General features: G+C 72.1%; 51 protein-coding genes and 2 pseudogenes (2 of these 53 cut by a window edge). 29 read left to right on the forward strand and 24 right to left on the reverse strand.

The window, feature by feature from the left end; genetic code table 11:
* Nucleotides 1-354 carry the 3' portion of an MBL fold metallo-hydrolase gene (locus ACFYV5_RS11460; protein WP_389167181.1) on the forward strand. Its footprint begins 327 nt before the window's first position, so 354 of the gene's 681 nt are visible here — the last part of the coding sequence; the start codon falls outside the window, past its left edge; the stop codon is at nt 352-354.
* Nucleotides 355-501: 147 nt separating this feature from the next.
* Here the strand turns inward: ACFYV5_RS11460 and ACFYV5_RS11465 are convergent, their stop codons facing one another.
* Nucleotides 502-1,545, reverse strand: coding sequence for an NUDIX domain-containing protein (locus tag ACFYV5_RS11465; protein WP_355110536.1), 1,044 nt, complete (start codon nt 1,543-1,545; stop codon nt 502-504).
* A 196-nt stretch (nt 1,546-1,741) separates the two neighbouring features.
* On the opposite strand from ACFYV5_RS11465, the gene ACFYV5_RS11470 reads away from it, so the two are divergent.
* Nucleotides 1,742-1,951 (forward strand): hypothetical protein, encoded by a 210-nt coding sequence (locus ACFYV5_RS11470; RefSeq protein WP_355110452.1) that lies wholly within the window; start codon nt 1,742-1,744, stop codon nt 1,949-1,951.
* A gap of 118 nt (nt 1,952-2,069) precedes the next feature.
* Here ACFYV5_RS11470 and ACFYV5_RS11475 read toward each other — a convergent pair whose 3' ends face one another.
* On the reverse strand, nt 2,070-3,026 hold the full coding sequence (locus ACFYV5_RS11475) for an ROK family protein (protein ID WP_389167184.1): 957 nt from the start codon (nt 3,024-3,026) through the stop codon (nt 2,070-2,072).
* A 129-nt stretch (nt 3,027-3,155) separates the two neighbouring features.
* Between ACFYV5_RS11475 and ACFYV5_RS11480 the strand changes: the two genes are divergently transcribed.
* Nucleotides 3,156-4,190 (forward strand): LacI family DNA-binding transcriptional regulator, encoded by a 1,035-nt coding sequence (locus ACFYV5_RS11480; protein WP_355110450.1) that lies wholly within the window; start codon nt 3,156-3,158, stop codon nt 4,188-4,190.
* A 55-nt stretch (nt 4,191-4,245) separates the two neighbouring features.
* On the opposite strand, the gene ACFYV5_RS11485 is transcribed toward ACFYV5_RS11480, so the two are convergent.
* From ACFYV5_RS11485 to ACFYV5_RS11510, 6 genes are all read right to left on the reverse strand, one after another.
* Entirely contained in the window at nt 4,246-6,159 is a 1,914-nt protein-coding gene (locus tag ACFYV5_RS11485; RefSeq protein WP_389167188.1) for a protein kinase, read from the reverse strand.
* Nucleotides 6,160-6,256: 97 nt separating this feature from the next.
* Nucleotides 6,257-7,546, reverse strand: coding sequence for a DUF6986 family protein (locus tag ACFYV5_RS11490; protein WP_389167190.1), 1,290 nt, complete (start codon nt 7,544-7,546; stop codon nt 6,257-6,259).
* 152 nt (nt 7,547-7,698) lie between these two features.
* Nucleotides 7,699-8,661 carry an electron transfer flavoprotein subunit alpha/FixB family protein gene (locus ACFYV5_RS11495; RefSeq protein ID WP_355110447.1) on the reverse strand — a complete coding sequence of 321 codons (963 nt, stop codon included), beginning with the start codon at nt 8,659-8,661 and terminating at the stop codon, nt 7,699-7,701.
* A gap of 57 nt (nt 8,662-8,718) precedes the next feature.
* A complete protein-coding gene (locus tag ACFYV5_RS11500; protein WP_389167193.1) occupies nt 8,719-9,504 on the reverse strand; it encodes an electron transfer flavoprotein subunit beta/FixA family protein in 786 nt (261 codons plus the stop codon).
* 200 nt (nt 9,505-9,704) lie between these two features.
* A complete protein-coding gene (locus ACFYV5_RS11505) occupies nt 9,705-10,220 on the reverse strand; it encodes a flavin reductase family protein (RefSeq protein ID WP_389167196.1) in 516 nt (171 codons plus the stop codon).
* Between the two features lie 197 nt (nt 10,221-10,417).
* Complete coding sequence (locus ACFYV5_RS11510) at nt 10,418-10,798, reverse strand: TlpA family protein disulfide reductase (RefSeq protein ID WP_389167199.1); 381 nt, start codon at nt 10,796-10,798, stop codon at nt 10,418-10,420.
* Nucleotides 10,799-11,019: 221 nt separating this feature from the next.
* Here ACFYV5_RS11510 and ACFYV5_RS11515 point away from each other — a divergent pair, with 221 nt between their 5' ends.
* The gene (locus ACFYV5_RS11515) at nt 11,020-11,742 is read left to right on the forward strand and encodes a lysophospholipid acyltransferase family protein (protein WP_355110443.1); all 723 of its coding nucleotides are present in this window, start codon (nt 11,020-11,022) and stop codon (nt 11,740-11,742) included.
* A gap of 51 nt (nt 11,743-11,793) precedes the next feature.
* Here ACFYV5_RS11515 and ACFYV5_RS11520 read toward each other — a convergent pair whose 3' ends face one another.
* The 5 genes from ACFYV5_RS11520 to ACFYV5_RS11540 form a co-directional block, all read right to left on the reverse strand.
* The gene (locus ACFYV5_RS11520) at nt 11,794-12,495 is read right to left on the reverse strand and encodes a B3/4 domain-containing protein (RefSeq protein WP_389167202.1); all 702 of its coding nucleotides are present in this window, start codon (nt 12,493-12,495) and stop codon (nt 11,794-11,796) included.
* A gap of 13 nt (nt 12,496-12,508) precedes the next feature.
* Nucleotides 12,509-13,087: a transglutaminase family protein gene (locus ACFYV5_RS11525; RefSeq protein ID WP_389167204.1), complete on the reverse strand. Its 579-nt coding sequence runs from the start codon at nt 13,085-13,087 to the stop codon at nt 12,509-12,511.
* Between the two features lie 71 nt (nt 13,088-13,158).
* The gene (locus ACFYV5_RS11530) at nt 13,159-14,238 is read right to left on the reverse strand and encodes a threonine aldolase family protein (RefSeq protein WP_389167842.1); all 1,080 of its coding nucleotides are present in this window, start codon (nt 14,236-14,238) and stop codon (nt 13,159-13,161) included.
* A complete protein-coding gene (locus tag ACFYV5_RS11535) occupies nt 14,235-14,993 on the reverse strand; it encodes an SDR family NAD(P)-dependent oxidoreductase (protein ID WP_355110440.1) in 759 nt (252 codons plus the stop codon). The genes ACFYV5_RS11530 and ACFYV5_RS11535 overlap by 4 nt, the downstream gene beginning before the upstream one ends.
* Before the next feature lie 29 nt (nt 14,994-15,022).
* A complete protein-coding gene (locus ACFYV5_RS11540) occupies nt 15,023-16,429 on the reverse strand; it encodes a DUF6421 family protein (RefSeq protein ID WP_389167207.1) in 1,407 nt (468 codons plus the stop codon).
* Nucleotides 16,430-16,786: 357 nt separating this feature from the next.
* On the opposite strand from ACFYV5_RS11540, the gene ACFYV5_RS11545 reads away from it, so the two are divergent.
* Nucleotides 16,787-17,470: a glycerophosphodiester phosphodiesterase family protein gene (locus ACFYV5_RS11545; RefSeq protein ID WP_355110438.1), complete on the forward strand. Its 684-nt coding sequence runs from the start codon at nt 16,787-16,789 to the stop codon at nt 17,468-17,470.
* Between the two features lie 55 nt (nt 17,471-17,525).
* Here the strand turns inward: ACFYV5_RS11545 and ACFYV5_RS11550 are convergent, their stop codons facing one another.
* A complete protein-coding gene (locus ACFYV5_RS11550) occupies nt 17,526-18,077 on the reverse strand; it encodes a GNAT family N-acetyltransferase (RefSeq protein WP_355110437.1) in 552 nt (183 codons plus the stop codon).
* Nucleotides 18,078-18,220: 143 nt separating this feature from the next.
* Here ACFYV5_RS11550 and ACFYV5_RS11555 point away from each other — a divergent pair, with 143 nt between their 5' ends.
* From ACFYV5_RS11555 to ACFYV5_RS11570, 4 genes are all read left to right on the forward strand, one after another.
* On the forward strand, nt 18,221-18,778 hold the full coding sequence (locus ACFYV5_RS11555; RefSeq protein WP_389167210.1) for a DUF5134 domain-containing protein: 558 nt from the start codon (nt 18,221-18,223) through the stop codon (nt 18,776-18,778).
* 98 nt (nt 18,779-18,876) lie between these two features.
* A complete protein-coding gene (locus tag ACFYV5_RS11560) occupies nt 18,877-19,812 on the forward strand; it encodes a M56 family metallopeptidase (RefSeq protein WP_355110435.1) in 936 nt (311 codons plus the stop codon).
* A gap of 47 nt (nt 19,813-19,859) precedes the next feature.
* Nucleotides 19,860-20,537, forward strand: a complete 678-nt coding sequence (locus ACFYV5_RS11565) for a phosphatase PAP2 family protein (RefSeq protein ID WP_389167213.1) — start codon at nt 19,860-19,862, stop codon at nt 20,535-20,537.
* A 129-nt stretch (nt 20,538-20,666) separates the two neighbouring features.
* Nucleotides 20,667-21,401, forward strand: coding sequence for a helix-turn-helix domain-containing protein (locus ACFYV5_RS11570; RefSeq protein WP_355110433.1), 735 nt, complete (start codon nt 20,667-20,669; stop codon nt 21,399-21,401).
* Here the strand turns inward: ACFYV5_RS11570 and ACFYV5_RS11575 are convergent.
* Complete coding sequence (locus tag ACFYV5_RS11575; RefSeq protein WP_389167216.1) at nt 21,377-22,909, reverse strand: LVIVD repeat-containing protein; 1,533 nt, start codon at nt 22,907-22,909, stop codon at nt 21,377-21,379. The two genes, ACFYV5_RS11570 and ACFYV5_RS11575, sit on opposite strands and share 25 nt — an antisense overlap.
* A gap of 192 nt (nt 22,910-23,101) precedes the next feature.
* On the opposite strand from ACFYV5_RS11575, the gene ACFYV5_RS11580 reads away from it, so the two are divergent.
* Nucleotides 23,102-23,752 (forward strand): DUF305 domain-containing protein, encoded by a 651-nt coding sequence (locus ACFYV5_RS11580; RefSeq protein ID WP_389167219.1) that lies wholly within the window; start codon nt 23,102-23,104, stop codon nt 23,750-23,752.
* A 179-nt stretch (nt 23,753-23,931) separates the two neighbouring features.
* Nucleotides 23,932-25,290 (forward strand): FAD-dependent oxidoreductase, encoded by a 1,359-nt coding sequence (locus ACFYV5_RS11585; protein ID WP_389167221.1) that lies wholly within the window; start codon nt 23,932-23,934, stop codon nt 25,288-25,290.
* Between the two features lie 146 nt (nt 25,291-25,436).
* Here the strand turns inward: ACFYV5_RS11585 and ACFYV5_RS11590 are convergent, their stop codons facing one another.
* Nucleotides 25,437-25,784 (reverse strand): helix-turn-helix transcriptional regulator, encoded by a 348-nt coding sequence (locus tag ACFYV5_RS11590; RefSeq protein WP_355110430.1) that lies wholly within the window; start codon nt 25,782-25,784, stop codon nt 25,437-25,439.
* A gap of 126 nt (nt 25,785-25,910) precedes the next feature.
* Here ACFYV5_RS11590 and ACFYV5_RS11595 point away from each other — a divergent pair, with 126 nt between their 5' ends.
* Nucleotides 25,911-26,993, forward strand: a complete 1,083-nt coding sequence (locus ACFYV5_RS11595) for an NADH:flavin oxidoreductase/NADH oxidase (RefSeq protein ID WP_389167224.1) — start codon at nt 25,911-25,913, stop codon at nt 26,991-26,993.
* A 144-nt stretch (nt 26,994-27,137) separates the two neighbouring features.
* Nucleotides 27,138-28,223: a WD40/YVTN/BNR-like repeat-containing protein gene (locus ACFYV5_RS11600; protein ID WP_389167227.1), complete on the forward strand. Its 1,086-nt coding sequence runs from the start codon at nt 27,138-27,140 to the stop codon at nt 28,221-28,223.
* A gap of 52 nt (nt 28,224-28,275) precedes the next feature.
* On the opposite strand, the gene ACFYV5_RS11605 is transcribed toward ACFYV5_RS11600, so the two are convergent.
* Nucleotides 28,276-28,953, reverse strand: a complete 678-nt coding sequence (locus tag ACFYV5_RS11605; RefSeq protein WP_389167229.1) for a uracil-DNA glycosylase — start codon at nt 28,951-28,953, stop codon at nt 28,276-28,278.
* An 89-nt stretch (nt 28,954-29,042) separates the two neighbouring features.
* Between ACFYV5_RS11605 and ACFYV5_RS11610 the strand changes: the two genes are divergently transcribed.
* Nucleotides 29,043-30,029, forward strand: a complete 987-nt coding sequence (locus ACFYV5_RS11610; RefSeq protein ID WP_389167231.1) for an N-acetylglucosamine kinase — start codon at nt 29,043-29,045, stop codon at nt 30,027-30,029.
* A gap of 87 nt (nt 30,030-30,116) precedes the next feature.
* Nucleotides 30,117-31,034, forward strand: coding sequence for a sirohydrochlorin chelatase (locus ACFYV5_RS11615; RefSeq protein WP_389167234.1), 918 nt, complete (start codon nt 30,117-30,119; stop codon nt 31,032-31,034).
* 79 nt (nt 31,035-31,113) lie between these two features.
* Here ACFYV5_RS11615 and ACFYV5_RS11620 read toward each other — a convergent pair whose 3' ends face one another.
* Complete coding sequence (locus ACFYV5_RS11620) at nt 31,114-32,160, reverse strand: lactonase family protein (protein WP_389167236.1); 1,047 nt, start codon at nt 32,158-32,160, stop codon at nt 31,114-31,116.
* Nucleotides 32,161-32,515: 355 nt separating this feature from the next.
* The gene (locus ACFYV5_RS11625; RefSeq protein WP_389167239.1) at nt 32,516-34,999 is read right to left on the reverse strand and encodes a DUF6185 family protein; all 2,484 of its coding nucleotides are present in this window, start codon (nt 34,997-34,999) and stop codon (nt 32,516-32,518) included.
* A 121-nt stretch (nt 35,000-35,120) separates the two neighbouring features.
* Between ACFYV5_RS11625 and ACFYV5_RS11630 the strand changes: the two are divergent.
* Nucleotides 35,121-35,683 (forward strand): annotated as a pseudogene (locus tag ACFYV5_RS11630) (IS5 family transposase); the annotation flags it as partial.
* A 116-nt stretch (nt 35,684-35,799) separates the two neighbouring features.
* Nucleotides 35,800-36,081, forward strand: a pseudogene (locus tag ACFYV5_RS11635) (transposase); the annotation flags it as partial.
* Nucleotides 36,082-36,096: 15 nt separating this feature from the next.
* Here ACFYV5_RS11635 and ACFYV5_RS11640 read toward each other — a convergent pair.
* On the reverse strand, nt 36,097-37,641 hold the full coding sequence (locus ACFYV5_RS11640) for an FUSC family protein (RefSeq protein ID WP_389167242.1): 1,545 nt from the start codon (nt 37,639-37,641) through the stop codon (nt 36,097-36,099).
* Nucleotides 37,642-37,910: 269 nt separating this feature from the next.
* Here ACFYV5_RS11640 and ACFYV5_RS11645 point away from each other — a divergent pair, with 269 nt between their 5' ends.
* The 6 genes from ACFYV5_RS11645 (at nt 37,911) to ACFYV5_RS11670 (ending at nt 43,097) form a co-directional block, all read left to right on the forward strand.
* The gene (locus ACFYV5_RS11645) at nt 37,911-38,393 is read left to right on the forward strand and encodes an Lrp/AsnC family transcriptional regulator (protein ID WP_355110423.1); all 483 of its coding nucleotides are present in this window, start codon (nt 37,911-37,913) and stop codon (nt 38,391-38,393) included.
* A 111-nt stretch (nt 38,394-38,504) separates the two neighbouring features.
* The gene (locus ACFYV5_RS11650) at nt 38,505-38,900 is read left to right on the forward strand and encodes a molybdopterin-binding protein (RefSeq protein ID WP_389167245.1); all 396 of its coding nucleotides are present in this window, start codon (nt 38,505-38,507) and stop codon (nt 38,898-38,900) included.
* Between the two features lie 41 nt (nt 38,901-38,941).
* On the forward strand, nt 38,942-39,751 hold the full coding sequence (gene modA, locus ACFYV5_RS11655; RefSeq protein ID WP_355110421.1) for a molybdate ABC transporter substrate-binding protein: 810 nt from the start codon (nt 38,942-38,944) through the stop codon (nt 39,749-39,751).
* A gap of 134 nt (nt 39,752-39,885) precedes the next feature.
* A complete protein-coding gene (locus tag ACFYV5_RS11660) occupies nt 39,886-41,811 on the forward strand; it encodes an ABC transporter permease (RefSeq protein WP_389167249.1) in 1,926 nt (641 codons plus the stop codon).
* Nucleotides 41,812-41,916: 105 nt separating this feature from the next.
* Entirely contained in the window at nt 41,917-42,537 is a 621-nt protein-coding gene (locus ACFYV5_RS11665; RefSeq protein ID WP_389167252.1) for a DinB family protein, read from the forward strand.
* Nucleotides 42,538-42,644: 107 nt separating this feature from the next.
* Complete coding sequence (locus tag ACFYV5_RS11670) at nt 42,645-43,097, forward strand: SRPBCC family protein (RefSeq protein ID WP_389167255.1); 453 nt, start codon at nt 42,645-42,647, stop codon at nt 43,095-43,097.
* Between the two features lie 42 nt (nt 43,098-43,139).
* Here ACFYV5_RS11670 and ACFYV5_RS11675 read toward each other — a convergent pair whose 3' ends face one another.
* Nucleotides 43,140-43,484 (reverse strand): hypothetical protein, encoded by a 345-nt coding sequence (locus ACFYV5_RS11675; RefSeq protein ID WP_389167257.1) that lies wholly within the window; start codon nt 43,482-43,484, stop codon nt 43,140-43,142.
* A 430-nt stretch (nt 43,485-43,914) separates the two neighbouring features.
* Here ACFYV5_RS11675 and ACFYV5_RS11680 point away from each other — a divergent pair, with 430 nt between their 5' ends.
* On the forward strand, nt 43,915-44,871 hold the full coding sequence (locus ACFYV5_RS11680; protein WP_389167260.1) for an SMP-30/gluconolactonase/LRE family protein: 957 nt from the start codon (nt 43,915-43,917) through the stop codon (nt 44,869-44,871).
* Here ACFYV5_RS11680 and ACFYV5_RS11685 read toward each other — a convergent pair.
* Together ACFYV5_RS11685 and ACFYV5_RS11690 are read right to left on the reverse strand one after the other, a co-directional pair.
* Entirely contained in the window at nt 44,844-47,261 is a 2,418-nt protein-coding gene (locus ACFYV5_RS11685) for a discoidin domain-containing protein (RefSeq protein WP_389167263.1), read from the reverse strand. The genes ACFYV5_RS11680 and ACFYV5_RS11685 overlap by 28 nt on opposite strands.
* 182 nt (nt 47,262-47,443) lie before the next feature.
* A complete protein-coding gene (locus ACFYV5_RS11690; protein WP_355110414.1) occupies nt 47,444-48,475 on the reverse strand; it encodes a LacI family DNA-binding transcriptional regulator in 1,032 nt (343 codons plus the stop codon).
* 125 nt (nt 48,476-48,600) lie between these two features.
* Here ACFYV5_RS11690 and ACFYV5_RS11695 point away from each other — a divergent pair, with 125 nt between their 5' ends.
* From ACFYV5_RS11695 to ACFYV5_RS11715, 5 genes are all read left to right on the forward strand, one after another.
* The gene (locus ACFYV5_RS11695) at nt 48,601-49,893 is read left to right on the forward strand and encodes an ABC transporter substrate-binding protein (RefSeq protein WP_389167268.1); all 1,293 of its coding nucleotides are present in this window, start codon (nt 48,601-48,603) and stop codon (nt 49,891-49,893) included.
* 70 nt (nt 49,894-49,963) lie between these two features.
* Nucleotides 49,964-50,836, forward strand: a complete 873-nt coding sequence (locus ACFYV5_RS11700) for a sugar ABC transporter permease (protein ID WP_355110412.1) — start codon at nt 49,964-49,966, stop codon at nt 50,834-50,836.
* Nucleotides 50,837-50,838: 2 nt separating this feature from the next.
* On the forward strand, nt 50,839-51,684 hold the full coding sequence (locus ACFYV5_RS11705) for a carbohydrate ABC transporter permease (RefSeq protein ID WP_389167272.1): 846 nt from the start codon (nt 50,839-50,841) through the stop codon (nt 51,682-51,684).
* A gap of 26 nt (nt 51,685-51,710) precedes the next feature.
* Complete coding sequence (locus ACFYV5_RS11710; RefSeq protein WP_389167275.1) at nt 51,711-52,970, forward strand: glycosyl hydrolase; 1,260 nt, start codon at nt 51,711-51,713, stop codon at nt 52,968-52,970.
* Between the two features lie 32 nt (nt 52,971-53,002).
* Nucleotides 53,003-56,059: an alpha-mannosidase gene (locus ACFYV5_RS11715; RefSeq protein ID WP_389167277.1), complete on the forward strand. Its 3,057-nt coding sequence runs from the start codon at nt 53,003-53,005 to the stop codon at nt 56,057-56,059.
* Here the strand turns inward: ACFYV5_RS11715 and ACFYV5_RS11720 are convergent.
* Nucleotides 56,022-56,555: the end of an MFS transporter gene (locus ACFYV5_RS11720; RefSeq protein WP_389167279.1), read on the reverse strand. 843 nt of this gene lie beyond the right edge of the window; the window shows 534 of its 1,377 coding nt (coding positions 844-1,377); its start codon lies off the right edge, out of view — the gene reads right to left on this strand; it ends in the stop codon at nt 56,022-56,024. The two genes, ACFYV5_RS11715 and ACFYV5_RS11720, sit on opposite strands and share 38 nt — an antisense overlap.

The following is a 56,555-nucleotide window of genomic DNA, read 5'->3' on the forward strand; positions in this document are numbered from 1 at the left end:
ATCCCGCTGTACGAGCACGGCATGACCGTCCCCGTGGCACCGGCGACCCGGGTCGACCGGGAGCTGGAGGACGGGGACGTGCTGGACTTCGGGGGCGGGGCGGTGGTGGTGCACACGCCGGGTCACACGCCCGGCTCCCTCGCGGTCCATCTTCCGGAGCACGGCGTCCTGTTCACCGGCGACACGGTGGCGACGGTGCAGGGCGTGACGTTCAGCGTGTTCCATGTGGACCGCGAGCTCGCCATGGAGTCGATGCGGCGCATGGCGGAGCTGAAGCCGTCGGTCCTGTGCTGCGGGCACGGGGACCCGGTGACGACGGACACCGCCCGCCGACTGGCGGAAGCCGCGGAATAGCCGGACGGCCCGGGCGGGCGGTGGTCTCAGCCGGACGGCCCGGGCGGGCGGTGGTCTCAGCCGGACGGCCCGGGCGGGCGGTGGTCTCAGCCGAACGGCCCCGGCGGGCGGTGGTCTCAGCCGACCGCCCCGCGCGGACGGTTGGTCTCAGCCGACCGGGACACCGGCCTCCAGATTGAGCACGGTCCCGCGTTCTCTGGCGCGCAGGGCCCAGCGGAGGCGGCGATGACGGACCGGTGGCAGCAGTTCGGCCGCCTCCTCCTCGGTGACGAAGCGCCAGCCGCGGAGCTCGGCGCCGGGCAGGAGGAGCCGGTCCGCGTCGGCGGCGGGCAGCCGGCCGCCGTCGAAGAGGAGGCGCAGGCCGCCGTAGCCCGGGGGCTGGGGGCGTTCCCAGTCGACGAGCAACAGACGGGGTACGGAGTCGAGTTCGATCCCTATCTCCTCGGCCACCTCGCGCATCCCGGCCCGCGCGGGCGGTTCGCCGGGTTCGACGACGCCACCGGGGAACTCCCAGCCCGGCTTGTAGGTGGGGTCGACGAGCAGGACCCGGTCCTGTTCGTCGAAGAGCAGCACTCCGGCGGCGAGCGTCTCGCCGGTGGGTTCGGGGGTCTGGACGATGCCGCAGGGGGCGGCGGTGCCCGAGGCGATCGCCTCGGCGACGGCCGCGGCGGCCTCGGCCGGGGTGAGCGCGGAGGTGTCGACGACATGGGTGTCGGCGGACAGCCAGCCGTGCAACGCGGCGCGGTAGGGCTCGATGTGGTCGAGGGACCACTGGCGGACCCGCTCCAGGGCCTCGGGGTCCGAGTCGTCGGGCGTACGGCCCCGGATCCGCGCGCGCAGGATCGTTTCGTCCGGGGCGAGCAGCACGTGCCGCACCTGAATACGCCGGGCGGCGAGCCCGCCGAAGATCTCGTCCCGGTACTCCTGCCGCAGCAAGGTCATGGGAACCACGAGCACGCCGCCGACCTCGGCGAGCAGCGCGGCGGCGGCGTCCACGACGAGTCGGCGCCAGATCGGCAGGTCCTGGTAGTCGTCGACCTCGTCGAGGCGCTTGCGCGGCAGCAGCCGGTCCATCGCGCCGCCGATGATCTCGGGGTCGTACAGCGTGCTGTTCGGGATCAGATCGACCAGCTCGCGCGCGGTGGTGGTCTTCCCCGCGCCGAACGCACCGTTGACCCAGACGATCACGATTCCCCCTCTTCGGTAGCCCCCAGTGGCTTGCCCGCAACACCCTGCCACGGAAACCCCGGGCGGACCCTGGGTCGTCGAGGCCCCGAAGGCGGGTAGGCGGATGTGAGACGCCTCACTCGGCGAACGCGCGTGCGGGGCGATGCGTAACACTTCGGGACCGACTGTCGTTGGACCCGCGAGGCAAGGGGGTGCGGAGATGAGCCGTACGGTATTGCAGAGGTTTCCGGCGGGAGGCCCGCGAGGCAGCTGGCCCGCCGAGGAGTTCGCCAGCGCCCGCAGGGACGAGGGGCTTCCGGCGGAGGTGGTGATGGACCTGGAGTCCGACGCGTTCCTGGTGATCGTCGAGCAGCGGAGGCCGGAACCGGTGGGTGCCGGAGCGGGCGCCGCCGACCGCGGGAGCGGTTGACCGGGCGGGAACGGGCTGACCGGCTGACCGGCTGACCGGCTGACCGGCTGACCGGCTGACCGGCTGACCGGGCGAGAACGACCGACCGGGCGGAAGCGGGCGGAGCCGTGACGAGACGTCAGGGCGCCGAGGCGGGTCCGCCGTCGGGGCTGCGCGGGACCGCCGCCGCCGCGGCGCCGAGGAGGCCCGCGTCCGTGCCGGTGAGCGCCGGGACCACGACGAGGTCGCGGACGAACGACAGCGTGGCGTAGGCGCGCAGGCTGCGCCGGAGCGGGTCGAAGAGCACGTCCCCCGCGCCCGCCACTCCCCCGCCCACGACGGCGATGTCGATCTCGACCAGGGTCGCGGTGGCGGCGATGCCCGCCGCCAGGGCCTGCGCGGCACGTTCGTAGGAGGCCGTGGCGATCGGGTCCCCGGCGCGCGCCGCGGCGGCGACCGCCGCGGCCGAGGTGTCGCCGTCGGGACCCGGACGCCAGCCGTTCTCCAGGGCGCGACGGGCGATGTGGGGTCCGCTCGCGATCCGCTCGACGCAGCCGCGCCCGCCGCAGGCGCACGGGTCGCCGTCGAGATCCACGCTGATGTGACCGATGTGGCCGGCGTTGCCGGTGGGGCCCGGGTGCACCCGCCCGCCGAGCACCAGACCTCCGCCCACTCCGGTCGAGACGACCAGGCACAGCGCGTTGTCGTGGCCGCGGGCCGCACCCTGCCAGTGCTCGGCGGCCGTCATGGCGACGCCGTCGCCGACCAGCGTCACCGGCCGCCCGCCGGTCGCCTTGTGCACCCGCTCGACGAGCGGAAAGCCGCGCCAGCCCGGCACGTTGACCGGACTGACGGTGCCGGCGGAGGCGTCCACCGGCCCGGCGCTCCCGATGCCCACCGCGCGCGCCGACTCCCACAGGGGCGAGACCGCCAGATCCGCGAGCACCGCCTCGACGGCACCCATCACCGTCTCGCCGTCCTCCTGGGCCGGGGTGGGTCGCTGCGCCCGGACGAGGATCCCGCCCTCGCCGTCCACCAGCGCGCCGGCGATCTTGGTGCCGCCGAAGTCGAGGGCGACCACGAGCTCTGTCTGCATGTGCGCGGTGTCTCCAGAAGGGGCGGAAGCGGTCGATCGGTGCGACCTACAGTCTCCCAAGCTCTGACAACGTTGTCCAGGCCCTATGCTCGGACGAGACAGAGACGAGACAGAGGAGATCCGCGCACCGTGGCCGACACCGCCCGCCACCCCGAGCACCGTTACGGCAATCGGCCCACGATGAAGGACGTCGCCGCCCGGGCCGGCGTCGGGCTCAAGACGGTCTCACGGGTCGTCAACGGCGAGCCGGGCGTCACCCCCGACACCGAGCGCCGGGTCCAGGAGGCCATCGACTCGCTCGGCTTCCGGCGCAACGACAGCGCCCGCGTGCTGCGCAAGGGCCGCACCGCCTCGGTGGGCCTGGTCCTGGAGGACCTCGCCGACCCGTTCTACGGTCCCCTCAGCCGCGCGGTCGAGGAGGTCGCCCGGGCCCACGGCGCGCTCCTCATCAACGGCTCCAGCGCGGAGGACCCGGACCGGGAGCAGGAGCTGGCCCTCGCGCTGTGCGCCCGCCGGGTCGACGGACTGATCGTGATCCCGGCCGGAACCGACCACCGCTATCTGGAACCGGAGATCAAGGCCGGTGTCGCCACGGTCTTCGTGGACCGCCCGGCGGGCCGGATCGACGCCGACGCCGTCCTCTCGGACAGCTTCGGCGGCGCCCGTGCCGGGGTGGCCCACCTGATCGCCCACGGGCACCGCCGGATCGGCTTCGTCGGCGACCGGCCGCGCATCCACACGGCGACCGAGCGGCTGCGCGGCTACCGCGCGGCGATGGAGGACGCGGGTCTGGCCGTCGAGGATTCCTGGGTGTCGCTGGGCCCGACCGACCCTGAGCGGGTACGGGAGGCGGTCACGGCCATGGTGTCGGGACCGGAGCCGGTCACCGCGCTGTTCGCGGGCAACAACCGGGTCACCGTCACCGCCGTCCGGGCGCTCGCCGACCGCGAACGCCCCGTCGCCCTGGTCGGTTTCGACGACATCGAACTCGCCGATCTGCTCGGCATCACCGTCATCGCCCAGGACGCGGCGGCGCTGGGCCGCACGGCGGCGGAACGGCTCTTCCGCCGCCTGGACGGCATCGACGAGGCGCCGGCCCAGGTGGTCCTGGAGACCCGGCTGATCCCGCGCGGCTCGGGCGAGATCCCCCCGCCGTCCGCGTAGCCGGGGCGCGGACACCATCGAACGCGCGACCGGTGGTACGCCCCGGCGAGGGCACTCAGCAGACCGGGAGGCCCGGCAGCGGACGGTCGTTGTCGCCGCCCTTGATGTACACGAGGCTGAAGTAGACGTTCGTGTTGCCGCTGTCGTCGTCCGTCCTCGCCCACCAGACGTTCGTCCACTGGCCGTACGTCTCCCGCCGGCCCAGATCGACCTGGCAGTAGAAGTAGTTGGTGCCGGCGTTGAGGATCCCCATCTGGCCGCCGTCGTGACGGTATGTCTTCTCGGTGCGCCACACCTCGCAGTTGTACTTGCCGCCGCCGATGGAGTGGCAGACAGGCGCGGGCTCCGCCGGGGAGCCGCCGCCGGTGGTGGTGGTCGACCCGCCACTCGTACCGCCGCCACCGCTGGTGCCGCCGCCGCTCGTACCGCCGCTGGTGCCCCCACCGGTGGTGCCGCCGCTGCCGGTTCCGGGGACGGGTGCCTTCGACGCGGTGGTCGGTGTGGGGCCGGTGGGCTTGTTCGTGGCCGCCTTCGAGGGTGTGGCCGACCCCGTCGCCGACGCGCTCGCCGTCGCGTCCGGTTGGCCCGGGGCACCCTGGTCGAGGACGCGGCCGGGACTCGTGCCGGGGGCCGTCGGGGTCCGGCCGTCCGCGCGCTGTTCCCGCTCCGTGCCGGAGTCGCGTTCGACCAGCGCGTAGGTCACGCCGCCGCCGGCCAGCAGGACGGCGGCGACCGCCGCGGCGACCAGTGCCGCGGAACGCGACGTACGGGGCGCCTGCGGGGCCGTCCGAGCGTCGGTGACCCCCGCCGGTGCCCCCGACGCCGGATGCCCCGGTGCCGGATGGCCGGCGGGCGGGAAGCCCGTCGCCGCGGCCGGCGCGTAGGAGGACAGCACGGAGTCCGGACCGGGCGCGACGGCCGGGCCGAAGGCCCCGGGCCCCTGCGGCCGCGCGGGCCCGAAACCGTCCGCCGTACCCGCTCCCGCGATCGCACCCGGAGCCGTCGGGCCGAACCCGTCGGGCCCGAAGCCCTGGGCCGGGGGTGCGACCGCCGGGCCGAAGCCGTCCGGCGGGTGCGGCACGGCGCCGCGCTCGGTCGGGACGCCGGGGTGAGCCGGGGAAGGGGCGTCCTGACCGCCGTGGGCCACGGCGGTCAGGAGCCGCGCCGCGGCGCGGGCGTCGGGGCGCCGGGCCGGGTCCTTGTCCATCAGCCGCTGGAGTACGGGACCGAGCGGGCCCGCTCTGCGCGACTCCGGCAGAGGCTCCACGACGATGGCGTTCAGGGTCGACCAGGTCGACGTACGGCGGAAGGGCGAGGAGCCCTCGACGGCCGCGTACAGCGTGGCACCGAGCGCCCAGACGTCCGAGGCGGGTCCGGGCTGCTGTCCCTGGGCCCGCTCGGGCGCCAGGTAGTCCAGCGAACCGACGATCTCGCCACTGCGGGTGAGGTGCGTGGTGGAGCCGTCGCCCGGGTCCTCCATCGTGGCGATCCCGAAGTCGGTGAGGACGACCCGCCCTCCCTTGTCGAGGAGGACGTTGCCGGGCTTCACGTCACGGTGGAGCACACCGACGTCGTGCGCGGCGGCGAGCGCCTCCAGGACCGCGGCGCCGATGGCCGCGGCCTCACGCGGGTCAAGGACACCGCGCTCGCTCAGCACGTCGTCGAGCGAGGGCCCGTCGATGAGCTCCATGACGATGACGGGGCGGCCCTGATGCTCGGTCACGTCGTGGACGGCGATGACCCCCGGGTGCCGTACCCGGGCGGCCGCCCGTGCCTCACGCTGCATCCGTACGTGCAGATCGGCCAGTTCCGGCCCGGACGAGTCGTTGTACGTCCGCAGTTCCTTGACGGCCACCTCGCGGCCGAGGACCTCGTCGACGGCCCGCCAGACGACGCCCATGCCGCCGCGGCCCAGTTGGCGCACGACTCTGTAGCGGCCGGCCAGCCGTTCGTTCTCCCCCGAAGACACCGATGCCCCGTTCTCTGTCGGCTGCGTTGAACGCGTACAGAGTACGGGGCACCGTCGCGCGCTCGGCGCGGGTGGTTCCGCTTGGTGGTTCCGCTTGTTACTGGGCCGTGGCGGTGAGGTCGCCTCGGCGCGGGGCGGCGAAGCGGTCGAGGTCGGCGCGGGACAGGCCGGTGAGGGCGTCGACCTCGGCGGTGTCGAGGGCGCCGCAGTCGATGCCGCGGAGCAGGTAGGAGCTGAGCGCCTTGGCGGTGGCGGGCTCGTCCATGACGTCGCCGCCCGCGTGGTTGGCGTAGGCGGAGAGGCGCTTGGCGGCGGTCTCGAAGCCTTCCCGGTAGAAGGCGAAGACGGCGGCGTAGCGGGTGGGGATGTGGGCCGGGTGCATGTCCCAGCCCTGGTAGTAGGCGCGGGCGAGGGCGCGGCGGGTGAGGCCGTAGTGGAGGCGCCAGGCCTCGTGGACGTGCTCGGTGGAACCGACCGGCAGGACGTTGGTGGAGCCGTCGGAGACCCGTACACCGGTTCCGGCGGCGGCGACCTGCATGATCGCCTTGGCGTGGTCGGCGGCCGGGTGGTCGCTGGCCTGGTAGGCGGCGGAGACGCCCAGGCAGGCGCTGTAGTCGAAGGTGCCGTAGTGCAGTCCGGTGGCACGGCCCTCGGCCGCGTCGATCATGCGGGCGACAGCGGCCGTGCCGTCGGCCGCGAGGATCGACTGGCTGGTCTCGATCTGGATCTCGAAGCCGAGGCGGCCGGCGTCCAGGCCGTGGGCCTTCTCGAAGGCCTCCAGCAGGCGGACGAAGGCCGAGACCTGCTCGGGGTAGGTGACCTTCGGGAGGGTGAGGACGAGGCCGTCGGGCAGGCCGCCGTTCTCGATGAGGCCGGTGAGGAAGACGTCGGTGGTGCGGATGCCGCGGTCGCGTACGGCGGCCTCCATGCACTTCATCCGGATGCCCATGTACGGGGCGGCCGTGCCGTTCTTGTACGCCTCCGAGATCAGCCGGGCGGCCCGGGCGGCGTGGGCGTCTTCGTCCTTGCCCGCGTAGCCGTCCTCGAAGTCGACCCGGAGGTCCTCGATCGGCTCGCGCTCCAGTTTGGCGCGGACGCGGCCGTAGACGTCCTCGGCGAGGTCGTCGGAGAGGCCGAGGACGGCGGCGAAGGAGGCGGCGTCGGGGGCGTGCTCGTCGAGGGCGGCGAGGGCCTGGTCGCCCCAGGAGCGGATGGTCCCGGCGTCGAAGACGTTGCCGGGGACGTAGACGGTGTGGACGGGCTGGCGGGTGCCCGGGTCTCCGGGGTAGCGCCGGTCGAGCTCGGCGTCCACCGCTGCGAGGGAGGCGCTGATGCCCTCGCTGACCGCTCCGGCGAGGCTCGTCGACACCTTCTCCTGCTGACCCATCCCACATCCTCCTGTTTTCCGCTTCACGGAATCAACAATCCGTATGGCGAAGTTAGTAGTCCGTCGGGACCTGCGTCAATGGTTGTCCGAAACGACCCGGGGCCGCACGGTGAAGGATCACCGTGCGGCCCCGGCCGCGACAGAACCGCAGGTCAGCCCTTGCGGGTCTTGACCTCCTCGGTCAGCTGCGGGACGACGTCGAAGAGGTCGCCGACCACGCCGTAGTCGACGAGGTCGAAGATCGGGGCCTCGGCGTCCTTGTTGATGGCCACGATGGTCTTCGAGGTCTGCATACCCGCGCGGTGCTGAATCGCACCGGAGATGCCGGAGGCGATGTACAGCTGCGGCGAGACCGACTTGCCGGTCTGGCCGACCTGGCTGGCGTGCGGGTACCAGCCGGCGTCGACCGCGGCACGCGAGGCGCCGACCGCCGCGCCGAGGGAGTCGGCGAGCGCCTCGATGATCGCGAAGTTCTCGGCGCCGTTGACGCCACGGCCGCCGGAGACGACGATCGCGGCCTCGGTCAGCTCCGGGCGGCCGGTGGACTCGCGCGGGGTGCGCGCGGTCACCTTCGTGCCGGTGGCCAGCTCGCCGAAGGAGACCGCGAGGGGCTCGACGGCGCCGGCGGCCGGGGCCGCCTCGACGGGGGCCGAGTTCGGCTTGACCGTGATGACCGGGGTGCCCTTGGAGACACGGGACTTGGTGGTGAAGGAGGCGGCGAACGCGGACTGCGTCGCGACCGGCCCCTCGTCACCGGCCTCCAGGTCGACGGCGTCGGTGATGATGCCGGAGCCGATGCGGACCGCGAGGCGGGCCGCGATCTCCTTGCCCTCGGCGGAGGACGGGACGAGCACGGCGGCCGGGGACACGGCGTCGTACGCGGCCTGCAGCGCGTCCACCTTCGGTACGACGAGGTAGTCGGCGAACTCGGGGGCGTCGGCGGTCAGGACGCGGGTGGCACCGTGCTCGGCGAGCGCCGGGGCGGTGGCCTCGGCGCCGTTGCCCAGCGCGACGGCGACGGGCTCGCCGAGGCGGCGGGCCAGGGTGAGCAGCTCCAGGGTGGGCTTGCGGACGGCTCCGTCGACGTGGTCGACGTAGACGAGAATCTCAGCCATGGGACTTCAGTCTCCTGCGAACGAAAGAGTGGCGGACTTCAGCGGCTCGCGCGAGCCCTAGATGAACTTCTGGCTCGCGAGGTACTCGGCGAGCTGCTTGCCGCCCTCGCCCTCGTCCTTGACGATGGTGCCCGCGGTGCGCGCCGGGCGCTCCGCGGCGGAGTCGACCGCGGTCCAGGCACCCTCGAGGCCCACCTCGTCGGCCTCGATCTCGAGGTCGTCGAGGTCCAGGGACTCCACCGGCTTCTTCTTGGCGGCCATGATGCCCTTGAAGGACGGGTAGCGGGCCTCACCCGACTGGTCCGTCACCGACACGACGGCCGGAAGCGATGCCTCCAGCTGCTCGGACGCGCTGTCGCCGTCACGACGGCCGGTCACCTTGCCGTCCTCGATCTTGACCTCGGAGAGCAGCGTGACCTGCGGGACGCCCAGACGCTCGGCGAGGATCGCGGGCAGGACACCCATGGTGCCGTCGGTGGAGGCCATACCGGCGATGACGACGTCGTAGCCGGTCTTCTCGATCGCCTTGGCCAGGACCAGCGAGGTGCCCATGACGTCGGAGCCGTGCAGGTCGTCGTCCTCGACGTGGACGGCCTTGTCGGCACCCATGGACAGCGCCTTGCGGAGCGCGTCCTTGGCGTCCTCGGGGCCGACCGTGAGCACGGTGACCTCGACGTCGTCCGCCTCTTCGGCGATCTGCAGCGCCTGCTCGACCGCGTACTCGTCGAGCTCCGACAGCAGGCCGTCGACGTCGTCGCGGTCGACGGTCAGGTCATCGGCGAAGTGCCGGTCGCCGGTGGCGTCGGGCACGTACTTCACACAGACAACGATCCTCAAGCTCACGCCGGCTCTCCTACTGCATCGTCATAACTGGGCTGCCTTGTTGCTCGCAGCATAGGCGCCTGAAGGGCGGGTTTCCGGTTGGGGCGCCCTCTGCCCCGACCGAAATATTACTCGTCAGTACACCCAGTTCGTTACCAGTGAGCAAGCGCTCAGGCATGTGACCTTGCCAACGCGCGGCGCCCCGCGCCGACCGGGAACTTTCAGTCGCGCAGAGCGTTGAAGCGCCCTTGGTGATAGAGGAGGGGCCGGCCCACTCCGTCGGGGTCTCCGGCGACGACCTCGGCGATGACGAGGCGGTGATCCCCGGCCGGGACGCGGGCCACCACCCGGCACACCAGCCAGGCGAGCACGCCGTCCAGGATCGGGACGCCCTCGGGTCCCACGCTCCAGCGCGTGGAGCCGCCGAACCGGTCGGCGCCGCTGCGGGCGAAGGTGTCGGCCAGTTCCCGCTGGTGTTCGCCGAGGACGTGCACCCCTATGTGTTCCGTCTCGGCGACCACGGGCCAGCTGGAGGAGGAGGTGCCCACGCCGAAGGAGATCAGGGGAGGTTCCGCGGCGACGGAGCTGAGGGAGGTGGCGGTGAAGCCGACGGGGCGGTCCCCGTGGGCGGTGATGACCGCGACACCGGCCGCGTGCTGCCGGAAGACGGAACGGAGGAGGTCGGGAGAGGCCTGCCGAGGGGCGCCGATGGTGCGGAGCTCGGGCGAAACCGTCATGGAACTGTCCTTCTGCGGGGGCGTCGTGAGGTGGGTCCGTGGGTTCTCAGACACCCGGACAGCGCGCGCTCGCGTTGCGGGCGAGGTCCACGTGGACCCGCCCGTGGAGAAGGATTTCGGAAGGCACCTGGCCAGCGTGGCGATCGTTGGCGGGTGCAGTCAAGTGCGTACCGGGATATGGGAGGAGGGTCACCGCGTCAGAGGGCTCGCCCCAGCGCGGCGATGACGTCCGCCCGGCGGGGCTGTCCGGCCGCGCGGACGACGATCCGCCCGGTGCGGTCCAGGACCAGGACGGTGGGGGTGCGGACGATGCCGAGCCGTCGTACGAGATCGAGGCGGTCCTCGGCGTCGATCTCCACGTGGCCCACCCCCTCGATCATTCCGGCGACCTCGGCGAGCGTGCGGCGCGTGGCACGGCAGGGCTGGCAGAAGGCCGTGGAGAACTGCACGAGGGTGGCCCGTTCCCCCAGGTCGACCCCGCTCCCGGCTCCGAGCGCGCCCAGGTCCCCACCCGTACCCGGGTCCGCGTCCGCGTCCGGGCCGGCGTCCGGGTCCGCGCCCAGCGGCTGTTCCGCCATGTCGTTCTCCCTGCTCTCCACTCCCCTGTGCAGCGTCCCACGGCACCGTTCGATTCCCGCCACGGGCGCCGGGGCGTGACGAGAATCTCCCCGTACGAAGCCGTCAGGACTGGTCACCGGCGCCCACATGGGGCACGATCTGCCCAAAGCCGAAAACCTACGGCCGCGTAACTTCCGCCGGGAGAACCCTCCCCGGGCACAGAAGAAGGGCTTCCCCTCAGATGGCAGAACTCGTGTATCGGCCGGTCATCGGCGCCGCACTGACCATGTTCAAGGCGCTCGACCTGAAGATCGACACGCAGGGTTCGGAGCACATCCCGCGCACGGGCGGGGCGGTGCTCGTCAGCAACCACATCAGCTATCTGGACTTCATCTTCACGGGCCTGGCCGCGCTCCCGCAGAAGCGCCTGGTGCGCTTCATGGCGAAGGAGTCGGTGTTCCGGCACAAGATGTCGGGTCCGTTGATGCGCGGCATGAAGCACATTCCGGTGGACCGCGCGCAGGGCGAGCACGCCTACCAGCACGCGCTGGAGTCGCTGAAGGCCGGGGAGATCATCGGCGTCTTCCCCGAGGCGACCATCTCGCAGTCGTTCACGCTCAAGAGCTTCAAGTCGGGTGCGGCGCGCCTTGCCCAGGAGGCCGGCGTTCCGTTGATCCCGATGGCGCTCTGGGGCACGCAGCGGGTCTGGACGAAGGGCCGTCCGCGGAACTTCAGGCGCAGCCACATCCCCGTGACGATCCGGGTGGGCGAACCGATGGAGGCGCCGACGGACCAGTTCGCGGGCGCCATCACCCGGCGCCTGCGCGAGCGCGTCCAGGAGCTCCTGGAGGCCGCCCAGCGCGCCTATCCCGTACGCCCCAAGGACGCGAGCGACACCTGGTGGGTGCCCGCGCACCTCGGGGGTACGGCTCCGACTCCGGCCCAGGTCAAAGAGGCCGGCTGACCGGTCGGCCGAGCGCTCGGACCGACGGCCGGGGCGTCGAGGAACGAAACGTCACTCGGGGTCGCGGACGGTGATCCGCGCCCGGGGGTTGAGCTTCTCCAGGGACTCGGCGAGCTCGGTGCCGGCCGCGAGGAGCTCCTTCCGCGTCATGGGCGTGAGCGACTCCAGCAGGAAGACGGCGTTGACGGTGTCGTCGTCGATCCGCGTGCGCGGCCCCTGGCGCCAGTTCCAGCGGCGGCAGGTCACGCCCGCCTCGTCGCACCAGACGACCTCGCCCGGTTCGGGGTGCTCCACGGTCTCCTCGCCGCCCGCCATGGTCACGAACGGCTCGTCGCCGGTGGCCCGCACGAGCCTCATCCCGCCCTGGATCTTGTCGAGATCCTCGCCGCCCACCGGGATGAGGTGCGCGATGCTGATCGCGTTGTAGGCGTCGACGAGCTTGTTGATGCGGGGCAGCCCGCCGGACCCGCCGTCGGCGAGTGCCCGCTTGGCCAGCGCTTCCGCGGAGTTCCGGGTACGGGACGGCTTGGCGCCGAAGGCGGAGTAGGCCGCGCGCCAGGCGGCGATGTGCGGGTCCCTGTCCGGCGCCAGCCCGTCGAGCCGCTCCGCGAGGCGTCGGCCCGCGTCGTCGAGCAGAGCCGAACTGACGTCGTCACTCGGGCCGTTGACGAGCCCGTGGGCCTCGACGGCGAGGTGGGTGAAGCCGGGCACGAGGGCACGCACCTCGTCGGACACGGTCAGGGTGAGGGGCATCGCGATCCTTGCGTCAGAGTTCGGTCGGGAGGGTCCTGGAGAGCTCCGGCACGTCCCGCGCCGACCGCAGGGCCTTCAGCGCCGCTGGGTGGGGTGCAGAATACAGTACCGGTGAGTCCATTTCATTGAACTCCGGATCCGGCAGGAAAGCCAACCGCTCCTGCCCCAGGGAGAACTCGGCCTCCTTGCCCGGCTCGCCGCCCCGCGGGTCCTGACGGTGCCAGGTCGGCTCCCCCGGCATCCTGACCGCGACCAGCCCGTGGAGGGCCTCGAACTTCTGATAGCAGAGGGCCGTCGGGATGCCCTCGGCGCGCAGCAGCGCCGCGAGGGCGTGCGACTTGGCGTAACAGATGCCGGTGCCCTGCGCGAGGACGTCGGAGGCCCGCCAGGTGACCTGCGTGTCGCCGGAGTCGAAGGAGTGCGGGATGGTGTCCCGGACGAACTCGAAGGCAGCCTTCGCGTATGAGTATGCGTCCGGGTGGTCGGCGCGCAGACGCGCGGCCATCTCCCGCACGAGCGGGTGCTCATGATCGATGACCTCGTCGGCCGCGAGATAGGCGGAGAGTTCTGGTTCGCGCTGGATCAGTTCCATGCGCCAGAGCGTAGGAATGCGACCGACCGGAGTCAATCCATTTCCGATCGGCCGCATACTTATGCAGAAAACTAGTGCGCCATCTCTTCCTTGAGCGCCTGGAGGAACGCGTCGACGTCGTCCTCCGTCGTGTCGAAGGAGCACATCCAGCGCACGTCGCCGGCCGCCTCGTCCCAGAAGTAGAAGCGGAAGCGCTTCTGGAGACGGGTGCTGACCTCGTGGGGCAGACGCGCGAAGACCGCGTTGGCCTGCACCGGGTAGAGGATCTCCACCCCGTCCACCTCCCGCACGCCGGCGGCGAGGCGCTGAGCCATCGCGTTGGCGTGCGAGGCGTTGCGCAGCCACAGGTCCTTGGCGAGCAGCGCCTCCAGCTGGACCGACACGAAGCGCATCTTGGACGCGAGCTGCATGGACAGCTTGCGCAGATGCTTCATGTGGCTGACCGCGTCCGGGTTGAGAACGACCACGGCCTCGCCGAACAGCATGCCGTTCTTGGTCCCGCCGTAGGAGATGACGTCCACGCCCACCGCGTTGGTGAACGCCCGCATCGGCACGTTGAGAGAGGCGGCGGCGTTGGCTATCCGGGCACCGTCGAGATGCACCTTCATGCCCTTGGCGTGCGCGTGTTCGACGATCGCCCGGATCTCGTCCACGGTGTAGACCGTGCCCAGCTCGGTGTTCTGGGTGATCGAGACGACCTGCGGCATGGCCCGGTGCTCGTCCTCCCAGCCCCATGCCTGGCGGTCGATGAGCTCGGGCGTGAGCTTGCCGTCCGGGGTGGGCACGGTGAGCAGCTTGAGGCCGCCCATCCGCTCCGGCGCACCGCCCTCGTCCACGTTGATGTGCGCGGACTCGGCGCAGATCACGGCGCCCCAGCGGTCGGTCAGCGCCTGGAGGGCGGTGACGTTCGCACCGGTGCCGTTGAAGACCGGGAAGGCCTCGGCGCCCGGGCCGAAATGGCTGTGCATGATCCGCTGGAGGTGCTCGGTGTAGTCGTCCTCGCCGTAGGCGATCTGATGACCGCCGTTGGCGAGCGCGATGGCCGCGAGCACCTCCGGGTGGGCGCCCGCGTAGTTGTCGCTGGCGAAGCCCCGGACCGACGGGTCGTGGTGACGACGCGCGTCGGTCCTGGTGGGCAGAGCCGGGGTCACGGCTTGGGGGTCAGCCACAGACGCTGTCCATTCACTTCCTGGGCGGGCCGCGCCCAGACGCCGGCGATCTCGTCGGCCAGATCCTTGACGTCGGTGAAGCCCGCGAACTTCGCAGTCGGGCGCTCGGCGCGCATGGCGTCGTGCACCAGTGCCTTGATCACCAGGATGGCAGCCGCGGCCTGGGGACCGGCGTCGCCCCCGATCTTGCGGAAGTCGTCCCCCAGGGCGAGCGTCCACGCCTCGGCCGCCGCCTTGGCCGCGGCGTAGGCGGCGTTTCCGGCGGTGGGCTTCGAGGCGCCCGCGGCGCTGATGAGCACGTAGCGCCCGCGGTCGCTGCGCAGCAACGGATCGTGGAAGGCGAGCGAGGTGGACTGGACGGTGCGGATCAGGAGCTTCTCGAGGAAGGTCCAGTCGGCGAGGTCCGTCTCGGCGAAGGAGGCGCTGCCGCGCCAGCCGCCGACGAGGTGGACGAGCCCGTCGATCCGGCCGAACTCCTTCTCCGTCTTGTCGGCCCACTCGCGAGCGGCGCCGAGGTCGAGCAGGTCGACCGTGTCCCCGACGACCGTGGCGCCGCCGTGGGCGTACCGGGCGGCGTCGACCGCCTCGGCCAGGCGCGCCGGGTCGGCGTCCGAGGCGACGACGATGGCGCCGGCCTCGGCGAGACGCATCAGGGTCGCCCGCCCCGCCGGTCCGGCCGCTCCCGCGACCGCGATGACGGCGCCCTCCAGCGACCCGCCGTTTCCGTTGCCGTTCATGGTCGTCCCCTCCTCCTCCGTGACTGGGTTCACGCGGCAGCCTGCTCGGCCCACGAAGCGTTCGCGGCGGTGATGCCCTTGGTGGAGGCGATCACGTCCTTCAGCTTCTTGGACAGGGCCTCATAGAACATGCTGAGCGGAAACTCGTCCGGAAGCACGTCGTCGACGAGCTTGCGCGGCGGCAGCGAGAGGTCCAGGGCGTCGGGGCCCTTGGCCCAGCGCGAGCCGGGGTGCGGAGCGAGGTAGGTGGAGACGAGTTCGTACGCCTTGAACCAGTGGACCAGCTTGGGGCGGTCGATGCCCTCGCGGTACAGCTTCTCGATCTCGCCGCAGAGCTGGTTGGTGACCTCGGGGGCCCGCTGCCAGTCGATCTTGAGCGTGTTGTCCGTCCAGCGCACCACGTCGTGCTTGTGGAGGTACGCGAAGAGGAGCTGGCCGCCCAGACCGTCGTAGTTGCGGTTGCGGTCGCCGGTGACGGGGAAGCGGAACATCCGGTCGAAGAGGACGGCGTACTGCACGTCACGGCCGTGGGCGTTGCCCTCGGCCTCGAGCTTCACGGCCTCCTTGAAGGCGGTGAGGTCACAGCGCAGCTCCTCCAGGCCGTACATCCAGAACGGCTGGCGCTGCTTGATCATGAAGGGGTCGAAGGGCAGGTCGCCGTGGCTGTGGGTGCGGTCGTGGACCATGTCCCAGAGCACGAAGGCGGCCTCGCAGCGCTTCTGGTCCTGGACCATGGCGGCGATGTCCTCGGGCAGCTCGATGCCGAGGATGTCGACGGCGGCCTCGGTGACCTTGCGGAAGCGGGCGGCCTCGCGGTCGCAGAAGATGCCGCCCCAGCTGAAGCGCTCGGGGGCCTCGCGCACGGCGATGGTCTCGGGGAAGAGGACGGCCGAGTTGGTGTCGTAACCGGCGGTGAAGTCCTCGAAGGTGATGCCGCAGAACAGCGGGTTGTCGTAGCGGGTGCGCTCCAGCTCGGAGAGCCACTCCGGCCAGACCATGCGCAGCACGACCGCTTCGAGGTTGCGGTCCGGGTTGCCGTTCTGCGTGTACATCGGGAAGAGCGCCAGGTGCTGGAGTCCGTCCCGGCGGTCGGCGGCCGGCTGGAAGGCCAGCAGGGAGTCCAGGAAGTCCGGAACCCCGAAGCCGCCCTCGACCCACTTGCGCAGGTCGGCGACGAGCGCGCGGTGGTACGCGGCGTCGTGCGGGAGCAGCGGGGAGAGCTGCTCGACGGCGGCCACGATGCGGTCGACCGCGAGCTCGGCGAGGGCGCGGTTCGGCGCGTCCTCGGCCTCGAAGTCGATGGACCCGTCCTTGCTCTGCCAGGGACGAATCTCCTCCACGGCATTCTTGAGCTCGGGCCAGGCAGGGTGTTCGATCACCGGAGCAGCGGTGGATATCCCCCCACCGGTCACGTCCTGCACAAGAATTTCCGTCATGCCTCTTCCTCCACAGGAGAACCTCGCGTCAACACACCGTATAGGTCTGCGGTTCCTTCAGACAAGAGGGGGAAGAGAAATTATCCTGCGCAACCCCCATGGTCACCGTGAATTTTCCTGTCGGGGAGGGTTGAGGCCATCGCATCCGCCGCGCCGGGGGTGACCCCGTGAAGCGCTCCGGGCGCCCCGTGGAGCCCCGTGCGCCCGGAGCGGCTCCCTCCGACGCCCCGCGCGCGTGCGCTTCCTTCTCGCGACGAAGTCATTAGGCTGCGCGACGAGCCGCACCGGGAGCCCGGAGGGACCCGGACCCGGGCCCGGACATCGACGGACCCGGACATCGACGGAAGCGAGAAGATCTTGAGTTTCCTCACCATCGGTCATCGCGGAGTCATGGGCGTCGAGCCCGAGAACACCCTGCGCTCCTTCGTCCGGGCCGAGCAGGCCGGGATGGACGTCATCGAGCTGGATCTCCATCTGAGCAAGGACGGCGCCCTCGTCGTCATGCACGACGCCGACGTCGGCCGGACCACCGACGGCAGCGGCCCCATCGCCGAGAAGACCCTCGCCGAGCTACGCGAGCTGGACGCGGGCGCCGGGGAGCGCGTCCCCGTCTTCGAGGAGGTCCTGGACGCGGTGCGGTCGCCGCTCCAGGCCGAGATCAAGGACGTGGCCGCCGCCCGGACGCTCGCCGAGGTGCTGAACCGGCGAGACCTCGTGGCGCGCGTGGAGGTCCTCTCCTTCCACGACGAGGCCCTCGTGGAGATCGCCCGGCTGGTCCCCGGCGTGCGGACCGCGCTCGTCGCCGACCTGTGGGGTGCCGACCTCGTGGACCGGGCGAAGGCGGTCGGCGCCGGCGCCCTCGTCCTGAACATCCGGCACCTCACCCTGGACACCGTCGAGCGCGCGCACCGGGAGGGTCTGCGGGTCATCGGCTGGGTCGTGAACACCCAGGACCACCTGCGGCTGGCGCGCGCCCTGGAGCTGGACGGCGCGACGACCGACTACCCGGAGATCCGTCGCACCGGCCGCTTCACGGCCTGAGTCCCGGCCCGGGGGTCCGGCCCGAGTCCCGGCCCCCGGCCTCAGAGCAGCGGCCTCAGGCCAGCGGCTTCACCAGGAGCTCGAACTGCAGGTCGTCCCGCTGCGGGACACCGAAGCGCTCGTCGCCGTACGGGAACGGGGTCATCTCTCCCGTACGGCGGTAGCCGCGCCGCTCGTACCAGGCGATGAGCTCCTCTCGCACGGAGATCACCGTCATGTGCATCTCGCGGACGCCCCAGAGCTCCTGGACCCGGCGCTCCGCCTCGGCGATGATCACTCGGCCCAGACCGGCGCCCTGGAGCTCGGGGCGGACCGCGAACATGCCGAAGTAGGCGGCGTCCCCGCGGTGTTCGAGCTGGCAGCAGGCGACGATCTCGCCGTCGCGCTCCACCACCATCAGCCGGCTGCCCGGGGTCGTGATGACGGCGCGCACCCCCTCGGCGTCGGTCCGCTGCCCCTGCAGGAGGTCCGCCTCGGTGGTCCAGCCGCCCCGGCTCGCGTCGCCGCGATAGGCCGACTGGACGAGCGGGACGAGGACCGGGACGTCGTCCTCGACCGCGTCGCGGTAGGCGATCCGGCCGGTGTCCTGGGATGTGGCGGTGTCCATGCTGTTCCGGTCTCCCCTCGGGGCGCTGACGATCCCCCGAGCGTAACGCCCCTGGGCGTGCTCCCCCCGCGTACGCCTGTGCGCTCGCGTAGGTCGGACCGCGCGCGGGCATCGACCCCGGGGAGACCCACGGGAGGTGTGTCGTGCACGGACCGGCGTTGTCGGGCTGGCTGTTGCTGACGCTGTGCGGGGCGAGCGGGGTGTACTGCCTGCTGAGGATGCGCAGGTGTGCGGGTGAGGAGCGCAGGGCGGCGGGGAGCGAGGCCGTGATGGGCTTCGGGATGGCCGCGATGTCGCTGCCGGCGGCCGTCCTCACGCCGCCCTCCTGGTCGTGGGCGGTGTACGTCGCCGTGTTCGGGGTGGCGGCCGTGCGCGCGTTGTCGGCGGTACGGCGCGGGGGTCACCATCTGCACCATCTGCTGGGCTCCTTGGCGATGGTCTACATGGCGGTGGCGATGGCGGTCCCGGCCCAGGGGGCGCACGGAGGGCACGCGGCCGGGAGCACCGGGGGCGTGCCCCTCCTGACGGGTGCGCTCCTCGTCTACTACGCCGTGTACGTGCTCCGCACGGGGGCGCGGCTCGTCCCGGTGGCGGTGCCCGCGGGCGGTCCGCCGGCGGCCTGGGCGAACCGGCCGGAGTTGGCGCTGGTGTGCCGGCTGTCGATGGCGCTCGCGATGCTGGCGATGCTCGTGACGCTGTGAACCCGTGACCCTGACCCGGCCGCCGTCGAAACCGTGGCGTACGTCACTTGGCGCGCGAGGCCATACCCCCGAGTAGCAGGCCCTCATAGGCTGGACACATGTTGGTCTCCCTCGCGCTGCTCGCGCTCGGCGTCCTGACCGCCGCCGTGGCCCCACGGCTGCTGGCACGGTCGGACTGGGCGGAACGCGAGCCCGTGGTGGCCCTGTGGATGTGGCAGTGCGTGGTGGCGGCGGTGCTGCTGAGCTTCGCACTGTCGATGACGTTCAGCGCCGCGGCCGCCTGGCAGGTGGTTCGGGGTCAGGTCTTCGCGCCCGCGCCGCGCGGGGTGATCGAGGCGTACGAACTGGGCACCCACCACCCCTGGTCGGCGGTGCTCGCGGTGGTCCTGGCCTGCGGCGGACTGTGGACCGGCGCGATGCTCGGCCGGGAGATCAGCCGCGCGCGGGCCCGCCGTCGGCAGCGCCGTGGCGAACTGCTCGTCCGTGCGCCCCTGTTGCCGGGCGAGGAGCCGAGCGGTGAGCGTCTCGTCGTGCTGGAGGGCGAGCGTCCGGACGCCTGGTGGCTGCCGGGGGCCGCGCCGCGGCTGGTCATCACGACGGCGGCGCTGCGCCGGCTGAAGGGCCGCCAGCTCGACGCGGTGCTCGCGCACGAGCAGGGACACGCCCGGGCCCGCCACGACTGGCTGCTGCACTGCTCCGGGGCGCTGGCGGAAGGCTTCCCGGGGATTCCGGTCTTCGCCGCCTTCCGCGGCGAGATGCACCGGCTGGTGGAGCTCGCGGCCGACGATGTCGCGTCGCGGCGGTTCGGGCGGCTGACGATCGCGCTGGCGCTGGTGGAACTGAACGAGGAGCGCGGGGTGTTCGGGCCCGGAACGACAGCGGACGCGGATCTTCCGCAGCGGGTCAACCGTCTCCTCACCGCCGCTCCGCGACTCACCGCCGGGCGGCGGCTGCGGCTGACGGCGACGGCGGCGTTCGTCCCGGTGGTGCCGGTCCTGGTGGCCTTCGTGCCCGCCCTGAGGGTGCTCGGATAGTCGGGGGACTGCGGCGTACCGGCGCGTGGTTCGGGGAAGATCGGTTCATGCGTTCCTCCGCCGTGGTCTCCGGTGCCCTGGCCGTACTGCTGCTCGTCCTCGTGGCCGTGGGCTGGCCGCCACTGCTCTCGCTGGACCGGTCGGTCTCCGAGGAACTGCACCGCAGCGCCGTGGCCGAGCCGGGTTTCACCCAGCTGAACCGGATCCTGAGCGACTGGGTGTGGGATCCGTGGACCATGCGCGCGCTGATCGCCGTCACGGTCGTGGTGCTGTGGTGCCGGCGCGAGCGGCCGCTCGCCCTGTGGCTGACGGTGACCAGCCTGCTGACGGCGGCCGTGCAGCAGGGCACGAAGTGGGCGGTGGACCGGGAGCGGCCCGGCTGGCCGGATCCGGTGGACTCCGCGCACTACGCGGCGTTCCCCTCGGGACATGCGATGACGGCGGCCGTGAGCTGCGGACTGCTGCTCTGGGTGCTCGCCCTGCACTGGCGGGAGGGTTGGCGCGGCTGGAGCGTGGCCGCGGTGGCCGCCCTGGTGTCGGTGCTCGGTGTGGGGTGGACCCGGGTCTATCTCGGGGTGCACTGGCCGTCGGACGTGGTGGCCGGCTGGCTGCTCGGCTGCTTCTTCGTGGTGGTGTCGATCCTCACGTTCCGCACGTACGGACGGGGCACCGGACGGGCCGGTCCGAGGGGCTCCGGGCGGAGCAGAATGGAGGAGACGCGATGAAGCCGCCTGCCCTGGACGATCCCCCGCGTCGCCCAGAGCAGACGGCAAACCCGCTGACCAGCCACGAAGGCGCGACAGCAGACTGCGCTGAGTATATTGGCTGCGAGCCAGTCAACGCAGGAGTCCAGCATGTCCCCGCGTAGCCCATCGGTCAATGAAGAGCTCCGGCGACGCTCCCGGGAGCGGCTGCTGCAGGCGACCGTCGAGCTGGTTTCGGAGCGGGGGTACGAGGCGACGACGCTGGGCGACATCGCCGAGCGCGCGGGCTCGGCACGTGGTCTGATCTCGTACTACTTCCCCGGCAAGCGGCAGCTCCTGCAGTCGGCCGTGCACCGGCTGATGCACCTCACGCTGGAGGAGGCGCTGGAACGCGAGCCGCGGACCGAGGACGGCCGGGAGCGGATGGCACGGGCCATCGACGCGATTCTCGGACTGGCGGTGGACCGCCCCGTGCTCATGCGGACGCACATGGCGGGCATCCTGCAGGCCGAGGGGTTCGTGCAGTGTCCGGAGCAGCAGCGGCTGGCGTTCCTGCTGCGGGACACGGTGACGCGCTACGGCTCCGCGAACGTCGACGCGGACTATCCGCTGCTGCGGGCGCTGCTGATGGGCGCCGTCGTGGCGGTGCTGCTGCCGGGGGCGCCGATGCCGATGGCCCGGCTGCGGGCGGAGCTGTTCCACCGCTACGGGCTGGACTGGGAGCAGGGCGTGCCGCCGGACGGGGGTCCGCCCGACGGCCTGCCCTTCACGGCGTCCGCGTTACGGAGCCGGGTGCCGTATCAGCCCTCGAAGGCTCAGCCTGCCAAGGCCCAGCCTGCGAGGGCTGGGTCCTCAGTGACTCAGTCCTCGAAGTCCTCGAAGTAGTCCGGCTGGGTCTGGACGTTGAGCGCGTCCATCCGGACACGCTTCGCCGGGTCCGTACGACGGTCGTCGAGCTTCAGCACGTCGAAGCCCTTCGCCATGTCGTTCGAGTAGATGTAGCCGTTGTAGTAGTACGCGGACCACGAGCCACCCGTGCTGATGGTGGTGGCGGAGAGCGGACCGCGCTCGAAGTAGGCGATCTCCTTGGGCTTGGCGGAGTCGGTGAAGTCCCAGACCGAGACACCGCCCTGGTACCAGGCCTGGACCATGAGGTCCTTGCCCTTGACCGGGATCAGCGAGCCGTTGTGGGCGACGCAGTTCTCGGTGTTCGCCTGGTGGCGGGGGATCTTGAAGTAGCTGCGGAAGACGAGCTTGCGGTTGTCGCCCTTGCCGACGATGTCGTAGATGCCGTCGGCGCCGCGGTTCGGGCCGACGGCCTCGTTGCAGGTCGCGCCGGAGCCGCCGCCGAGCTCGTCGGTGAAGACGACCTTGTTCGCCCTCTGGTTGAAGGTCGCCGAGTGCCAGAACGCGAAGTTGACGTTGTCCTGGACCTGGTCGATGACCTTCGGGTGCTCCGGGTCCTCGATGTCGAAGAGGATGCCGTCACCCATGCAGGCGCCGGCCGCGAGGTCCTTGCTCGGCAGCACGGTGATGTCGTGGCAGCCGGTGGTCTTGGAGACACCCGGGTTGGTGGGACTGCCGGGGTTGCCGCCTCCGTTCGGGCCCTCGCCCGGGAACAGGACGGGGAAGCTCACGATCGCGGCCTTCTCGGGCGCCTTGCGGGGCACCTTGATGACCGAGATGCCGTCGTGCGGAGGCTGGCAGTCCGGGAACGCGGCGTTGGGCGAGTACGAGGAGACGTAGACGTACACGTCCTTCTTCTTGGGCACCAGCGTGTGGGTGTGCGAGCCACAGGCGGTCTCGACGGCGGCGACGTACTTCGGGTTGGTGATGTCGCTGATGTCGAAGATCTTCATGCCCTCCCAGGAGGACTTCTCCGTGGCCGGCTGGCTGACGCTGGCACAGGAGTTGTCGCTGCGGGAGGAGTCGGTGGAGAGGAAGACGAGGTTGCCGGAGACGGAGATGTCGTTCTGCGATCCGGGGCACAGGACCTGGGCGACCGTCTTCGGGGCGCGCGGGTTGCTGATGTCGAAGATGCGGAAGCCGTCGTAGTTGCCGGCGAAGGCGTACGTGCCCTGGAAGGCCAGGTCGGAGTTGGTGCCCTTGAGAGCGTCCTTGGGGATGTTCACGAGGTGCTGGATGTTGTCGCTGTGGACGATCTCGTCCACGCCGGGTATCTCGCCGCTCTGGATGGCGGACCGGGCTTCGGCCGCCTGTTCCGAGCTGACGGTGCCCTGCGACGCCGGGGCGTCACCCGGGTCGGGTGTGGCGGCTGCCGGGCCCGCCGCGAGCAGGCTGACCAGCAGTCCGGCGGCGGCGGTCGCCACACCCAGACCTCTGATCCGAGCACGCGGGGTACGCGTGATGCGCGTGGTACGCAACGAAGTCACTCCGTCCTCCCTTGGATCCGTTCGTAGTTGAACGGGTGATGGACGTCGGCAGTATCGTCCTTAGCGTGCACATCTCAACAGATGGCAACACAGATGTCATGAATGTTTTTGCTCGACGCCCCTGAGAAGCATGCTAGGAACGGTGCTCGACGCACGTCCCTCGGTCCCTCGGAACCACCCCTGGAGGTCGCCTTGTTGAACCGCCGTATCCGTGGAGCTGTCGCCGTCGCGCTGTGCGCCGTGGCGATAGGGGCGCTGTCCGCCTGCGAGTCGGCCCCGGACGGCGGCACGCCGCAGGGCAAGGCGTCCACGGGCCCCGCGGTGGTGGCGCCCGGCAAGCCGGGCGAACCGGCGCGGCGGATATCGCCCGCCGAGGCGTCCCGGCTGCTGCCCGACGACAAGCCCAACGCGGCGGACTTCAGCTATGCGCAGATGATGATCGTCCATCACCGGCAGGCGCTCACGATGACCGCGCTGGCTCCGCAGCGCGCCGCATCGGCCCAGGTCAAGAAGTTGGCCGACCGGATCACGGCGGCGCAGAAGCCGGAGATCGACGCGATGGAGGGGTGGCTGAAGAACAACGGCGGCCCGCGTGAGCAGGGCGGTCACGACCACCACACGATGCCGGGCATGGCGACCGAGGCCCAGTTGGCGGAGCTGCGGAAGGCGAAGGGCGCGGCGTTCGACGAGCTGTTCCTGAAGCTGATGATCACGCACCACGAGGGGGCGGTGACGATGGCGGCCGAGGTGCTGGGGCAGGGGAACAACGTCCTGGTGGAGGAGATGGCGAACGACGTCATCGCGCAGCAGACGTCGGAGATCAACCGCATGCGCTCGATGTAGGTGCGGCTGGATGCCGGCGCGGCTCGACGGCGTGGGTCGGGATCGAGGGGGCGGGATCGGGGAGCGGCTCCGGGGCCGTCCGGGCGACCCGGCCCGTCGCGCGTCTCCCCCGCAGGGGCTTCCGGTGCCATGCTGGAAGCGTCTCGGCGGGAATCCCCGCGGCGGGAAGGAGTCCGGCCGTGCTGCGTGTCGCTGTCGTCGGTTCCGGGCCCAGCGGGGTCTACACGGCCCAGTCGCTGGTCCAGCAGTCGGTGGTGCCCGGGGTGCGGGTCGACGTCCTGGACCGGCTGCCCTGCCCGTACGGTCTGGTCCGTTACGGTGTCGCGCCCGACCACGAGAAGATCAAGTCGCTGCAGCAGAACCTGCGGGTGGTCCTGGAGGACGAGCGCGTCGGGTTCGTCGGCAATGTCGAGGTGGGTGCGCGGGGGCTGACCCCGGCCCGGCTCCTGGAGCTGTACCACGCGGTCGTGTACTGCGTGGGCGCGGCGCGGGACCGTCGGCTCGGGGTGCCGGGCGAGGACCTGGCGGGCAGCCACTCGGCGACGGAATTCGTCTCCTGGTACAGCGCCCATCCCGATGCCGTGGGCCACGGGTTCCCCCTCGACGGGCGCTCAGCGGTGGTGATCGGCGTGGGAAACGTGGCGGTGGACGTCACCCGGATCCTGGCCCGGGGCGCGGACGAACTGCGGGCCACCGACGTGCCGCAGGGGGCCCTGACGGCCCTGGCGGCCAGCCGGGTCCGCGAGGTGCACATGGTGGGGCGGCGGGGCCCCGGCCAGGCCAAGTTCACGACGAAGGAGCTGCGGGAGCTGGGCGGTCTGGAGGGTGCGCGGGTGGAGGTGGAGCCGGCGGACCTGGCTCTGGATCCCTCGTTCGCGGACCCCGCGGCACTGCCTGCCGTGAACCGGCGCAATCTGGAGGTCGTCCGCGGATGGGCGACGGGCGCCGGGGACGCGGTGGCGCAGGAGGCGGCGCGGCGCATCCGGCTGAGGTTCTTCCTGCGGCCGGTGGAGCTGCTCGGCGAGGACGGCCGGGTGGCCGCCGTCCGCTTCGAACGGACGGAGCCGGACGGAGCCGGCGGTGTGCGGGGCACGGGACGGTACGAGGAGATCGAGGCCCAGCTGGTCCTGCGGGCGGTCGGCTACAAGGGGATCGCGCTGTCCGGGCTGCCGTTCGACGAGGCCCGCGGGGTCGTCCCGAACGAGGCGGGGCGGGTGCTGCGGGACGGTGTGCCGTCGGCGGGCGAGTACGTCGCCGGCTGGATCAAGCGAGGCCCCACGGGGGTCATCGGCACCAACCGGCCGTGCGCCAAGGAGACGGTGACCTCCCTGCTGGCCGACGCGGCGGAGCTCTCCGCGCGACCGGTGACGGCCGACCCCGTCGGAGCGCTGCGGGACCTGGGCCACGAACCGGTCGCCTGGCCCGGCTGGCTCTCCATCGAGCGCGCGGAGTCGGCCCTGGGCGTCTCCCTGGGCCGCGGCCGGGTGAAGATCCCGGACTGGGCGGGACTCCGGGCGGCCGCGCGGGAGGGCCCGTGAGGACCCGGGGGCGCAGGAGCTGGCGCGTGAGCCCGTGGGCGGCGTGGCTGGCGCGTGAGCCCGTGGCGGCGTGAGCTGGCGGCGTGAGCCGGCGGCGGCCTGAGCCCCTGGCGATCCCGCACGTCACGTAGCGGGTCCCGCCCGCTTCAGGCTCCCAGGCGCTGCTCCTGCGCCCCGGCCGCCCGCAGGACGCTGTCGAGGAGGCCGGGGAAGAGGGCGTCCAGGTCGTCGCGGCGCAGGGCGTTCAGTTTGGCGGTGCCCCGGTAGATCTGCTGGATGACGCCGCTCTCGCGCAGCACGCGGAAGTGGTGCGTCGTCGTCGACTTGGTCACCGGGAGGTCGAAGAACGAGCAGCTCAGCTCGGTGCCCTCGCGCGCCATGTCGCTGACGATCCGCAGCCTCACCGCGTCGGACAGCGCGTGCAGCACACCCTCCAGGCGGATCTCCTCCCGCGCGGGGTGGTCCAGGACCCGAGGGTTGGTCGCGGTCGTCATGGCGGCGGCTCCAGTTCATCCGGGGTACGCACCCATCGTACGAGAACTCTCGTAGTTTGACAGATGGCGTACTACGATGAGTATCGTACGACCATCAACCGAAGGCCCCTTGAAACGGAGTCCGCCATGAGCGTCGCCCTCTTCGAGCCGTACACCCTGCGGTCGCTGACCATCCCGAACCGGGTGTGGATGGCGCCGATGGACCAGTACTCGGCAGAGGTGTCCGGCCCGAACGCGGGCGTCGCCCACGACTGGCACTTCGCCCACTACGGCGCCCGCGCCACCGGCGGTACGGGCCTGATCCTCGTCGAGGCCACCGCGGTCTCCCCCGAGGGCCGGATCAGCCCCGCCGACCTCGGCATCTGGAACGACACCCAGGCCGAGGCGCTCCGCCGCATCGCCCGGTTCCTGAAGGAGCACGGCACCGTGCCCGGCATCCAGCTCGCGCACGGCGGCCGCAAGGCGTCCACCAAGCGTCCCTGGGAGGGCCGGGGCCCTGTCGCACCGGACGACCACGGCTGGCAGCCGCTCGGACCGAGCCCGGTCCCGTTCGCCGAGGGCTACCCGGTCCCGGTCGAGCTGACGGTCGAACAGATCAAGGAGATCGTCGGCCAGTTCGCGGACGCGGCCCGCCGCGCGCTCGACGCCGGCTTCGAGGTCGTCGAGGTGCACGGCGCCCACGGCTACCTCATCAGCTCGTTCCTCTCCCCGCACAGCAACCACCGCACCGACGCGTACGGCGGCTCCTTCGAGAACCGCACCCGGCTGGCCCTCGAAGTCGTCGACGCCGTACGGGCGGTGTGGCCCGAGGAGCTGCCGGTCTTCTTCAAGATCTCGGCCACCGACTGGCTCGGGGAACAGGGCTGGACGCCGGACGAGACCGTGCGCCTCGCGGCCCTGCTCCAGGAGCACGGGGTCGATCTCCTCGACGTCTCCAGCGGCGGCAACGGCGGCCCCGCCGAGATTCCGGTCGGCCCCGGCTACCAGGTGCCGTTCGCGGCCCGGGTGAGGGCCGAGACCGGCCTGCCCGTCGCCGCCCTGGGACTCATCACGGAGCCCGAGCAGGCCGAGAAGATCCTCGCCAACGGGGAGGCCGACGCCGTCCTGCTCGGGCGCGAGCTGCTCCGCGACGCCTCCTGGGCCCGCCGGGCGGCGCGCGAACTGGGCGCGCAGACCCATGCGCCGAGCCAGTACGCCTGGGCGATCTGAGCACTCCCTCCCCTGCGGACTTCTCCCCGGGTCGACGCGGCACACGGCGCCGACCTGGGGAGAAGCCCGTTCCGGGGGCCGCTGTCAGTGGCGGGGTGCAGACTGGCCCGTATCCGCGACAACGGCGTCCTGGAGGTGTCGGCCATGCCCGACGTAGTTCTGACCGTAGGCACCCGCAAGGGTCTGTTCATCGGCCGAAGGCGCGACGGCCGATGGGAGTTCGACGATCCCCACTTCAACGCGCAGGCGATCTATTCGGTCGCCATCGACACCCGAAGGTCCACGCCCCGGCTCCTCGTCGGCGGCGACAGCTCGCACTGGGGTCCGTCCGTCTTCCGCTCCGACGATCTCGGCGCCGGCTGGACCGAGCCGCCGAAGCCGGCGGTGAAGTTCCCCAAGGACACGGGCGCGTCGCTGGAGCGGGTCTGGCAGCTGCACCCCGCACCCGCGCACTCCCCGGACGTCGTCTACGCGGGGACGGAACCGGCCGCGCTCTTCAGATCCGAGGACGGCGGCGCGTCGTTCGAGCTGGTGCGTCCGCTGTGGGAGCACCCCACGCGGTCCCGGTGGATGCCGGGCGGGGGCGGCGAGGCCGTGCACACGATCGTGACGGATCCGCGCGATCCGGAGGCGGTGACGGTCGCGGTGTCGACGGCCGGGGTGTTCCGCTCGCGCGACGGAGGGGCGAGCTGGAACCCGTCCAACCAGGGGGTGTCCGCGGTGTTCCTGCCGGATCCGAACCCGGAGTTCGGTCAGTGCGTGCACAAGATCGCGCAGGACGCGGGTGACCTGGACCGGCTCTATCTGCAGAACCACTGGGGTGTGTACCGCAGTGACGACGCGGGGACGAAGTGGACCGACATCGGTGCCGGACTCCCCTCCGACTTCGGCTTCACGGTGGTCGCGCACCCCCATCGACCCGATGTGGCCTATGTGTTCCCCATCAACGCGGACGAGGACCGGGTGCCCGCCGGACGCCGCTGCCGTGTCTATCGCACGAGTGACGCGGGAGGCAGCTGGGAGGCGCTGACGACCGGCCTGCCGGAGGGCGACCACTACGGCACGGTGCTGCGGGACGCGATGTGCACGGACGACGGCAGCCCGGCGGGCGTGTATTTCGGCAACCGCAACGGCGAGGTGTACGCCAGCGCGGACGACGGCGACAGCTGGCAGCTCCTGGCCGAGCACCTGCCGGACGTGCTCTGCGTGCGCGCGGCGGTGGTCGGGTGAGCGGACGGGCGGGCCCCACCCGAGGCTGACCACGGGCGGGCCGACGAGGCCCTCAGGGCAGCTGCCAGTCCACCGGTTGCGCGCCGAGGCGGACGAGGAGGTCGTTCGCGCGGCTGAAGGGGCGGGAGCCGAAGAAGCCGCGGTCGGCCGACATCGGGGAGGGGTGGGCGGACTCGATCGCCGGCAGGTCGCCGAGGAGCGGGCGGGCGTCGCGGGCGTCGCGTCCCCAGAGGATCGAGACCATCGGCTTTCCGCGCGCGGCGAGGGCGCGGATGGCCTGCTCGGTCACTTCCTCCCAGCCCTTGCCGCGGTGGGCGGCGGGCTTGCGGGGGGCCGTCGTCAGCGCCCTGTTGAGGAGGAGCACGCCCTGTCGGGTCCACGGGGTCAGGTCGCCGTTGGAGGGCCTGGGCAGGCCGAGGTCGGTGTGCAGCTCCCGGAAGATGTTCTCCAGGCTGCCGGGCAGGGAACGGACCTCGGGCGCGACCGCGAAGCTGTGGCCGATGGCCATCCCCGGGGTCGGGTAGGGGTCTTGACCCACGATCAGCACCCGCACCTCGTCGAAGGGCTGCTGAAAGGCCCGCAGGACGTGCTGTCCCGCCGGCAGGTAGGTCCGTCCCGCCGCGATCTCCGCACGCAGGAAGTCGCCCATCGCCGCGACACGGTCGGCCACGGGACGCAGTGCCTCGGCCCAGCCGGGCTCCACCAGTTCACTCAACGGTCTAGCTGCCACGGCAGATCACCCTACCGGCCCACCGGAGTCACCCGAACCGGGGCTAGGGTGCGCGATGTCGTCACTTCTCTCATCTCCGGAGCGGGTCCATGAGGTCGTACGTCTCCAGCGCCGACGCCTGGGTGGTCGGGGTCGACTCGGGTGGGTCCGGGCTGCGGATCGCCCTCGGGCGGGCGGCGGACGGGGTCGCCGTGGAGACCGTGGCGTCCCGTGAGCCCGTGCGGACCGGTCCCGGGGGGATCGAGGCGGCCCCTCTCCTCGCGCAGGTGCTGCCCGCCGTCGAGGCGATGCGGGGCCGCGCGGGGGCGGGGGCCGTCGTCGCCGTGGCGGTCGGGGCCGCCGGAATGGCGACGCTCGGCGACGAGCTGCGCGCCGTGCTGCCCGGCGCTCTCGATCAGGCGCTCGGCGTACGGCGTCTGGCGCTGGCCGCCGACGCCGTCACCGCGTACGCCGGGGCCCTCGGGCAGCGCCCCGGGGCCGTCGTCGCGGGCGGCACGGGTCTGATCGCGCTCGGCACGGACCTGAACACCTGGCGCAGGGCCGACGGCTGGGGCCATCTGCTCGGCGACTGCGGCAGCGGTGCCTGGATCGGCCGGGCCGGCCTGGAGGCGGCGATGCGGGCCTTCGACGGGCGGCGCGGCGGTTCTCCGGCGCTGCTCGCCCGGGCCGAGGAGCGGTTCGGTCCCGCGGCGGGACTGCCGGCGGCGCTGTACCCGCGGTCCGACCGGCCCGCCGTGCTGGCCTCCTTCGCACCCGAGGTCGCGCACGCCGCCACGGCCGGTGACCCGGTGGCGGCGGAGATCCTGCGGCGGGCCGCCGCGCACGTGGCCGAGGCCGCGTCCGCCGTGTGCCCGGCCGCGGGTGCGCCCGAAGTGGCTCTGACGGGTGGCCTCTTCATGATGGGTGACCCGCTCCTCGTACCGCTGCGGGCGGAGCTGGCGGACCACCTGCCGCACGCTCGCCCGACGCCGGCGGCCGGGGATCCGCTCGCCGGATCGCTCGCCCTCGCCGCCTGGCTGGCCACGGACACGCTCCGGCTGCCCACGGAGCCGCGGCTGCTGCAATTGACCCGGTAAACGACGGTTCGGACAAAGAGGGGCAGATTACGCTCTGCTGCACCTCACCGCACTGCGCGGCGGGCGAAACCAGTAACATGCGGCGCCATGAGCTCCCCCACTGGGCCTGCTTCCGGCCTGCCTGTACGAATGCCGCGACCCCGTCAGCCCGGACGGCACCGTCGCCCCGAACCCGTGGCGGCTCCCGAGGGTGCTCCCGCGCTCGTTCTCGCCGTCCCCGGTACGCCGTCGGCCGCCATACGCTCGCTGGCCGAGGAGGTCGTGAGCATCGCCCGCTCCGAGCTGCCCGGCCTGGACGGCGTGATCGGCTACCTGGACGGTGACGACGCCGAGTACCCCACCCTCGAGAACGTGCTGACGCGCGCCGAGACGCTGCGCACCGAGCGGTACGAGCTGGCTCTGGCCGCCGGCCGCGAGGTCAGCGCCCCCGAGGGTCCTGCCGCCGTCGTGGTGCCGCTGCTCGCCGGCCCGGACAGCGCCCTGATGCGCCGGATCCGCCAGGCCGTGATGGACAGTGGCAACGTCGCCGAGCTGACGGACGTCCTCGGTCCGCACCCGCTGCTCGCGGAGGCCCTGCACGTGCGCCTGTCGGAGGCCGGTCTGGCCCGTGCCGACCGCGCCCGGCTCTTCACGGTGGCCACGGCCGCCGACGGCATCGTCCTGGCCACGGTCGGCGGCGAGGAGGCCGTGCAGGCCGCAGGCATCACCGGCATGCTCCTGGCCGCCCGGCTGGCCGTCCCGGTCATGGCCGCCGCGCTGGACCAGGAGGGCTCCATCACCGCGATCGCCGAGCAGCTGCGCGGTTCCGGCTCCGTACAACTGGCGCTCGCCCCCTACCTGATCGGTCCCGAGCTGGCCGACGGCCTGCTCGACGCGGCCGCCAAGGAGGCCGACTGCGCCGCCGCCGAGCCGCTGGGCGCCTACCCGGCGATCGGCAAGCTGGTGCTCTCGCAGTACACGGCCGCGCTGGGCATCGCCCCGCAGCAGGGCGCCCCGGCCGTCTGATCGCTCCACGGCATACGGAAGGGCCCGCACCGGACATGTCCGGTGCGGGCCCTTCCGTATCGCTCGTACGCCGCTGGTCTCAGCCGATGACCACGCAGGAGGCGGCCGGGGCCTCGATCGCGCCGGCGCGGCGCGGAACACCGCTCTGCGCGTCGATGTCGAACCAGGTCACGTCGCCGGAGCGCTCGTTGGCCGCGTACAGCCGCCTCCCCGAGGGGTCGAGGGCCAGGTCGCGGGGCCACCGTCCGCCACAGGGCACGGTGGCGACGAGGACGGCCTTCTCGCCGTCGGGGTCCAGGGCGAGGACGGCGATGGTGTCGTCGCCGCGCACGGCGGCCCAGAGGAAGCGTCCGTCGGGGGCGACGACCACCTCGGAGGGGTAGCTCGGCCCGGTGGCGCCTTCGGGGACCACGGGCGTCTCCGCGACGGGTGTGAGGGTGCCGGCGGTCGCGTCCCAGCGGCAGACGGTGAGGGTGGGCTCCAGCTCGTTCAGGACGTAGGCGTGGGTCCCGTCCGGGTGGAAGGCCAGGTGGCGCGGGCCCGTACCGGGGCGCAGGGCGGTCTCCCCGTGCGGGCGCAGGGCACCGGAGCGGGCGTCCAGGGCGTAGATCCGTACGGAGTCGGTGCCGAGGTCCACGGCGGTCGCCCAGGCTCCGCCGGGTGCGGGCAGGACCTGGTGGGCGTGCGGGCCGCTCTGGCGGTCGGCGACCGGTCCGGAGCCTTCGTGCCGGGCGACGTCGGTGGCCGGGCCGAGCGCGCCGTCCGGGCCGACGGGCAGGGCGGTGACGCTGCCGGAACCGTAGTTGGCGGTGAGGACGTGGCCCGCGGCGACGGCGAGGTGGGTGGGTCCCGCGCCGCGCACGGCCACGGGAGCGCCGAGGGGCCGCGGTACGGCTCCGGTCACGTCGAAGGCGGCCGCGACGCCTTCCTCGGTCTCGGAGACGGCGTACAGCACGGTGCCCGCGAGGGCGAGGAAGGACGGGTCGGCGAGCGCGTCGGTGGCGCCGGTGACGGTCAGGGCGCCGGTGGAGGCGTCCACGTCGGCGGTGAGGATGCCGCGGCCCCCGTCCGAGGTGAACGATCCGATGAAGGCCCGTACCGGTTCCCGCGCGTCTGTGCCGCCCATGGCGTCTCCCCTCTCCGCCGGGCGGTCACGGCCGACCGCCCGCGTCGTCGGGGCCGACGGTAGCAGGAGGTCTAGACCAAGTGGGGTCAGGCCGGGGGGGAATCGCCTAGGGCCTGTCTCTTGGATCAGGCCGGATCGGCGAGCGGCGTCTGGTGCGTGCGATCGCAAGGCGGAGGAGAGAGTCCATGCGGAGCATCGACGACTGACGACAACGCAGCGAGCGTGCGTGCCAGGCGTCGCGAGCCCGGCATGATCCAAGAGACAGGCCCTAGGCCGTTTCCTTCGGATCAGGCCGGATCAACGAGCGGCGTCCGGTGCCGGGCGTCGGGAACCCTGCAAGATCGGAAGAGACGGCCTAACGGGTGGGTGAGGACGGCGCCACTTCCGAGAGGGTCTTCCAGAGCGTGGTGAGCGCGAGGAGCTGTGCCAGGAAGAACGCCACCGAGGCGAAGCGCATCTGATAGATGTACGCGACCATGCCCGCATTGGTGGCCCAGTAGCGGCGCTCGTTCTGGAAGGTCTGCAGGTCCATCACCAGACCGGTGCACGTCATCACCGAACCGAATGCCGCAATCGCGCCGATCACTTGGGGTACGGCCTCTCCGACGACGTGGGCGACGAGGAAGCCGGCCGCCTCCGGGACGGCGAACGCGAGCGCGACGAAGAGCGCCTTCGTCGGCCCGTGACGGCCCGGCAGGTCGCGCCAGAGCGCCCCGAGGAAGAATCCCGCGACGAGCCATGCGATCTGCCAGAAGAGGAGAGTCACCATGATCCAGGGGAATCCCGCCGGATCCTCCGCGTACACCGCCCAGGAGTCACCCTTCACCACCTGGGTCCAGTACAGCAGGCCCGTCGCGGGCAGCCCGAAGAGAGACGCGACGACGGCTCCCCGGCGGGCGTTGCCCCACCAGGTGACCATCGGGCCGCAGGCGAAGGGCAGATCGACCGGCCTCACTCCGGCCGGGAGCGACTGGTCCAGCCGGTCGATCTGGGCCTCGAGCGACTCCCGCTCCACGCGGTCGGTGTCGGCCGTGCCGAGATGACTCAGACGGGCCTGCAGCTCCCGGAACCGGCGCGCCAGACGCAAGATGTCGGCCCGTTCGGTCCGTGAGATCGTCATGCCGAGCGGAGCGTTGTCGGTGAAGGGCCGCTCCAGCACGGAGACGGATGAGCCTAGGGCCAGCACTCCCCAGGCCGTGCCCAGGCACAGCAGCAGGGAGAACGCGTAGGCGGACAGACCGTAGTAATACGCGGGTGGCGCGAGGGTGATGGCGAAGAGGACCAGGAGGAGGAACTTCTCCGCCGGCGCCGGTGTGAACGCCGTCTTGTCGTATTGCTCGACCCGACAGACCCGCAAGACTCCCAGCACGGCCAGCGGAGCCAGGATCGACACGATGGCCAGCAGCGGCTCAACAACGAGCTCAGGGAACTGCCACCACCATCCGTCGAGCTCCCCGTCCCACTTCTCCTGAAACTCCGGCCGATCGGGGTCGCCGAGCCAGCTGACCCGGTCCCAGGAGCGTTGGAAGGCGAGATAGCTCCACAGGACGGTGCCCATCGCCGCCACGACGGCGGCGGGCACCATCACGCGCGCCGGGATCCTGGTTTCCCGGATCAGCAGGATCCGTTGCGTCGCGGCGAACACACCGAGCCAGCACACGGACATCAACACGGTGCAGACCAGGGCCGCCACGGTCAGGCCCGGCGTGGACAGCACGAGATCGGCGGAGGGGAGGAGGGCGACCTCGTACACCTCCGCCACCACGTACCAGACGAGGATCACCAGCACGAGTGCGCTCACACTCACGCGCAGGCGCGTGGACCGGCTGCCGAGGAAACACAACGCAAGCCCGAGGAACGCCAGGCTGAACACCGACAGCGTCGGAGAGTAGTCCGAGATCATGGACTTGGCGACAAGTCGGTACAGGTTGTCGCCAAGGTTCACGAGCAGCCCCAGGAAGATCAGGAGGACCGACCACCACCGCAGCAGGCGCAGTGCTCGCGACTCGTCCGGCAGCGTCTTGCCGGCCCGGCTGCGCCTCAGCCGTCGAGCCGCGACGAGCAGCAGGGCGCCCGAGGCGACGTACCAGAACGCGTCTGAGGCACTCCAGACGCCCCATGTTTCCCAGGCCGCCCAACGGGGCTCGTGGGATGCAGTGATGTAGTTCCATCGCTGCACCGCCGGTGGGCGGAAGGTGACCGCGGGGTACCGGCCGGGCCGCACGTGCCGCCAGCCCAGCTTCGATCCGCCTTCGCCGAAGGCGGGTGGAGGTGTCGCCATCAGGGCTCCGGGGCCACTCAGGTTGACCTCGACGCGTTCCCAGTCCGCGGCCTTGAGGGCGATCGCGGGCGTCAACTCGATGTGCCAGTCCTCGTTCTCCGCCGTCAGCTTCCACGGGCCGACGGCGGAGGACGAGGACTGCACCCATGTGCTGGCCTCGTAATGGACCCTGACCCACTGGCCATCCGCCTTCACGGCCACCGGCTTGAACCGCCACTCGGAGTCAAGGAAGTCGTCCTGCTCCAGCTCAGGCTTGCCCACCAGGCACCGCAGCGCCGAGCGGTAGAGCGGAGAGTGCCCATCAAGGAGCAGGTCTGATGCGTGCGCCCAGGTTGCGGGCACGCCGACGTCCATGGTGCTCACGAGCATGCTGTAGGCATTGCCGCGGTGCTTGAACTCGGCGAGCGCCGTCACCGTGGCCTGCTTGAGCTGATCGGTTCGACAGCCCGGCGAGGCGAGTGCGGAGGCGTCGGCTCTTCCCGCGGCGGGGAGCACGAGGCAGAGGAGGAGCAGCAGGACGTGCAGAGGGCGCGGCGGGGAGCATCCGTGACGGATCACCGCCACAGGATCCTCCCGGCGCACGGCCTCCGACGCCCCGCGTCGCGCCGACGCGCAGGCAGGTCCACCCCAGCAGCCGACTAGGGCATTCCCTTCGGATCATCTGATCGTTGGTTGATGCGTGTCGTTGACTGACGCCCAGTGGGCGAGGATCGAGCCGTTGCTGCCGGACCGGACACCTCGGCGGGGTGGGCGGTGGCGCGATCACCGGCAGGTGATCGACGCGATCGCGTACAAGTACCGTACCGGCACGCCATGGATGGACCTGCCCGAGCACTTCGGATCATGGAAAGGCGCCCACAACCGGCTGCGGAAATGGGCCGCCGACGGAACCTGGGAGAACGTCTTCACCGCCCTACTCGCCCAGGCCGACGCCGAAGGCGACCTCGACTGGATCGTCTCGGTCGACGCCACCATCGTCCGGGCCCACCAGCACGCCGCCGGGGCCCGTCAAAAGGGGCCCCGGCCGGCGAGCCGGACGACCATGCCCTCGGACGGTCCCGCGGCGGACTGACCACCAAGATCCACCTCGCCGCGGACAGCCACTGCCGGCCACTAGCGTTCGTCCTCACCCCAGGACAGGCCGGTGACGCACCCGCGTTCCCCGAAGTCATGGCCCGCTTACGGGTGCCGCGGCCGATCGGCCGCCCCAGGACCACCCCGGAAGTGGTCCTGGCCGACAGGACTGCTGGGCGCGAGCCAGCCTCGTCTTGTCAACAGAGCTCTCAGGCCCGGGCGTATTCAAAGGCTCGGCTCGCGCCCACGAAGGCCAACTCCCGCCGGCCTTCGCCTCCCATTAGGCGTACTCGTCCCGCGCAATCCGAACCAGACTGCGCCGGCGCGGGATCCGGGCGGTGATCCCCCAGCCCTCCGACCAGGCCGCGAACCGCAAACGGCGCGGCCGACTCGGCGGCCGTCCGCCCGCCTTCGACCGCGAGGCCTACAAACAGCGCAACACCGTCGAACGCTGCATCAACAGACTCAAGCAATGGCGCGGCCTCGCCACCCGCTACGACAAGACCGCCACCATCTACCTCGCCGGACTCCACATCGCCGCCATCTTCATCTGGTCAGCAAGATGATCCGAAAGAAACGCCCTAGGCCGCCGGGACGAGCGGGGCGCTCGGTGCCGTGCGCAGGGGTGCGGCCAGGTCGACCAGCGCGCGCTCGAGGCCGTACAGGTGGCCGAGGGCCGCCTCGGCGCCCGGGTGGTGGGGCGGCAGGGCCTCCACCACCACGGAGGCGGGGCTCGCGGGCCGGGCCGGCGGGACCAGGGCGTGGACGGCTGCCTCGACCCGCCAGGAGGCGGCGGCGAGCCGGGCGTCGTGGGAGGCGTCCGGGTCGGCGGCGACGGCGGCGAGCCCGCGGATCTCCCGGGCACAGTCGTCGAGCAGGGCCAGGACCCGGCGGGCGCGGGCCTTGCGGGCCCGCAGCGGGCTCAGCGGGTGGACGAGGGGCGCCAGCGAGAGCCGGACCCGGCCGAGCAGCACCTCCAGCTCCGCGGCGAGCGGCGCGGGGTCGGCGTGCGGGTCACCGGCGAGCCGCCGTGCCGCGGCCGTGGTGCAGTCGTGCACACAGGTCACGGCCCGCTCGATCCAGGCGTTGGTGGCGGCGTGGGTCGTCACGGGCAGCAGGGCGACACCGACGGCCGCGCCGAGCGCGCCGACCGCGGTCTCCTCGAAGCGGAGCAGCAGGAGCCCGGGGTGCAGGACGCCGAGCAGTCCGTACAGCAGCCCGGCCATGACGGTCACGAAGAACATCATCCAGCTGTACGACAGCGGGGCGGTGTAGAAGATGCCGAAGACGCACACGGCGACCAGGGCGGCGGTCGGGGCGGGGGCGCCGCCGAGCGGGATGGCGATCAGGAGTCCGGCGGCGATACCGGTGACCGTGCCGACGACCCGGCGGAAGCCGCGCACCAACGTCTCGCCGCGGGAGGCGGTGTTGACGAAGATCCACCAGGCGGTGCCCACGGCCCAGTACCAGCGCTCGTGCGAGATCAACTGACCGGCGGCGAGCGCGACGGCACAGGCGGCGGTGGCCTGGAATGCCTGCCGGGTGGTGGGGCGGTCGAAGCCCGTCCCGGGCAGCGGGGCGGGTGCGGCGGGCGGCGGGACGCGCCGCTCGATGCACCAGGCGACGAAACGGACCGCGCCCACGGCGACGAGCGCGAGGGCCACCGCCGCGTACAGCTCCGGCAGCTGCGCGGGCAGCGCGTGCAGGAACTGGGTGACGAAGAACATCATGAACGCGAAGATGCCCAGTGCGTGCCCGCGCGGGCCCCAGCGGCGGGCGTAGACGCCCGCGAAGACGACGAGCAGCCAGGAGGCGTCGCGCAGCAGGGGCGCGCCGTGCAGGGCGGTCGCCAGGGCGAGCACCGGGAAGCCGACGGCGGGCAGCAGGGCGGTGGTGACGACCTGCCGGCGGACGGTGGGGTCGCCGACGGTGAAGAGCGCGAGGAGCGCGGCGAGACCGCCGGTGAGGGAGGCGGTGAGGGAGAGCCCGGCGAGCTCGGCCGCGGCGACGGCGAGACCGACGGCAAGGACGGCGCGCGAGGAGACCCGCAGCCGGACCCGGCCCGGATCCGGGGCCACGAACACCAGCCGGACGAACCGGCGCCCGGCCGCCCGAACCTGCTTCACGGCGGTCCTGCCGCCCCCGCTGACGTACACACACCCTCTTCGCGTGATTCTCGTGCCCCGGCCTGCTTGTGGCGGCCCTGGACATGGGAAAGGCGCCGCGGGTCCGGTTCCGGCCGCGTCGCCGGTCCGGCGCGTGCGCGGCGCCATCTCTTCGTACTCTTCGGACAGGAAAACACCTGGACGCCCAGTGGCTCAACTCATCCGGTCGACAGTGGGCCATTGGTACAGTCACTGCAGGGACAACTTGACCAGAGGGAGGCCAACGGACCATGGCAGTGGACGAGCTCGACACACGCATCCTGCGGCTGCTCATCGAGCAGCCGCGCACCAGTGTGCGCGAGTACGCGCGGATCCTGGGGGTGGCCCGGGGCACGGTGCAGGCCCGGATCGACCGGCTGGAGCGGGACGGGGTGATCACCGCCACCGGTCCGGTCCTCTCCCCCGCGGCGCTGGGTCACCCGGTGCTCGCATTCGTGCACATCGAGGTCACCCAGGGGCATCTGGACGAGGTCGGCGACGCGCTCGCCGCGGTGCCGGAGATCGTCGAGGCGTTCTCGATCACGGGCGGCGGGGACCTGCTCACGCGAGTGGTGGCCCGGGACAACGGTCATCTGGAGGACGTGATCCAGCGGCTGATCCAGCTGCCGGGGGTGGTCCGCACCCGTACGGAGATGGCGCTGCGGGAGCGGGTCCCGCACCGGCTGCTGCCTCTGGTCGAGGCAGTGGGGCGAGCGTCGGCCCGGACCGGTTGATCCCGGGCCGGTCGATCCGGGTTGGACGTTTCTCCGAGGAGGGTGGCAGATGCTACGAGAATCGACCTCGTTCATTGCAGATGAGACCCCTTGCGGCCTAGCGTGGCGCACATGCAGTCCTACACCATCGGGCAGGCGGCGCGTCTGCTGGGCGTCAGTCCCGACACCGCGCGCCGCTGGGCGGACGCCGGCCGGATCGCGACCCATCGCGACGAGAGCGGCCGCCGTCTGATCGACGGCCGCGACCTGGCGGCGTTCTCCACCGTGATCGCGCAGGCGGCCCAGGGCGACGAGGAGGCCCCGTACACCTCGGCCCGTAACGCCTTTCCCGGCATCGTCACCGCGATCAAGCTCGGCGACGTCGCGGCCCAGGTCGAGATCCAGGCGGGCCCGCACCGGCTCGTGTCGCTGCTCACCCGCGAGGCCGTGGAAGAGCTGGGTCTGGAGGTCGGCATGCGGGCCACCGCCCGCGTGAAGTCGACCAGCGTGCACATCGACCGCGCCTGAGGCGCGGCATCCGCCGACCACGCGCAAGGAGTCCCGCCCTCATGTCCCTCACGTTCACCCGACGACGCGCCGCGGCCGCCGTCGTGACGGCCGCCCTGCTCGCCCCGCTCGCCGCCTGCGGCGACGGGGGTGGGAAGCATGAGGCCGGCGGCGCCACGACCTCCGGCTCCGCCGGCGGGACTCCCCCGGCCCACCTGACGGTGCTCGCCGCCGCGTCCCTCACCGACGTGTTCGAGACCGCCGGCGCGGCGTACGAGAAGCGGCACCCGGGCACGAAGATCACGTTCTCCTTCGCCGGCTCCCAGGAGCTCGTCTCGCAGGTCGCCCAGGGCTCCCCCGCCGACGCGCTCGTGACCGCGGACACCAAGAGCATGGAGAAGGTCGCCGCGGACACCGGCACGCCTGCGGTCATCGCCAGGAACCGGCTCGTCATCGCCACCGGCGAGGGCAACCCGCACAAGATCGACGAGCTCCGGGACCTCGCGGACACCCGGCTGAAGGTCGTGCTCGCCGCCCCCGAGGTCCCGGCCGGCGCGTACAGCCGGAAGGTCCTCGACGCCCAGAAGATCACGGTGAAGCCGGTCTCCCAGGAGCCGAACGTCCGCGCCGTCCTGAGCAAGGTCGAGATGGGCGAGGCCGACGCCGGACTCGTCTACCGGACGGACGCCGTCGGCGCCGCCGACAAGACCGACGCCGTCGAGATCCCCGACGCCCAGAACGCGATCGCCGCGTACCCGGCCGCGACGCTGAAGGGCTCGCGGCACGCCGAAGCGGCGGCCGCGTTCGTGGCCTGGCTGTCCACACCCGAGGCGCAGAAGATCCTCCGGGACGCCGGGTTCCAGCAGCCGTAACCCGGTACGAGGGGTGGCGGGCCGGTCCGATCCGGGGGGGCGGCGGCCTGCACGCCCCGCCGAGGAACAAGCGCCGCCCACCCCGCCGGGGGGGAGCCCTCACACCCCGCCCACCACCGACCCCAGGAACAGCGATGACACGTCTTCCCGGTCGCGCGGCCGGTCCGCGCACGCCGATCGCCCTCGCGATTCCGGCCCTGCTCGCCGTCGCGTTCCTGCTGCTGCCGCTGGTCGGCATCCTGGCCCGGACCGAGTGGGGTGAGATCGGCGGCCATCTGACGCGCCCCGGCACCGTGCAGGCGCTCGAGCTGTCGCTCGTCGTGTCGTTCTGGGCGCTCGGCCTGTCATTGCTGCTCGGCGTGCCGCTGGCCTGGCTGCTGGCCCGTGTGCCGTTCCGCGGCAAGGCGTTCGTCCGCTCCCTCGTCCTGCTGCCGATGGTGCTGCCGCCGACCGTCGGCGGCGTGGCGCTGCTGCTCGCGTTCGGCCGCCGCGGGCTCCTCGGCCCCTGGCTGGAGTCCACGTTCGGCATCACCCTCCCCTTCCACACCTCGGGCGCGGTCCTCGCCGCGACCTTCGTCGCCATGCCGTTCCTGGTGATCAGCCTGGAGGGCGCGCTGGGCGGGCTGCGGCCGCGGTACGAGGAGACCGCCGCCTCGCTCGGTGCCTCGCCGGTACGGGTCTTCTTCACCGTCACCCTGCCGATGGTCGCGCCCGGGCTGATCGCCGGAGCGGCCCTCACCTGGGCGCGGGCGCTCGGCGAGTTCGGCGCCACCATCACCTTCGCCGGGAACCTGCCCGGCACCACCCAGACGCTGCCGCTCCAGGTCTATCTGCTGCTCCAGGAGGAACCGGAGGCGGCGACCTCGGTCTCGCTGCTGCTGCTCGCCATCGCGATGGCCGTGCTGATCGCGCTGCGCGGCCGGTGGACCGGCGGCGCCCCGGCGGCCCGCCAGGCCGTCTCCCCACCCGCCGTCGACGAACCGGCACCGGTCCTGGACGCCACCCCCGCCGTACGGCCCGAGGAGCGGTGGGCGCTGCACGCCGAGGTGACCGGCTTCGACCGGCTCACCCTGGACGCGGAGCCCGGCACCACGATCGCCGTCGTCGGCCCCAACGGAGCCGGCAAGACCACCCTGTTGCGTGCCCTGCTGGGGCTGACCCCGCGCGCCCACGCGGAGCTCCGGCTCGGCGGGACCGACGTCACGGCGCTCCCTCCGCACCGGCGCCACGTCGCCTGGGTGCCCCAGGACGGAGCCCTGTTCCCGCACATGTCCGCGCTGGCCAACACGGCGTACGGGCTGACGGCCCGTGGCGTCCGGCGAGCCGAGGCACGGCGGGCCGCCCGGCTCTGGCTGGACCGGCTCGGTGTGGGTCATCTCGCCCACCGCCGCCCCGCCCAGCTCTCCGGTGGCCAGGCGCAGCGGGTGGCCCTGGCCCGCGCGCTCGCCGCCCGCCCCCGGCTGCTGCTCCTCGACGAGCCGCTCGCCGCCCTCGACCAGACCACTCGCGCCCATGTACGCCACACGCTGCGGACCCATCTCACCGGCTTCGGCGGTGTCTGTCTGATCGTCACGCACGATCCGGTGGAGGCCGTCTCGCTCGCTGACCGGGTCCTCGTGCTCGAGGACGGGCGGGCGATCCAGGACGACGCCCCGGCCGAGGTCACCCGCCACCCGCGGTCCCCGTGGGTCGCCCGGATGCTCGGGCGCAACGCCTGGCCCGGTACGGCCACCGCCGACGGTCTGGCGCTCGCCGACGGCGGCGCCCTGGTGGCCGCCGAGCCGCTGCCGCCCGGCACGGACGCGCTCGCGATCATCGCGCCGGAGGCCGTCTCCGTACACCGCGAGAAGCCGGGGGGCAGCCCCCGCAACGTCTGGCCGGGCACGGTACGGGAGATCACGGCGAGCGGCAGCCGGCTGCGTGTGCTGATCACCTCGGAGCGGGTGCCGTCCCTCGTCGCCGAGATCACTCCGCAGGCGGCGGCCGAACTGGGCCTGGCGGACGGCGTCTCCGTGTGGGCCGGGGTCAAGGCGACCGAGGTGACCGTCGTCGCCCTCTGACGTCCGGCGAGCGGCTCGGAGGATCCGAGGAAATGCGAGTGCCGGGCGGCCTGGGCGTCTGGCAGGGTACGCATGCCCCGCCACCGCCCGCGCCCTGGAGCCGTCGTGTCCCTGCCGCCCCGACTGATCCCGCTGCTCGACCAGTTCGACTTCGCGCAGCTACGGCTCCGGCAGCGCATCGCGGGGCCGTTCGTGGACAGCGGCAACGGTACGGACGTCGAGGTCGGGGAGCTCACCGACGAGGAGTACCTGTCGGAGCCGGTTCCGGGCTGCTGGTCGGTCCGCCGCCGCGCCGACGGTCCGGGCCCTCGGGCGACCGTCCTGACCGGCACGGGCGACTGGGGCCGCGACGCCACCCCGCCCCCGCACCCCGCGCCGCCGCCGTTCACCACCCTCGCCTGGCGGCTGAGCCACCTGAGCGAGCTCATGACGCTCCGCGCGGACCACACCGACGGCAGCCACAGCCTGACCCGTGACGACTACCGGATCTCCGGCGACGCGGCCTCGGCGATCGCGGCCTTCGACGCCGGGGCGGACGCCTGGCGGGAGGCCCTGCTCGCGGCCGACGACACGGCGCTCGACACGGTGGGGCACAGCACCTACCCGCACGGCAGCGATCCGGAGGATCCCTTCCTGGACGTCGTCTGGTGGGTCAACCAGGAACTGCTGCACCACGGGGCCGAGATCGCGCTGCTCCGCGATCTCCACCGGGCCCGCACTGCGTGACGGGCGGCGGGCGTCACGACCGACGCTCGATGGCGCCGTTCCCCCATCCGTGGGACGATTTGTATGAAATGACAACAGGCATGACGAAGCCGAGCAAAGAGGGCGCAATGTCTGCCATCAAGGAATCCATCGACATCTCCCGCCGCCCCGCGGAGGTCTTTCCCTACGTGACCGACCCGACGCACCTGCCCGAGTGGCAGGAGAGCGCCGTCTCGGTCCGCCCGCTGAGCGACGCGCCTCTCGCCGTCGGCTCGAAAGCCGCCGTGACGCGACACGTCGGGCGTCGGGACATCACGATGACGATGCAGGTCATCGATCTGGACCCGCCGAGGAGTTGGCACTTGCACGGCATCGACGGCCCGGTACGCGCCGACGTCCACGGCACGATCGAGCCGATCGACAACGGCGAGCACTCCCGGGTCACGCTGGCGGTGGACTTCGAGGGACACGGCATCGGCAAGATGCTCGTCCCCCTCGTCGTCCGCCCGCAGGTACGCAAGGAGCTGCCCAGGAACGAGCAGACCCTCAAGGGCATTCTGGAGGCCGGGGCCGCCCGGTGACGCCGGTCGCCTCGGACCGGCTCCGGCCTCAGGCGGATCGGATCAGCTGAACACCACCGAGCGAAGCTTCAGCCGCTCGGAGGCGTGGCCGCCGTGCGGCCGGAGGCTGAACCAGTCGCCCTCGCAGTCGGGGCCGGTGAAGACGGTGGCGGTGGAGCCGGTGTGGTTGCGCGGGGAGTGGGCGGCCGGCGTCCACTCCGGCGCGACCTCGAGAAGGGTGAGGCACACCCCGCTCGGCGGGTCCGTGAGGACGCCGAGCTGGGCCGGGCCGGCCGGGGCGTTGTAGAGGTAGGTGAACTGGCCCTCGGCCGCGGAGGCGGAGGGCGCGGAGGCGAAGAGCACGGCAAGGCCGCAGGCGGTCGCGGTGGCGAGGGCGCGCAGGCGCATGGGGGCATCCGTTCGTCGGCGTACGGCCGGAAAGATCTCCGGCCCCCCTGGCCCTCCCCCGGGACGGTTACGCCCACACCGGGGCCGACTTGCGGAAACGATCAGCCGTCGCCCGATCGGATGAGTGCGCCCCCACATGCAGTCCCCGGCGGTCCGTCTCCGGACTCGGACTTCCCAGCCGTCGCTGTCGGTCCTGAGATCCGGGAGGCTCCACCGGGGGCCTGGCCAGAGCCAGCGAGTGGGTCACGCGGGTCGGTGAACGTCTTCACCGGCGAGTGCGGCTCGCTCTGGTTTTCTGGTGTAATACGGATTTTCCTCCTTATTCGACCCACGTCAAGAGGGAGCGACGGGCCTCTCGAAAAAGGTCCCCGTACTGTCGTACTGCGATCACTCCGAACACCATTCAGACAACGAGCGACAGAGGTGGGTCATGTCCGGCGCGATGGTGGACGATCCGTACGAAGTTCTGGACGAGCGGTTCCGTACCGGCCGGTGTGCCAACGGGGACAGCCGGCTCGAACAACTCCACTCCGACTGCCGTTGGGCGGAAGGGCCGCTCTACCTGCCGGCATGGCGGCAGCTGATCTGGAGCGACATCCCCAACGACCGGATGCTGCGCTGGGACGAGACGACCGGCACGATCGGCGTCTTCCGCTCCCCCGCCGGCCATGTCAACGGCAACACGCTCGACCGCGAGGGACGGCTGATCAGCTGTGAGCAGGGCAACCGCCGGGTCACCCGCACCGAGCACGACGGGCGCGTCACGGTCCTGGCCGACCGCTTCGAGGGCAGGCGGTTCAACAGCCCGAACGACGCGGTCGTCCGCTCCGACGGCTCGGTCTGGTTCACGGATCCGGACTTCGGCATCACCAGCGACTACGAAGGCCATCGCGCCGAGAGCGAGATCGGCAGCTGCGACGTCTACCGGATCGACCCCGTGACCGGCGAGGTCCGCCGGGTCGCCGACGGCTTCGGCGGCCCGAACGGCATCGTCTTCTCGCCCGACGAGCGGCGGTTGTACGTCGCCGACACCCGCGCCCGCCACATCCGCTCCTTCGAGGTCCGCGAGGACGGCACCCTCTCGGAGGGCGCGGTCTTCGCCAAGCTCACCGGCGGCGGCTTCGACAACATCCGCTTCGACGACCAGGGGCGGTTGTGGGCGGCCGCGCTCCACGACGGCGTGCACTGCTACGACCCGGACGGCACCCTGATCGGCAGGCTGCGCGTGCCTGAACCCGTCTCCAACATCGCCTTCGGCGGGCCCAAGAACAACCGTCTGTTCATCACGGCCACGACCTCGCTCTACTCGCTCGTGATGAGCGTGACGGGTCTTCCCCGGGTGCGGTCGGGCTCCTCCCGTCAGGACCCCCAGGCCTCCATCTCGTAGACGCGGGCGGCCGGATCCGTGGTCTGGGTCGGCCGGGTGATCTCCAGGCGTACGTAGCGCGCCGTGGTGCTCACGGGGTGTGTCGTGGTGGCCGCCGTGTTCCCGGTGACGGTCGCGGCGGTCGTCCACGGGTCGGCGGTGGAGCCGCGGACCTTGAGGGTGAAGTCCCGGGTGTTCCAGGAGGCGCTCTCGCCGCCCGCGGCCGCGTGCTTCACGACGAGGCGGTCCAGCGTACGGACCGCGCCGAGGTCGACCTCCAGCCACTTGGCGGTGGTGGTCGTGCACCACTTGTCGCCGTTGCCGCCGGAGACGCTGCCGTTGACGGCCTTGGCCGGGGTCTCGGTGCTGTTGCACTGGCCGGAGGCGGTCGCGGGCCGGTTCAGCGCGAGGTTGGACCCGGTGGCGCCGGACCAGCCGACGGTGGTGGTGGCGGCCGGTGAGCGGCCGTACTCGGTGGAGACGGCCTCGACGTCGAGCGTCGTCGTGGTCTCCGTGCCGACCCGGTCGAGCCGCGGGACGAAGAGGGCGTCGTTGGGAGTCGCACCCAGGAAGGTGCGGGTGCCGTCGGTGTTGCGCCGGTACACCTCGTAGTGGTGGACGGACCCGGCGGCCGACGCCGTCCAGGACAGGCGCAGCGACTTGCGCGTGGGGCTCACGTCGGTGGTGCCGAGCACGGTGACCGCGGTCGGGGCGGCCGCCGTGTCCACGGCCCCGTCGTAGACGGCGATCTGGCCGACCTTCACGTCGTACGCGGCCTCGGATCCGGCGGCCTGCAGGCCGATCTGGGCGATGGTCCGGCCGCTGAAGGCCGACAGGTCGAGGGTCTTGCGCTCCCAGCCGGCGGTGCCGGTGGAACCGAGGTCGAGGGTGGTGAAGGCGGTCGGCGCGTCCGTGAAGGAGACCGCGGCCTTGAGGCGGGTGGGTCCCGCGGTCGGGGTCTTCACGACGACGGACAGCTTGGTGTCGGCGGCGACCGGCAGCTTGGTCTGGTACAGCCGGACGGTGTTGACCGCGTCGAGGGTGCCGGTCAGACGCAGCGAGGAGCCGCCCTCGTAGGCGTCGGTGAAGTCGATGGACGGGGTGAGCCGGGAGCCGGTGGAGCTGACCAGCCAGCGGTAGGTCGGGGGCACGTCCTGCAGCGAGAGGTTGTTCCAGCCGGTCGACGCCACCCGCACGCCGCCCGAGTGGAAGAAGTCGCCCTGGCCGGCGCCGAACGAGGTGACGAAGGGCTTGGCGGTGACGGGCGAGGACTCGGGGACGTAGTGCGCGAGGCCCTTCCAGGCCGAGGTGGTGGTGGTGTCGGAGGGGTCGCCGTTGGCTCCGTCCCAGTAACGCGCCTCGCGGGCATGGGAGTCGGCCCGGTTCGCCGACGAGGTGAAGGTCCATTCGGGCCGGTAGATGCCGAGCGAGGTGACGTGCGGCTGCCCGGCGGGGAAGACCGAGGACCAGGGGACGGAGGTGTGGTAGCCGTTCGCCTCGGTGTCGATGCCGGAGTACAGCTCGTACTCGCTGCGGCCCAGGCTCCGGGCGAGCGTACGGGAGGAGTCGAGCCCGGAGGAGCTCCAGCCGAAGTCCAGGAACATCGAGTCGGAGGTCCGCCGCTCACCCTCCTGCAGGAAGGAGTCGTTGGCGGAGGTGAGCGCGTCCTGCCAGCTCACCGCGCCGGACTCGGTCATCGCGTCGTACCACATGAACTCGACCGGGCCGAGGGAGCGGGCATGGCGCATGACGTTCCGCAGCTCGGTCGCGAGGGCCGCGTCCCCGCCCGCCGTCTCCTGGTTGATGAACCAGCCGTCGAAGCCGTAGTGCCGCGCGACCTGCGCGAGCTTGTCCGCGACCGGGTAGGTGGAGCCGGTCTTCTTCGTGAAGTCGCGCACCCACTGGATCTGGCCGCCGTAGGCGGTGGGCGGGAAGAAGACGGTGCCGTAGACCTTCACGCCGTTGCGGTGGGCCGCGTCGATGACGGTCGCGTTCGGAGCGAGGATCAGGCCCTCGCTCGCGGAGCCGCCCCAGAAGACCAGCTTGTCGATGTACTGCCAGTGGCCGAAGGCGTAGTAGTGCGGGTCGGTGGAGCCCTGTGAGGGGTTGTTCGAGGTGGGGCCGAAGGAGACCAGGGACGCGATCTTCCCCTCGCCGGCGCGGGCGTTGGCGTTGGCCTTGAGCGCCGGGTCGGAGACGCGCGGCCGCAGCGGGACGCGGGAGCGGTTGAACCGCGCGTCGGGGTCGGTGGCCGGATCCCAGTTCAGGAGGGTGTTCGGGTGCCAGTACGAGGCGTAGGGCTGGTCGCCCGTCGCCCGGGCGGCGGCGCGTGCCTCGGGAGCGTGGGGGGCGAGGCCGAGCAGCGCGGCGAGGAGGGCCGCGAGCGGCAGCAGGGGCAGGTGTCGTCTCATCCGATACTCCGGTCCAGCGGGAGGGTGGGGGTGCTGGGCGTACGGGAGGTGCGGCGGTACGAAAACGGGATGCGGCGCGGGAGGAGCGGCGGTGGGCCCTGGCACGGAGGCGCCGTACAGGCCAGGGCGAGGCGGGGCAGGCGGGCGTCGTCGCCCCTCTCGCCCCGGGAGGCTAAACGGCTTTAGTCGCGGCGGTCAAGAGCCGGAGGCGCCGTGCTCTCACGGACCGTCAGGCGCGGCGTCGGGTTCTTGACGTCGCGCGCCGCCGCCGGGTCGTCGACGAGCGCGAGCAGTTCCCGCGCGACCTGCTCGCCGAGGGCGAAGGTGTCGCGGGAGAGCGCGGTGAGCGCCGGGTGCACGATGCGGGCGAGGGCGGAGTCGTCGAAGGAGACGATCGAGAGCTCGCCGGGCACGGCCACGCCCATCTCGGCGGCCACACCGAGTCCGGCCACCGCCATCACGTCGCTGTCGTAGATGATCGCGGTCGGCCGCTGGGCGCGGGCGAGGAGCGCCCGGGTGGCGGCGGCGCCCTCGGCGTCGCTGAAGTCGGTGGGCAGCGACACGGCCTCGGTCAGACCCAGGCGCCGGGCGCTGTCCCGTACGGCCCGGATACGGCGCTGGGTGTGCTGGAAGGCCGGCAGGCCGGCCAGGTGCGCGATCCGGCGGTGCCCGAGGGCCGCGAGGTAGTCGACGATGGAGACCATCGCCTCGCGGTCGTCCGCCCAGACGCTGGGCAGGCTGCCGTGCCGGCCGGGTCCGCCGATGACCGTCGTGGGGACGCCGAGCTCCTCCAGGACGGGGATCCGCGGGTCGCGGACCTGAAGGTCCACCAGGACGAAGCCGTCCACCCGGTGCTCGGAGGTCCAGCGCCGGTAGACCTCGATCTCGGCCGCCGTGTCCTCGACGACCAGCAGGTTCAGGGCCGTGCCGCGCACCGAGAGACCGGCCTGCAGCCCGCTGAGCAGATGGCCGAAGAACGGCTCGAGGCCGATGGTCCGCGCCGGGCGGGCGAGGACGAGGCCGACCGCGCCCGCCCGTGCGCCGCCCAGGGCGCGCGCGGCGCTGTGCGGCCGCCAGTTCATCTCCTCGGCCACCCGCAGGATGCGCTCGCGGGTCGCCTCGCTCACTCCCGGCCGGCCGTTGAGCGCGAAGGACACCGCGCCCTTGGACACCCCGGCCCGGCGGGCGATGTCGGCGATCGTCGGTCTGCCCACGCGGCGCCCCTCTCGTCCTCGCGCACTCTCTTGACAGCGGAGTGTAGCGGGAGCATAGTCCCCCATCGCTAGACCGGTTTAGTAGCTCTGCACCGTCCGCCAGAACAGACCGGGAGACCTCTCACATGCGAACAAGCCACTGGATGCGGCTGGCCGTCGCCGCGGTCGCCGCGGCCACGCTCGCCGGCTGCGGCCTCGGCGACCCGAACGGCTCCGACGGCACGGACACCGGAAACGCCGCGGCCGGCGGCGAGGTGAAGGGCACGGTGTCCCTGCAGACCTGGGCTCTGAAGCCGAAGTTCACCGCGTACATGGAGGGCGTGATCGACGCCTTCGAGAAGAAGCACCCGGGCGTGGAGGTCGACTGGCTCGACCAGCCCGGTGACGGCTACTCCGAGAAGGTGCTCAGCCAGGCGGCCGGCGGCACCCTGCCCGACGTGGTCAACCTGCCCCCGGACTTCGCGCTGCCGCTGGTCGAGCGGAACATGCTGCTCGACGTGGGGAAGGCCGACGCCACGCTCGACAGCGACTACGTCGCGGGCGGCACCGCCGCCTACCGCTTCGCCGGGCACGACGGCACGTACGGCTACCCCTGGTACCTCAACACCGACGTCAACTACTGGAACGCGGAGCTGCTCACCCGGTACGGACTGGACCCGAAGAAGCCGCCGGCCACCCTGGACGAGCTGATCACCGCGGCCAGGACCGTCAAGCGGAAGTCCGGCGGCTCGGTCTACCTGATGAGCCGCAAGCCGGGCCTCATGGACTTCGCCAACGCCGGGGTGAAGCTCATGTCCGACGACGGCACGCGCTTCACCTTCAACACCCCCGAGGCGGCCGCCGTCCTCGACACGTACCGCGCCGCCTTCAAGGAGGGGCTGCTGCCTAAGGACGTCCTGACCGAGACCTACGCGGGCAACACCAAGCTGTTCAGCTCCGGCACCGCCGCCTGGACCACCGCCGGCGGCAACTACATCACCTCGCTGGCCACCGACAACCCCGGCCTCGCCCCCAAGGTGGTCTCCTCCCCCGCCATCGGCATCCCGCCGCTGTACGTCCAGGGCCTCTCGGTCTCGAAGAACACCAAGAACCGGGCCACCGCGCTCGCCCTCGCCCGCTGGGTGACCAACGCCGAGAACCAGGCCGCCTTCGCCCGTCTCACCAGTATCTTCCCCTCCACCAAGGCATCGGCCTCGGACCCGTTCTTCAGCAAGAGCGACGGCACCAACGCCGGTGACGCGAAGGTCACGGCCTTCAGCTCCCTCGCCCAGGCCACGATGCTGGAGCCGGTCCGGGCCAACGACGCGATCAAGACGGTGATCAACCAGCAGATCGCCCTCGCCCTGAGCGGCCAGGCCGGCTCCGAGGAGGCGCTGGACACGGCGGTCGCCCGCGCCGACCAGATGCTGAAGGACTGATCCCCGCGCCCGGCCGTCCGAGCGGCGCCGCCTTCCCCCGGCGGCGCTCCGCGTCCCCGGAAGGCACTCCATGACACACCGGCGCTGGTTCACGCCGTGGCTGCTCGCCGGGCCGGCGGTGGTCTGGCTCGTCGTCTTCAACCTCTGGCCCGCCCTCAACACGGTCGTTCTCTCGTTCACCAACGCCAAGCCGCTGGGCGGCGGCCGCTTCACCGGACTCGACAACTACGAGCGCGCCCTGAACGACGAGCAGTTGATCGACGCGCTGATCAACAGCATCGTCTATCTGCTGATCTGCCTGCCGCTGCTGACCCTGCTGCCGCTGCTCCTCGCCCTCCTCGTGGAGAAGAAGCTCCCGGGCATCACCTTCTTCCGTACCGCGTTCTACACCCCGGTCGTCGCCTCCGCCGTCGTGGTCGCGCTGATCTGGGGCTGGGTCCTGGACGACCGGGGGCTCCTCAACGGTCTGCTCGGACAGCTCGGCCTCGCCGACCGGCCGGTCGACTTCCTCACCGACCGCTGGCTCCTGCTCTTCAGCGCCATCGGCCTCACGGTCTGGAAGGGCCTCGGCTACTACATGGTCATCTACCTGTCCGCGCTCGGGAACGTCGGCCGCGAGCTGCACGAGGCGGCCGCCGTCGACGGCGCCTCCGCCGTGCGCCGGTTCTGGCACGTCACCCTGCCCGGCGTACGGACCACGATGATGCTGGTCTCCGTCCTGATATCCGTGTCCGCCCTCCGGGTCTTCTCGGAGCTGTACGTCCTGTCCCACGGCACCGGCGGCCCCGGCGGGCGGGACATGTCGGTGGTCATGCTCATCCAGATGTACAGCCGCGGCTTCACCGGGCACATCGGCTACGCCTCCGCCCTCAGCCTGCTGCTCTTCCTCATCACCGTCGGCCCGATGCTGCTCCTGGCACGGCTCAACCGGAAGGCGGCCTGACCATGCCCGCACGGGGATTCGGTACGCCCACGCCGGCCGGGAAGGCCGCGCGCTATCTGCTCCTGGCCGTGGTCCTGCTGCTCACGATCGGACCGTTCCTGTGGCAGCTGTCCACCTCCCTCAAGGGGCCCGGGGAGGACGTGTACTCCCGTACGCCGGACTTCCTGCCGCAGGACTGGACGTTCTCCAACTACGCCCAGGTCGCCGACACCATCCCGGTGTGGACGTACGCGCTCAACTCGCTGACCGTGGCGGCGATCGCCGTGGCCGGCAACGTCGTGGGCGCCACCCTCGCCGGCTTCGCCCTGTCCCGGCTGCGGTTCCGCGGGGTGCGCCTGGTGCTCGGCCTGTTCCTCGCCACGCTCGTGCTGCCCGGCGAGGTCACGATCGTCTCCCAGTACGTGACCGTACGGAGCATGGGCCTGACGGACACCCTTCTCGGGGTGGCGCTCCCCGGGGCGATCGCCATGCTGAACGTGCTGCTGATGTACACCGCCTTCCAGGCCGTGCCGCCCGAACTCGACGCCGCGGCGCTCGTGGACGGCGCCACCGTGTGGCAGCGCCTGGTGCACGTGGGCCTGCCGAACGTACGGGGCATGCTGAGCGTCGTCGTGATCTTCACCTTCATCGGCGCCTGGGACGACTTCCTGTGGCCGTTGATCGTCCTCAACGACCCGGCGCGCTACACCCTGACCGTCGGGCTGCAGTACCTCGACGGCACGTTCACGGCCAACCCCCGGCTGATCGCCGCCGGCACCATGATCGCCTTTCTGCCGATCGTCGCGGTGTTCGCCGCGCTCCAGCGGTTCTTCTTCAAGGGCGTCGAGGAAGGCGCCATCAAGGGATGACCTCCGGAAAGGATCCGATGCCGAGCATGCCCCCTCCCGTCGACGCCCCGCGCTTCGGCGTCAACTACACCCCGAGCCGGGGCTGGTTCCACCACTGGCTCGACTTCGACCTCGACGCCGTCCGCGCCGATCTGGACTCGATCGCCGCCCTCGGCCTGGACCACGTCCGGGTCTTCCCGTTGTGGCCCGTCTTCCAGCCGAACCGCACCCTGATCCGCCCGCGCGCGGTCGAGCAGCTGGTGCGGCTCGTCGACGCGGCGGCCGAGCGTGGCCTCGACGTGGCCGTGGACGGGCTGCAGGGGCATCTGTCCAGCTTCGACTTCCGGCCCTCGTGGACCCTGACCTGGCACCGGCGCAACATGTTCACCGACCCCGAGGTGCTCGACGGCCAGGCCGCCTATCTGCGCACCCTCGCCTCGGCCCTGGCCGACCGGCCCAGCTTCCTGGGCATGACCCTCGGCAACGAGATCAACCAGTTCTCGGGCGATCCGCACCCCGATCCGGACCGGATCACGCCCGGCCAGGCGGAGAGCTGGCTGCGCCGCATGCTGGCGGCGTGCGAGCGGGGGGCGCCGGGCCGGCTGCATCTGCACGCGGAATACGACGCCGCCTGGTACCTCGACGACCACCCGTTCACCCCCGCCCACGCGGCCCGGCTCGGCGCGGTGACGGCCGTGCACTCCTGGGTCTTCAACGGCACCGCGCAGCGCTACGGCGCCGACTCGGTCGCGACCGGGCAGCACGCCGCGTACCTGATCGAGCTGTCGAAGGCGTGGGCCGAGGACCCGGGGCGGCCGGTGTGGCTGCAGGAGGTCGGGGCGCCCGCCCCGCACATCGCCGCCGAGCGGGCCGCCGCCTTCACCCGTACGACGGTGGACGCCGCGCTCGACTGCCCGGACGTCTGGGGCATCACCTGGTGGTGCTCCCACGACGTCGACCGCTCGCTCGCCGACTTCCCCGAACTGGAGTACAGCCTGGGCCTGTTGACCACCGACCGGCGGGCGAAGCCGGCCGGGCGGGCGCTCGCCGAGGCCGTGGCGGAGGCCCGTGCGCAGCCCCGCCGTCCCCGGCCGCGCGGTACGGCCCTGATCCTCGATCTGCCCGACGACGCGCCGAAGCGGTCGACGTGCGGCCCCGGCGGGGTGTACTTCGAGGCGTTCATGCGGCTGGCCGCGGACGGCGTACGGCCCGCCGCCGTACTGGCGTCGCGGGCCTCCGACCGCGATCATCTCAGCGCACGCGGGATCACCGAGACGGTCACCGTCGACGACGTCGGCCGGGCCTGACCCTCTCCCTCTTACGTGATGGAGCGACTGCCATGCATGACGACCGCACCCTGATCGAGTCCCGCCTCCGGCGCGTCCTCGACGAGCGCATCCGGCCGGCGATCCACCCGGAGTCGGTGCCCCTGGAGGTGGGGATCTGGACCGCCCCGGACGAACCGGTGCCGGTGGCCGAGGGTCTGGCCGCCCCCCGTACCCCCATCGCCGTCGGCGCCGCCTGGGGAGCCCCCTGGGGGACGAGCTGGCTCACGGTCTCCGGCACCGTGCCGGTGGCCTGGGCGGGCCGGACGGTCGAGGCTCTGATCGACCTCGGCTTCGACGCGAACATGCCCGGCTTCCAGTGCGAGGGCCTGGTCTACCGGCCCGACGGGTCGCCGGTGAAGGGCCTCAACCCGCGCAACCAGTGGGTGCGGATCGCCGCGCCCGCCGCCGGTGGTGAGGAGGTGCTGCTGCATGTCGAGGCGGCGTCCAACCCGGTGATCCTCGACTACCACCCCTTCCTGGCCACCGAGCTCGGCGACAAGGACACGGCCGGTGACCGGCCGCAGTACCGGCTGGAGCGGATGGATCTGGCCGTCTTCGACGAGACGGTGTGGCAGCTGGTGATCGATCTGGAGGTGCTCGGCGAGCTGATGGCGGAGCTCCCCGTGGAGGGCGCCCGCCGCTGGGACATCCTGCGGGCGGTCGAGCGGGCCCTGGACGCGATCGACCTCCAGGACGTGAACGCGACGGCGGCGGCGGCGCGCGAGGAGTTGGCCGGTGTCCTGGCGTCGCCCGCCGAGCCGTCGGCGCACCGGATCAGCGCGGTCGGGCACGCCCATATCGACTCGGCCTGGCTGTGGCCGCTGCGCGAGACGGTACGCAAGGTGGCGCGGACCACCGCCAACATGACCGCGCTCCTGGAGGACGAGCCGGACTTCGTCTACACGATGTCGCAGGCGCAGCAGTACGCGTGGATCAAGGAGCACCGGCCGGAGGTGTACGCGCGGGTCAAGAAGGCGGTCGCGGAGGGCCGGTTCGTGCCGGCCGGGGGCATGTGGGTGGAGTCGGACACGAACATGCCGGGCTCGGAGGCCATGGCCCGTCAGTTCGTGCACGGCAAGCGGTTCTTCCTGGAGGAGTTCGGCGTCGAGAACGAGGAGGCGTGGCTGCCGGACACCTTCGGTTTCGCGGGCGGACTGCCGCAGATCATCAAGGCTGCGGGGTCCAAGTGGCTGCTGACGCAGAAGATCTCGTGGAGCCAGGTCAACACCTTCCCGCACCACACCTTCTGGTGGGAGGGGATCGACGGGACGCGGATCTTCACGCACTTCCCGCCGATCGACACCTACAACTGCTCGATGCAGGGCAAGGAGATCGCCCATGCCGTCCGCAACTTCAAGGACAAGGGGCGGGCCCGGCACTCGATCGCGCCGACCGGCTGGGGTGACGGGGGTGGCGGCACCACGCGCGAGATGATCGCGAAGGCGGCCCGGCTGCGGGACCTGGAGGGTTCGGCGCGGGTGCGCTGGGAGCGGCCCGCGGAGTTCTTCGCGAAGGCCGAGGCCGAGTACCCGCATCCGCCGGTGTGGGTGGGCGAGCTGTATCTGGAGCTGCACCGGGCGACGCTGACGAGCCAGGCGCGCACCAAGCAGGGCAACCGGGCGAGCGAGAACCTGCTGCGCGAGGCGGAGCTGTGGGCCGCGACGGCGTCGGTGCGGTCCGGCGTGCCGTATCCGTACGAGGAGTTGGACCGGATCTGGAAGACGGTGCTGCTGCACCAGTTCCACGACATCCTGCCGGGCTCCTCGATCGCCTGGGTGCACCGTGAGGCGGAGCGGACGTACGCGGCGGTGGCGGAGGAGCTGAACGGCATCATCGACCGGGCGCAGCGGGCGCTCGCCGGGGACCCGGCGGCGGGAGGCCAGGTGGTCTTCAACGCGGCCCCGCACGAGCGGGCGGGCGTTCCGGCGGGCGGGGGCCGCAGGGTCGTCGCCGTGCCCGCCGGGGGCTGCACGGTGGAGGCGCGGCCCGGCGGCGGGTTCATGCTCGCCAACGGGCTGCTGCGGGTGGTCGTGGACGAGCGCGGTCTGGTGCTGTCGGTGGTCGATCTGGCCGACGGACGGGAGACGATCGCGCCGGGCGGGGCCGCCAACCTCCTCCAGATCCATCCCGACTTCCCGAACATGTGGGACGCCTGGGACGTCGACCAGTTCTACCGCAACACGGTGACCGATCTGACCGGCGTCGACGAGGTGACGGTGGCCGCGGAGACGGAACGGGCCGTGTCCGTACGGGTGGTCCGCTCCTTCGGGGCCTCCCGCGCGGTCCAGACGCTGACGCTGACCGCCGGCGCGAAGCGGCTCGACCTGGAGACGGAGGTCGACTGGCACGAGACGGAGAAGTTCCTCAAGGCCGCGTTCCCGCTGGACGTCCACGCCGACCGCTACGCCGCCGAGACCCAGTTCGGCCATCTGCACCGCCCGACGCACACCAACACGAGTTGGGAGGCGGCCAAGTTCGAGGCGTGCAACCACCGGTTCGTCCACGTCGAGGAGCCGGGCTGGGGTGTCGCCCTGGTGACGGCGTCCACGTACGGGCACGACGTGACCCGGACCGTACGGGCCGAGGACGGCGGGACGACGACGACGGTACGGGTGTCCCTGCTGCGCGCCCCGCGCTTCCCCGACCCGCACACGGACCAGGGCGTGCACCGCTTCCACCACGCGCTGGTGCCGGGCGCCTCCGTCGGGGACGCCGTCCGGGAGGGCTACCGGGTCAACCTGCCGGAGCGCCGGGTGCCCGGGGACGCGGACGTCGTCCCGCTGGTCGCCGTGGACGAGGACGCCGTCGTGGTCAGCGCCGTGAAGCTCGCGGACGACCGCAGCGGCGACGTGGTGGTCCGGCTCTACGAGGCGCGGGGCGGCCGGGCCCGCGCCCGGCTGACGACCGGGTTCGACCTCGGCGGGGTCACGGTGTGCGACCTGCTGGAGCGCCCGCTCGACGACGTGCCGGCCGGCACGGTCACCGTGACGGACGGGGCGCTCCGGCTCGCGCTGCGCCCCTTCCAGCTGCTCACGCTGCGTTTCGCGGCCCCCGGGTCCGCGCGGTGAGCGTCGGGGCGGCCCACCCGGGGTGGAGGGCGTCGACGCGGTAGTCGTGGGCGTGGCGCCGGCCCGCACCGGCCAGGTGCGGATGGTCCGGCGCCAGGTCCGGGTGGAGGTGTTCGAGCTCGTCCAGCTCGTCCGGGTCGGCGCGCGGCCAGAGCCGGACGGCGGCGACGGCCGCGAGGAGGGCGACCGCGCCCAACGCGCTCGCGGCGGCACCGAGTCCGGCGCGCGTGGCGGTCCAGCCGGCGAACGGGTAGGTGAGCAGCCAGCAGCCGTGGGCGAGGGAGAACCGGGCGGCGAAGACGGCGGGGAGGTCCGCGCGGTCGGCGGAGCGCCGCAGCAGCCGCCCGCCGGGGGTCAGGACCGCCGAGCCGGCGGCGCCGAGCAGCAGCCAGGCGGCGAGGAGGGCGGGCCAGGACCAGGCGTCCGGGCCCGCCGCCAGGCCGGCCGGGAGGAGGGCCAGGGTACCGGCCGTCACGAAGGCGGCGGGGAGCAGCAC

The organism is Streptomyces sp. NPDC003035 (genome assembly GCF_042888285.1).
Taxonomy (GTDB): Bacteria; Actinomycetota; Actinomycetes; order Streptomycetales; family Streptomycetaceae; genus Streptomyces.

Coding starts and splice junctions, on each gene's coding strand:
- ACFYV5_RS11710 (WP_389167275.1), top strand. CDS start 51,711: ATGCCCCCTCCCGTCGACGCCCCGCGCTTCGGCGTCAACTACACCCCG.
- ACFYV5_RS11685 (WP_389167263.1), bottom strand. CDS start 47,261: ATGAGACGACACCTGCCCCTGCTGCCGCTCGCGGCCCTCCTCGCCGCG.
- ACFYV5_RS11610 (WP_389167231.1), top strand. CDS start 29,043: ATGAGGTCGTACGTCTCCAGCGCCGACGCCTGGGTGGTCGGGGTCGAC.
- ACFYV5_RS11620 (WP_389167236.1), bottom strand. CDS start 32,160: ATGGGCGGCACAGACGCGCGGGAACCGGTACGGGCCTTCATCGGATCG.
- ACFYV5_RS11615 (WP_389167234.1), top strand. CDS start 30,117: ATGAGCTCCCCCACTGGGCCTGCTTCCGGCCTGCCTGTACGAATGCCG.
- ACFYV5_RS11715 (WP_389167277.1), top strand. CDS start 53,003: ATGCATGACGACCGCACCCTGATCGAGTCCCGCCTCCGGCGCGTCCTC.
- ACFYV5_RS11560 (WP_355110435.1), top strand. CDS start 18,877: ATGTTGGTCTCCCTCGCGCTGCTCGCGCTCGGCGTCCTGACCGCCGCC.
- ACFYV5_RS11570 (WP_355110433.1), top strand. CDS start 20,667: ATGTCCCCGCGTAGCCCATCGGTCAATGAAGAGCTCCGGCGACGCTCC.
- ACFYV5_RS11475 (WP_389167184.1), bottom strand. CDS start 3,026: ATGCAGACAGAGCTCGTGGTCGCCCTCGACTTCGGCGGCACCAAGATC.
- ACFYV5_RS11670 (WP_389167255.1), top strand. CDS start 42,645: ATGTCTGCCATCAAGGAATCCATCGACATCTCCCGCCGCCCCGCGGAG.
- ACFYV5_RS11505 (WP_389167196.1), bottom strand. CDS start 10,220: ATGACGGTTTCGCCCGAGCTCCGCACCATCGGCGCCCCTCGGCAGGCC.
- ACFYV5_RS11705 (WP_389167272.1), top strand. CDS start 50,839: ATGCCCGCACGGGGATTCGGTACGCCCACGCCGGCCGGGAAGGCCGCG.
- ACFYV5_RS11550 (WP_355110437.1), bottom strand. CDS start 18,077: ATGGACACCGCCACATCCCAGGACACCGGCCGGATCGCCTACCGCGAC.
- ACFYV5_RS11595 (WP_389167224.1), top strand. CDS start 25,911: ATGAGCGTCGCCCTCTTCGAGCCGTACACCCTGCGGTCGCTGACCATC.
- ACFYV5_RS11490 (WP_389167190.1), bottom strand. CDS start 7,546: ATGGGTCAGCAGGAGAAGGTGTCGACGAGCCTCGCCGGAGCGGTCAGC.
- ACFYV5_RS11660 (WP_389167249.1), top strand. CDS start 39,886: ATGACACGTCTTCCCGGTCGCGCGGCCGGTCCGCGCACGCCGATCGCC.
- ACFYV5_RS11645 (WP_355110423.1), top strand. CDS start 37,911: ATGGCAGTGGACGAGCTCGACACACGCATCCTGCGGCTGCTCATCGAG.
- ACFYV5_RS11520 (WP_389167202.1), bottom strand. CDS start 12,495: ATGCCCCTCACCCTGACCGTGTCCGACGAGGTGCGTGCCCTCGTGCCC.
- ACFYV5_RS11535 (WP_355110440.1), bottom strand. CDS start 14,993: ATGAACGGCAACGGAAACGGCGGGTCGCTGGAGGGCGCCGTCATCGCG.
- ACFYV5_RS11525 (WP_389167204.1), bottom strand. CDS start 13,087: ATGGAACTGATCCAGCGCGAACCAGAACTCTCCGCCTATCTCGCGGCC.
- ACFYV5_RS11590 (WP_355110430.1), bottom strand. CDS start 25,784: ATGACGACCGCGACCAACCCTCGGGTCCTGGACCACCCCGCGCGGGAG.
- ACFYV5_RS11675 (WP_389167257.1), bottom strand. CDS start 43,484: ATGCGCCTGCGCGCCCTCGCCACCGCGACCGCCTGCGGCCTTGCCGTG.
- ACFYV5_RS11650 (WP_389167245.1), top strand. CDS start 38,505: ATGCAGTCCTACACCATCGGGCAGGCGGCGCGTCTGCTGGGCGTCAGT.
- ACFYV5_RS11470 (WP_355110452.1), top strand. CDS start 1,742: ATGAGCCGTACGGTATTGCAGAGGTTTCCGGCGGGAGGCCCGCGAGGC.
- ACFYV5_RS11515 (WP_355110443.1), top strand. CDS start 11,020: ATGGCAGAACTCGTGTATCGGCCGGTCATCGGCGCCGCACTGACCATG.
- ACFYV5_RS11540 (WP_389167207.1), bottom strand. CDS start 16,429: ATGACGGAAATTCTTGTGCAGGACGTGACCGGTGGGGGGATATCCACC.
- modA (WP_355110421.1), top strand. CDS start 38,942: ATGTCCCTCACGTTCACCCGACGACGCGCCGCGGCCGCCGTCGTGACG.
- ACFYV5_RS11700 (WP_355110412.1), top strand. CDS start 49,964: ATGACACACCGGCGCTGGTTCACGCCGTGGCTGCTCGCCGGGCCGGCG.
- ACFYV5_RS11565 (WP_389167213.1), top strand. CDS start 19,860: ATGCGTTCCTCCGCCGTGGTCTCCGGTGCCCTGGCCGTACTGCTGCTC.
- ACFYV5_RS11495 (WP_355110447.1), bottom strand. CDS start 8,661: ATGGCTGAGATTCTCGTCTACGTCGACCACGTCGACGGAGCCGTCCGC.
- ACFYV5_RS11680 (WP_389167260.1), top strand. CDS start 43,915: ATGTCCGGCGCGATGGTGGACGATCCGTACGAAGTTCTGGACGAGCGG.
- ACFYV5_RS11510 (WP_389167199.1), bottom strand. CDS start 10,798: ATGGCGGAACAGCCGCTGGGCGCGGACCCGGACGCCGGCCCGGACGCG.
- ACFYV5_RS11600 (WP_389167227.1), top strand. CDS start 27,138: ATGCCCGACGTAGTTCTGACCGTAGGCACCCGCAAGGGTCTGTTCATC.
- ACFYV5_RS11695 (WP_389167268.1), top strand. CDS start 48,601: ATGCGAACAAGCCACTGGATGCGGCTGGCCGTCGCCGCGGTCGCCGCG.